This window comes from Cupriavidus mimosae (genome assembly GCF_023952485.1).
In the GTDB taxonomy this organism is placed as follows: domain Bacteria; phylum Pseudomonadota; class Gammaproteobacteria; order Burkholderiales; family Burkholderiaceae; genus Cupriavidus; species Cupriavidus taiwanensis_C.
This window is the reverse complement of sequence record NZ_JALHRY010000005.1, coordinates 56059-111294: the sequence shown is the minus strand read 5'-3', so window position 1 is coordinate 111294 and position 55236 is coordinate 56059. Positions and strand designations below refer to the sequence as shown.

59 protein-coding genes (2 of these 59 cut by a window edge) are annotated in these 55236 nt (G+C 67.9%); 16 read left to right on the top strand and 43 right to left on the bottom strand.

Annotation, left to right across the window (positions count from 1 at the left end):
- Positions 1–663, top strand: the 3' portion of a protein-coding gene (locus tag MKD50_RS11165; RefSeq protein ID WP_252667150.1) for a PhoX family protein. Its footprint begins 1197 nt before the window's first position; only the last 663 of its 1860 coding nucleotides appear in the window; its start codon lies off the left edge, out of view; it ends in the stop codon at positions 661–663.
- Between the two features lie 138 nt (positions 664–801).
- Here MKD50_RS11165 and MKD50_RS11160 read toward each other — a convergent pair whose 3' ends face one another.
- The 5 genes from MKD50_RS11160 to MKD50_RS11140 form a co-directional block, all read right to left on the bottom strand.
- Positions 802–1062 carry a YfhL family 4Fe-4S dicluster ferredoxin gene (locus MKD50_RS11160; RefSeq protein WP_115705728.1) on the bottom strand — a complete coding sequence of 87 codons (261 nt, stop codon included), beginning with the start codon at positions 1060–1062 and terminating at the stop codon, positions 802–804.
- Between the two features lie 67 nt (positions 1063–1129).
- Positions 1130–1615, bottom strand: a complete 486-nt coding sequence (gene coaD, locus MKD50_RS11155) for a pantetheine-phosphate adenylyltransferase (RefSeq protein WP_012351649.1) — start codon at positions 1613–1615, stop codon at positions 1130–1132.
- Between the two features lie 233 nt (positions 1616–1848).
- The gene (rsmD, locus tag MKD50_RS11150) at positions 1849–2496 is read right to left on the bottom strand and encodes a 16S rRNA (guanine(966)-N(2))-methyltransferase RsmD (protein ID WP_172582601.1); all 648 of its coding nucleotides are present in this window, start codon (positions 2494–2496) and stop codon (positions 1849–1851) included.
- Between the two features lie 61 nt (positions 2497–2557).
- Positions 2558–3940 (bottom strand): M16 family metallopeptidase, encoded by a 1383-nt coding sequence (locus MKD50_RS11145; RefSeq protein ID WP_240073647.1) that lies wholly within the window; start codon positions 3938–3940, stop codon positions 2558–2560.
- Positions 3941–3950: 10 nt separating this feature from the next.
- On the bottom strand, positions 3951–5498 hold the full coding sequence (locus MKD50_RS11140) for a M16 family metallopeptidase (protein WP_115705722.1): 1548 nt from the start codon (positions 5496–5498) through the stop codon (positions 3951–3953).
- A gap of 227 nt (positions 5499–5725) precedes the next feature.
- Here MKD50_RS11140 and ftsY point away from each other — a divergent pair, with 227 nt between their 5' ends.
- Positions 5726–6901, top strand: a complete 1176-nt coding sequence (ftsY, locus tag MKD50_RS11135; RefSeq protein ID WP_252667149.1) for a signal recognition particle-docking protein FtsY — start codon at positions 5726–5728, stop codon at positions 6899–6901.
- A 69-nt stretch (positions 6902–6970) separates the two neighbouring features.
- Here ftsY and maiA read toward each other — a convergent pair whose 3' ends face one another.
- Positions 6971–7618: a maleylacetoacetate isomerase gene (gene maiA / locus MKD50_RS11130; protein WP_115705718.1), complete on the bottom strand. Its 648-nt coding sequence runs from the start codon at positions 7616–7618 to the stop codon at positions 6971–6973.
- Positions 7619–7622: 4 nt separating this feature from the next.
- A complete protein-coding gene (locus MKD50_RS11125; protein ID WP_115705716.1) occupies positions 7623–8324 on the bottom strand; it encodes a fumarylacetoacetate hydrolase family protein in 702 nt (233 codons plus the stop codon).
- Between the two features lie 208 nt (positions 8325–8532).
- Between MKD50_RS11125 and MKD50_RS11120 the strand changes: the two genes are divergently transcribed.
- The 5 genes from MKD50_RS11120 to ybiB all read left to right on the top strand — a co-directional run bounded on the left by MKD50_RS11120 (position 8533) and on the right by ybiB (position 13711).
- Positions 8533–9177, top strand: a complete 645-nt coding sequence (locus tag MKD50_RS11120) for an ANTAR domain-containing response regulator (RefSeq protein ID WP_240073637.1) — start codon at positions 8533–8535, stop codon at positions 9175–9177.
- Between the two features lie 377 nt (positions 9178–9554).
- Positions 9555–10889: a CmpA/NrtA family ABC transporter substrate-binding protein gene (locus tag MKD50_RS11115; RefSeq protein ID WP_115705712.1), complete on the top strand. Its 1335-nt coding sequence runs from the start codon at positions 9555–9557 to the stop codon at positions 10887–10889.
- Positions 10890–10920: 31 nt separating this feature from the next.
- Positions 10921–11811 carry a nitrate ABC transporter permease gene (ntrB, locus tag MKD50_RS11110; protein ID WP_252667148.1) on the top strand — a complete coding sequence of 297 codons (891 nt, stop codon included), beginning with the start codon at positions 10921–10923 and terminating at the stop codon, positions 11809–11811.
- 19 nt (positions 11812–11830) lie between these two features.
- A complete protein-coding gene (locus tag MKD50_RS11105; RefSeq protein ID WP_115705709.1) occupies positions 11831–12634 on the top strand; it encodes an ABC transporter ATP-binding protein in 804 nt (267 codons plus the stop codon).
- An 84-nt stretch (positions 12635–12718) separates the two neighbouring features.
- On the top strand, positions 12719–13711 hold the full coding sequence (ybiB, locus tag MKD50_RS11100) for a DNA-binding protein YbiB (protein WP_252667147.1): 993 nt from the start codon (positions 12719–12721) through the stop codon (positions 13709–13711).
- A gap of 19 nt (positions 13712–13730) precedes the next feature.
- Here ybiB and MKD50_RS11095 read toward each other — a convergent pair whose 3' ends face one another.
- Positions 13731–14606 carry a pirin family protein gene (locus MKD50_RS11095; RefSeq protein ID WP_252667146.1) on the bottom strand — a complete coding sequence of 292 codons (876 nt, stop codon included), beginning with the start codon at positions 14604–14606 and terminating at the stop codon, positions 13731–13733.
- Positions 14607–14949: 343 nt separating this feature from the next.
- Here MKD50_RS11095 and rpoH point away from each other — a divergent pair, with 343 nt between their 5' ends.
- Positions 14950–15879, top strand: coding sequence for an RNA polymerase sigma factor RpoH (gene rpoH / locus MKD50_RS11090; RefSeq protein WP_092307491.1), 930 nt, complete (start codon positions 14950–14952; stop codon positions 15877–15879).
- 103 nt (positions 15880–15982) lie between these two features.
- Here rpoH and MKD50_RS11085 read toward each other — a convergent pair whose 3' ends face one another.
- The 5 genes from MKD50_RS11085 to MKD50_RS11065 form a co-directional block, all read right to left on the bottom strand.
- Positions 15983–16603, bottom strand: coding sequence for an SCO family protein (locus MKD50_RS11085; protein ID WP_115705704.1), 621 nt, complete (start codon positions 16601–16603; stop codon positions 15983–15985).
- 112 nt (positions 16604–16715) lie between these two features.
- A complete protein-coding gene (gene cyoE / locus MKD50_RS11080) occupies positions 16716–17660 on the bottom strand; it encodes a heme o synthase (RefSeq protein ID WP_092307488.1) in 945 nt (314 codons plus the stop codon).
- The gene (locus MKD50_RS11075; RefSeq protein WP_252667145.1) at positions 17657–18760 is read right to left on the bottom strand and encodes a COX15/CtaA family protein; all 1104 of its coding nucleotides are present in this window, start codon (positions 18758–18760) and stop codon (positions 17657–17659) included. Before MKD50_RS11075 ends, cyoE begins: the two co-directional genes overlap by 4 nt.
- A gap of 9 nt (positions 18761–18769) precedes the next feature.
- Entirely contained in the window at positions 18770–19420 is a 651-nt protein-coding gene (locus MKD50_RS11070) for an SCO family protein (RefSeq protein WP_116313223.1), read from the bottom strand.
- A gap of 72 nt (positions 19421–19492) precedes the next feature.
- The gene (locus MKD50_RS11065) at positions 19493–20248 is read right to left on the bottom strand and encodes an SURF1 family protein (protein WP_252667144.1); all 756 of its coding nucleotides are present in this window, start codon (positions 20246–20248) and stop codon (positions 19493–19495) included.
- A gap of 90 nt (positions 20249–20338) precedes the next feature.
- On the opposite strand from MKD50_RS11065, the gene MKD50_RS11060 reads away from it, so the two are divergent.
- Complete coding sequence (locus MKD50_RS11060; protein ID WP_012351630.1) at positions 20339–20548, top strand: twin transmembrane helix small protein; 210 nt, start codon at positions 20339–20341, stop codon at positions 20546–20548.
- A 144-nt stretch (positions 20549–20692) separates the two neighbouring features.
- Here MKD50_RS11060 and MKD50_RS11055 read toward each other — a convergent pair whose 3' ends face one another.
- The 8 genes from MKD50_RS11055 to MKD50_RS11020 form a co-directional block, all read right to left on the bottom strand.
- Positions 20693–21553 carry a cytochrome c oxidase subunit 3 gene (locus tag MKD50_RS11055; protein ID WP_252667143.1) on the bottom strand — a complete coding sequence of 287 codons (861 nt, stop codon included), beginning with the start codon at positions 21551–21553 and terminating at the stop codon, positions 20693–20695.
- Positions 21554–21698: 145 nt separating this feature from the next.
- Positions 21699–21923 carry a DUF2970 domain-containing protein gene (locus MKD50_RS11050; protein ID WP_111518157.1) on the bottom strand — a complete coding sequence of 75 codons (225 nt, stop codon included), beginning with the start codon at positions 21921–21923 and terminating at the stop codon, positions 21699–21701.
- Between the two features lie 37 nt (positions 21924–21960).
- Positions 21961–22584, bottom strand: coding sequence for a cytochrome c oxidase assembly protein (locus tag MKD50_RS11045; RefSeq protein ID WP_240073622.1), 624 nt, complete (start codon positions 22582–22584; stop codon positions 21961–21963).
- A gap of 17 nt (positions 22585–22601) precedes the next feature.
- The gene (locus MKD50_RS11040; RefSeq protein WP_217449847.1) at positions 22602–22733 is read right to left on the bottom strand and encodes a cytochrome oxidase small assembly protein; all 132 of its coding nucleotides are present in this window, start codon (positions 22731–22733) and stop codon (positions 22602–22604) included.
- A gap of 75 nt (positions 22734–22808) precedes the next feature.
- Positions 22809–24416: a cytochrome c oxidase subunit I gene (gene ctaD / locus MKD50_RS11035; protein WP_115705697.1), complete on the bottom strand. Its 1608-nt coding sequence runs from the start codon at positions 24414–24416 to the stop codon at positions 22809–22811.
- 38 nt (positions 24417–24454) lie between these two features.
- Complete coding sequence (gene coxB / locus MKD50_RS11030) at positions 24455–25717, bottom strand: cytochrome c oxidase subunit II (RefSeq protein ID WP_115705696.1); 1263 nt, start codon at positions 25715–25717, stop codon at positions 24455–24457.
- Between the two features lie 58 nt (positions 25718–25775).
- A complete protein-coding gene (locus MKD50_RS11025; RefSeq protein WP_018008670.1) occupies positions 25776–26285 on the bottom strand; it encodes a DUF2244 domain-containing protein in 510 nt (169 codons plus the stop codon).
- Between the two features lie 269 nt (positions 26286–26554).
- A complete protein-coding gene (locus MKD50_RS11020; RefSeq protein WP_172582600.1) occupies positions 26555–27508 on the bottom strand; it encodes a methyltransferase domain-containing protein in 954 nt (317 codons plus the stop codon).
- On the opposite strand from MKD50_RS11020, the gene MKD50_RS11015 reads away from it, so the two are divergent.
- Both MKD50_RS11015 and trmL read left to right on the top strand, forming a co-directional pair.
- Positions 27497–28354 (top strand): ComF family protein, encoded by an 858-nt coding sequence (locus MKD50_RS11015; protein WP_371925329.1) that lies wholly within the window; start codon positions 27497–27499, stop codon positions 28352–28354. The two genes, MKD50_RS11020 and MKD50_RS11015, sit on opposite strands and share 12 nt — an antisense overlap.
- 87 nt (positions 28355–28441) lie before the next feature.
- Positions 28442–28912: a tRNA (uridine(34)/cytosine(34)/5-carboxymethylaminomethyluridine(34)-2'-O)-methyltransferase TrmL gene (gene trmL / locus MKD50_RS11010; RefSeq protein WP_240073618.1), complete on the top strand. Its 471-nt coding sequence runs from the start codon at positions 28442–28444 to the stop codon at positions 28910–28912.
- A gap of 15 nt (positions 28913–28927) precedes the next feature.
- On the opposite strand, the gene MKD50_RS11005 is transcribed toward trmL, so the two are convergent.
- The 5 genes from MKD50_RS11005 to MKD50_RS10985 form a co-directional block, all read right to left on the bottom strand.
- Entirely contained in the window at positions 28928–29905 is a 978-nt protein-coding gene (locus tag MKD50_RS11005) for a Bug family tripartite tricarboxylate transporter substrate binding protein (protein WP_240073616.1), read from the bottom strand.
- A gap of 40 nt (positions 29906–29945) precedes the next feature.
- Entirely contained in the window at positions 29946–30962 is a 1017-nt protein-coding gene (locus tag MKD50_RS11000; RefSeq protein ID WP_115705688.1) for an NAD(P)H-dependent glycerol-3-phosphate dehydrogenase, read from the bottom strand.
- A gap of 114 nt (positions 30963–31076) precedes the next feature.
- A complete protein-coding gene (gene secB, locus MKD50_RS10995) occupies positions 31077–31598 on the bottom strand; it encodes a protein-export chaperone SecB (RefSeq protein WP_062796574.1) in 522 nt (173 codons plus the stop codon).
- A gap of 200 nt (positions 31599–31798) precedes the next feature.
- Complete coding sequence (gene grxC / locus MKD50_RS10990; RefSeq protein ID WP_115705686.1) at positions 31799–32056, bottom strand: glutaredoxin 3; 258 nt, start codon at positions 32054–32056, stop codon at positions 31799–31801.
- A gap of 77 nt (positions 32057–32133) precedes the next feature.
- The gene (locus MKD50_RS10985; RefSeq protein WP_115705684.1) at positions 32134–32547 is read right to left on the bottom strand and encodes a rhodanese-like domain-containing protein; all 414 of its coding nucleotides are present in this window, start codon (positions 32545–32547) and stop codon (positions 32134–32136) included.
- Positions 32548–32747: 200 nt separating this feature from the next.
- Between MKD50_RS10985 and gpmA the strand changes: the two genes are divergently transcribed.
- The 3 genes from gpmA (at position 32748) to MKD50_RS10970 (ending at position 36110) form a co-directional block, all read left to right on the top strand.
- A complete protein-coding gene (gene gpmA / locus MKD50_RS10980) occupies positions 32748–33494 on the top strand; it encodes a 2,3-diphosphoglycerate-dependent phosphoglycerate mutase (RefSeq protein ID WP_115705683.1) in 747 nt (248 codons plus the stop codon).
- A 179-nt stretch (positions 33495–33673) separates the two neighbouring features.
- The gene (locus tag MKD50_RS10975; RefSeq protein ID WP_115705681.1) at positions 33674–35281 is read left to right on the top strand and encodes a S41 family peptidase; all 1608 of its coding nucleotides are present in this window, start codon (positions 33674–33676) and stop codon (positions 35279–35281) included.
- Between the two features lie 31 nt (positions 35282–35312).
- Entirely contained in the window at positions 35313–36110 is a 798-nt protein-coding gene (locus MKD50_RS10970) for a HesA/MoeB/ThiF family protein (RefSeq protein WP_115705679.1), read from the top strand.
- A gap of 83 nt (positions 36111–36193) precedes the next feature.
- On the opposite strand, the gene mnmH is transcribed toward MKD50_RS10970, so the two are convergent.
- The 12 genes from mnmH to MKD50_RS10910 form a co-directional block, all read right to left on the bottom strand.
- Positions 36194–37300 (bottom strand): tRNA 2-selenouridine(34) synthase MnmH, encoded by a 1107-nt coding sequence (gene mnmH, locus MKD50_RS10965; RefSeq protein ID WP_252667142.1) that lies wholly within the window; start codon positions 37298–37300, stop codon positions 36194–36196.
- 11 nt (positions 37301–37311) lie between these two features.
- On the bottom strand, positions 37312–38355 hold the full coding sequence (gene selD / locus MKD50_RS10960) for a selenide, water dikinase SelD (RefSeq protein WP_240073613.1): 1044 nt from the start codon (positions 38353–38355) through the stop codon (positions 37312–37314).
- Between the two features lie 185 nt (positions 38356–38540).
- Positions 38541–39020, bottom strand: coding sequence for a bacterioferritin (gene bfr / locus MKD50_RS10955; RefSeq protein WP_012351604.1), 480 nt, complete (start codon positions 39018–39020; stop codon positions 38541–38543).
- Positions 39021–39142: 122 nt separating this feature from the next.
- On the bottom strand, positions 39143–39448 hold the full coding sequence (locus tag MKD50_RS10950; protein ID WP_026164535.1) for a (2Fe-2S)-binding protein: 306 nt from the start codon (positions 39446–39448) through the stop codon (positions 39143–39145).
- A 214-nt stretch (positions 39449–39662) separates the two neighbouring features.
- Complete coding sequence (gene ptsP, locus MKD50_RS10945; RefSeq protein ID WP_018008657.1) at positions 39663–41435, bottom strand: phosphoenolpyruvate--protein phosphotransferase; 1773 nt, start codon at positions 41433–41435, stop codon at positions 39663–39665.
- A 49-nt stretch (positions 41436–41484) separates the two neighbouring features.
- The gene (locus tag MKD50_RS10940) at positions 41485–41754 is read right to left on the bottom strand and encodes an HPr family phosphocarrier protein (protein ID WP_115679265.1); all 270 of its coding nucleotides are present in this window, start codon (positions 41752–41754) and stop codon (positions 41485–41487) included.
- Positions 41723–42178 (bottom strand): PTS sugar transporter subunit IIA, encoded by a 456-nt coding sequence (locus tag MKD50_RS10935; protein WP_115705675.1) that lies wholly within the window; start codon positions 42176–42178, stop codon positions 41723–41725. Before MKD50_RS10935 ends, MKD50_RS10940 begins: the two co-directional genes overlap by 32 nt.
- A gap of 77 nt (positions 42179–42255) precedes the next feature.
- The gene (gshB, locus tag MKD50_RS10930) at positions 42256–43209 is read right to left on the bottom strand and encodes a glutathione synthase (RefSeq protein WP_240073609.1); all 954 of its coding nucleotides are present in this window, start codon (positions 43207–43209) and stop codon (positions 42256–42258) included.
- An 8-nt stretch (positions 43210–43217) separates the two neighbouring features.
- Complete coding sequence (gene gshA, locus MKD50_RS10925; RefSeq protein WP_062802025.1) at positions 43218–44513, bottom strand: glutamate--cysteine ligase; 1296 nt, start codon at positions 44511–44513, stop codon at positions 43218–43220.
- Positions 44514–45070: 557 nt separating this feature from the next.
- Entirely contained in the window at positions 45071–46630 is a 1560-nt protein-coding gene (locus MKD50_RS10920; RefSeq protein WP_240073607.1) for an ammonium transporter, read from the bottom strand.
- Between the two features lie 32 nt (positions 46631–46662).
- Complete coding sequence (locus MKD50_RS10915) at positions 46663–47001, bottom strand: P-II family nitrogen regulator (RefSeq protein WP_010814843.1); 339 nt, start codon at positions 46999–47001, stop codon at positions 46663–46665.
- A 52-nt stretch (positions 47002–47053) separates the two neighbouring features.
- Entirely contained in the window at positions 47054–47836 is a 783-nt protein-coding gene (locus MKD50_RS10910) for a TorF family putative porin (RefSeq protein WP_115705669.1), read from the bottom strand.
- 389 nt (positions 47837–48225) lie between these two features.
- Here MKD50_RS10910 and MKD50_RS10905 point away from each other — a divergent pair, with 389 nt between their 5' ends.
- Together MKD50_RS10905 and MKD50_RS10900 are read left to right on the top strand one after the other, a co-directional pair.
- On the top strand, positions 48226–48504 hold the full coding sequence (locus MKD50_RS10905) for an accessory factor UbiK family protein (protein WP_012351595.1): 279 nt from the start codon (positions 48226–48228) through the stop codon (positions 48502–48504).
- A gap of 88 nt (positions 48505–48592) precedes the next feature.
- Complete coding sequence (locus tag MKD50_RS10900) at positions 48593–50134, top strand: YifB family Mg chelatase-like AAA ATPase (RefSeq protein WP_240073606.1); 1542 nt, start codon at positions 48593–48595, stop codon at positions 50132–50134.
- 30 nt (positions 50135–50164) lie between these two features.
- Here the strand turns inward: MKD50_RS10900 and MKD50_RS10895 are convergent, their stop codons facing one another.
- From MKD50_RS10895 to MKD50_RS10875, 5 genes are all read right to left on the bottom strand, one after another.
- Positions 50165–51301, bottom strand: a complete 1137-nt coding sequence (locus MKD50_RS10895) for a porin (protein ID WP_252667141.1) — start codon at positions 51299–51301, stop codon at positions 50165–50167.
- 194 nt (positions 51302–51495) lie between these two features.
- A complete protein-coding gene (locus MKD50_RS10890) occupies positions 51496–51996 on the bottom strand; it encodes an aromatic-ring-hydroxylating dioxygenase subunit beta (RefSeq protein ID WP_252667140.1) in 501 nt (166 codons plus the stop codon).
- Entirely contained in the window at positions 51993–53327 is a 1335-nt protein-coding gene (locus MKD50_RS10885; RefSeq protein WP_252667139.1) for an aromatic ring-hydroxylating dioxygenase subunit alpha, read from the bottom strand. Before MKD50_RS10885 ends, MKD50_RS10890 begins: the two co-directional genes overlap by 4 nt.
- Positions 53328–53343: 16 nt before the next feature.
- Entirely contained in the window at positions 53344–54333 is a 990-nt protein-coding gene (locus MKD50_RS10880; RefSeq protein WP_252667138.1) for a PDR/VanB family oxidoreductase, read from the bottom strand.
- Positions 54330–55236, bottom strand: the 3' portion of a protein-coding gene (locus MKD50_RS10875) for an aromatic ring-hydroxylating oxygenase subunit alpha (RefSeq protein ID WP_252667137.1). It continues 431 nt past the right edge of the window; the window shows 907 of its 1338 coding nt (coding positions 432–1338); its start codon lies off the right edge, out of view; it ends in the stop codon at positions 54330–54332. The genes MKD50_RS10880 and MKD50_RS10875 overlap by 4 nt, the downstream gene beginning before the upstream one ends.

Here is a 55236-nt window from a genome sequence, read left to right as displayed (position 1 = left end):
GCGGCGGTGTCGCCGGCGCCGACCACGGTCGACTTCGCCACCCAGGCAGACGTGCTGATCAACACCAAGTCGGCCGCGCGCGTGGCCGGCGGCACGCTGATGGACCGCCCCGAGTGGATCACCGCCGCGCCAGACAACACGCTGTACTGCACGCTGACCAACAACAGCGGCCGCCAGCAGACCGACGCCGCCAACCCGCGCAAGAACAACCTGCACGGCCATATCGTCAGGTGGAATGAAGCCGGCAATTCGCCGCTGGCCACGACCTTCACCTGGAGCATCCTGCTGCAGGCCGGCGACCCGTCGCTGGCCACCGACAACCTGAAGGGCAACATCACCGGCGACACCTTCTCCAGCCCGGACGGGCTGCGCGTCGATCCCAAGGGCCGCCTGTGGGTGCAGACCGACTCGAGCACCAGCGCCACCTACACCGGCACCTTCGGCAACAACAGCATGTACTACATCTCGCCGACGGGCCAGTCGAAGCGCTTCCTCGCGGGCCCGACCGGCTGCGAGATCACCGGCATCGCCTACACGCCAGACCTGACCACCTGCTTCATCAACATCCAGCACCCGACCGGCAAGTGGCCGGACGCGGCCAAGCCGCCGCGCTCGTCCACCATCGTGGTGCGCCGTGCCGACGGCAAGCCGATCGGTGCCTGAGCAGTGCAGTAGGCAGTAACCGTAGTAATTGGGGAAAGGTTAAGCCCCCGTCACCTTGCGGTGCCGGGGGCTTTTTTTGCACGGCTGAAGCCGGGTAACGAAGCCCGGATAGCGAGGCCTGCCCAGGCGTGACCCGTGTCAGGCCGCGTGCCGGGCGGCCGTTAGCAGCCGGTACCGCTGCAGCAGGACCTCATGGGTCTCCACGCGGTTCGGATCCTTGGGAATGCATGCGACCGGGCACACCTGCTGGCATTGCGGCTCGTCGAAGTGGCCGACGCACTCGGTGCACTTGTTGGGGTCGATTTCATAGATCTCGGGCCCCATCGAAATGGCTTCGTTCGGGCACTCGGGTTCACAAACGTCGCAGTTGATGCAGTCGTCGGTGATCATCAGCGCCATGGTATTTCCTTCCTGCGGACACGCCCGCGCCCGACTGGCCGCGGTCTGACGTGTCTGAAGCCGTATTTTATTCCGGTTTGGCGATTTTCTCTTGCAGCCAGCGTTCCACCGACGGGAACACGAACTTGCTGACGTCGCCGCCCAGCACCGCGATCTCGCGCACGAAGGTGCCCGAGATGAACTGGTACTGGTCCGACGGGGTCAGGAACATGGTCTCGACGTCCGGCAGCAGGTAGCGGTTCATGCCCGCCATCTGGAACTCGTACTCGAAGTCTGACACCGCGCGCAGGCCGCGCACGATTACGCGCGCATTGTTCTTGCGCACGAAATCCTTGAGCAGTCCGGAAAAGCCCTCGACCCGCACGTTGGGATAGTGCCCGAGCACTTCGCGGGCAATGCTGATGCGCTCTTCGAGCGAAAAGAACGGGCGCTTGTTGGGGCTGTGCGCCACGCCGACCACCAGTTCGTCGAAGATATTCGACGCACGGCGGACCAGATCCTCGTGTCCCCGGGTCATTGGATCGAAGGTGCCGGGATAGACCGCGCTGACCATACTTCCTCCTTGATCTGCCCGCTGCCGGCCGTGGAGGGGCCGCCTCTTGCGCCGGCCGGGCCGGCGTGGGTGCTGCGTCGCGAGCGTTGTGACAGCGGCGTAGTGTAACCCTAAATGCCCCGCTTGGAAGTCGCCACGGGCACCGTTTTGCGGCGGTGCAGCTAAGAATCGGTTCCGCAATCAGGAAGGGGCCCTTCCTCGTTGTGGAACCGCCGCGCCACGGATCTGGCGGATCAGCCGGCGCCGTTGCCCGGCACGCGGTGCTGCAGAAGGTGGAAATGCACCGCGCCGGCGCGCGCGTGCCGCACGATCTCGAGCGAGGCCGGCACCGGCGCATCGGCGCCGGTCAGCGGGTGGTCGGTCTCGACATACACCGCCCCGCCCGGCCGCGACAGTCGCGCCGCATGCGCCAGCGAGGGCCCGATCCAGTCCTCGGCGAACGGTGGATCGAGGAACACCACGTCGAAGCTGGCATCGGGCAGTTGCGCGGCGATGGCGAAGGCGTCGCCTTGCATCACGCGCACCTGCCGGGCATCGAGCCGGTCCGCGTTATCGCGCAATTGCCTGGCCACGCGGGCATTGGACTCGACCAGCGTCACCACGGCCGCGCCGCGCGACGCGGCCTCGAAGCCGAGCGCGCCAGAGCCGGCGAACAGGTCCAGGCATTCCAGCCCGGACAGGTCCTGGCCCAGCCAGTTGAACAGCGTCTCGCGCACGCGGTCGGGGGTGGGCCGCAGGCCCTGGGCGTCAGGCACCGGCAGCAGCGTGCGCTTCCAGCGTCCGCCGATGATGCGGACCTGCGCGGGTGCCTGGCGCGGCACGGGAGAGACGGGAGATCGCCCGCGCGGAGGAGGCGAGGGCAAGCGGGAACGCGAATTCATGCCGTGATTGTAGAGCTTGCGGCGGGGTCCGCCGTGGGCGATGCCGCCGTCACCGCCGGCATCACTGCCGCGAAGCCGTGGGCGCGGTGCCCACCGGCCCGCCGACGATCACCGTGGCCATGTTGTCCGGGTGCACGTGGCGCTGGAACGCCGCCCTGACCTGATCGCGCGTGACCTTGCCGATCTGCGCGGTCCAGGTATCGAGGTAATCGAGCGGCAGCCCGTACCAGCCGATATTGGCCACGTTGGTCAGCAGCTTGCGGTTGTTGTCGATACGCAGCGGGAAGCCATTGACCAGGTTGTCCTTGGCCGCGCGCAGTTCCTTCTCGCTCGGGCCTTCGGCGACAAAGCGCGCCAGCACCTGGCGCACCAGCGCCAGCGCCTCGTCGGTCTGCGCCTTCTTGGTTTGCAGGCTGATGCCGAACGGCCCCGGCTGCTTGGACGGTGCAAAGTAGCTATCCACGCCGTAGGTCAGGCCGCGCTTCTCGCGCACCTCGTCGGTCAGGCGCGAGCTGAAGCCGCCGCCGCCCAGCACGTAGTTGCCCACCAGCAGCGCGAAATAGTCGGGGTCGCCGCGCGCGATCGCGGGCTGGCCCAGCGCCACGCTGGACTGCTGCGCCGGGTGCGGCAGGCGCTGCTCGCTGGGCGCGATCTTCAGCCGCACCTGCGGCAGCGTGGGCGCGGCACGGCCGGGCGGCAGCCCGCGCGTCAGCTGTTCGGCGATGGCCTCGGCCTGCTTGCGGTCGACCGCGCCGATCAGCGTCACCACCGCGCGCTGCGCGCCGTAGTTGTCCCGCCAGAAGCCAACGATGTCGTCGCGCGTGATCGACGCCACGCTGTCCGGGGTCGCGGCGATGCCGTAGGGATGGTCGGGATACATGGCCCGGGCCAGCGCCTTGTCGGCGATCACGCCGGGCTTGGTGTCGGCTTCGCGGATGGCAGTGATCAGGCGCTGCTTCTCGCGCCCGACCACGGCATCGGGATAGGTCGGCGCCTTGATCAACTGCGCCGCCAGCGCGACCGACTGGTCCAGCTCCGGCTGCGCGGTCAGGGTACGCAGCCCGATGCCGCCGCGGTCGCCGCCGGCCGCGCCGCCGAAGGCGGCACCGGTGTCGGCAAAGGCATCGGCAATCTTGGCCTCGTCGCGCGCCGGCTGGCCGTCCTGCGCGGCGGCGCCCTTGTCCAGCAGGGCCGCGGTCAGCGTGGCCAGCCCGGCCTTGCCTTGCGGGTCATAGCGGCTGCCGGCGTCGAAGTCGATATTGATGTCGAGCATCGGGATCGACGGACTGTGCACGAAGAACACCCGCGCGCCGGTGGACGCGGTCCAGTGTTCGATCGGGATCGCTGCCTGCGCCAGCTGCGCGGCCAGCAGCACCACGGCGCCCAAGGCGGCGCCGGCCAGTTTGCGCAGCGGACGCGGCGCGGAAGTGACGGACTGGGTCATCGCCTTGTTCTCAGTGGCGCAGGCCCGACGGGGCCTGCGACTTGGGCTTGTTCGGATCGATCGGCTGCGGCACCAGGGTGGCCACGGTCAGGTTGTCGTCGTTGAAATACTTCGCGGCGACAGCCTGTACCTGCGCCGGCGTGACTGCCTTGATCTTGTCGAGCATGCGGTCGATCTGGCGCCAGGAGATCTCGGAGATCTCGGACACGCCGATCTCCATGCCCTGCCCGAATACCGAATCGCGCTTGTAGATCTGGCCGGCCACCACCTGCGCCTTGACGCGCTTGAGCTCCTCCGGCGACACACCCTCGCGGGCGATGCGCTGGATCTCCGCGCGCAGCGCGCGCTCGATCTCTTCCGTATTGTGGCCAGCGGCCGGCGTGCCATCGAGCACGAACAGCGACTCGCCGCGGTTGATGCTGTCATAGCCGACATTGACGTCGTCGGCCAGGCGCTGCTCGCGCACCAGTTCGCGGGTCAGGCGCGCGTTGTCGTAGCCGTTGAGCACCGCCGCGAGCACCTCGAGCGCATAGGGGTCGACGTCTTTCTCGACGTCGCGCAGGCGCGGTACCTTGTATGCCATCACCATGTACTGGTTCTCGGCGGGCGCCTTGACCCAGATGCGCTTGATACCCTTCTGCGCCGGCTCTTCCTGGTCCTTGCGCGCCGGCAGCGTGCGCGGCTTGAGCTTGCCGTAGTAGCGCTCGGCCAGCGCGCGCACTTCGTCGGCCCTGACGTCGCCGGTGACGATCACCGTGGCGTTGTTGGGCACATACCAGTGGCGATACCAGTCCTTGACGTCGTCGACGCGCATGTTGACCAGGTCGTCCATCCAGCCGATCACCGGGTGGCGGTAGGCGGCGGCTGTATAGACCGTGGCCAGTAACTGCTCATAGACCGTGCCGCGCGCGGAGTCGTCGGTGCGCAGGCGGCGTTCTTCCATCACCACCTTCATCTCGCGCTCGAACTCGTCCTTGGTGATGACGAGATTGGACATGCGGTCGGCTTCCAGCTCCATCATCTTCGGCAGGTACTGCTTGCCGATCTGCTGGTAGTACATGGTGAAGTCGCGGTTGGTCATGGCATTCTCGCGCCCGCCCAGGGCCGCCACCTGCTTCGAGAATTCGCCCACGCCGACCTTGGGCGTGCCCTTGAACATCATGTGTTCCAGCATGTGGGCCACGCCGGTGGTGCCGCTGACCTCGTCGATGCCGCCCACGCGGTACCAGACCTGGTGTGCCACGGTCGGGGCACGGTGGTCTTCCTTGACGATCAGCCGCAGTCCGTTGGACAGGCGGTACTCGGTCGTGCCGTGGGCGGTGGCGCCGGCGGGCGCGGTCTGCGCCGCCGGCATCGGCGAGGCCACCACACCCTGCGCCGCCGCGGGCAGCGACCACGGCAGCAACGCCAGCAGCAGCGTGGGAATGACACGCCGCGCCAGTCGCGCGGCGCGGGTGAATGGCGCCTGCAAGGGCGGTGCGTGGCGTTGGCTGCGCGTTTGGGCGGTGGCGTTGCTGCCCGGTACGCCCGTTGCGGTCATGACAGCGCAATGGTTCATGCGACCCCGTCTGCTAAAATTTTGCCGATCGATTCGCGTGCGCGACGCTGCGCGCGAATCTGCCATGTAGTGAACTCATGTAGCGAACTATACGCAATCGCCGGCCGGGACCACAACGGTTTCTCCCCAGCCATCGCGAGGCCTGCGTAACCCATTGATTAATCACCGGTTGCCTGCGGCAGTGGCTGCCGCCAGGGTTTCGGCCCCGGTATTGACCCCGTTCCCCAATGTTTAGTTTCTGGAAGAAGCGCAAGGCCGAGCCGGCGCCCGTCGAGGCGCCAGTGGAGGTCCCCGTCGAGGCGCCCGCGCCAGCCCCGGCGCCCGCGCCCGAGGTGCCCGCGCCCGCCCCGGCACCGTCCCCGACGCCAACGCCCTCGCCCGCCCCTGAGCCCGTGCCGGTTCCCGTGCCCGTCCCGGTGCCGGCACAAGTGCCTCCGCCCGCGCCTGCGCCGGTGGCAGCCGAGGCGCTGGAACTGGTGCCGCCGCCCGCCCCCAGTGCGGAAGCCAGGCAGGGCTGGATGCAGCGCCTGCGCACCGGCCTGTCCAAGACCAGCCGCAACCTCGGCACGCTGTTCGTCGGCGTCAGGGTCGACGAGGACCTGTTCGAGGAACTGGAAACCGCGCTGCTGATGGCCGACGCCGGCGTCGAGGCCACCGAATACCTGCTGGGCGAACTGCGCAAGCGCGTCAGGTCCGAGCGCATCGAAACCGCCGAGGGCGTCAAGGCGGCGCTGCGCGAGCTGTTGACGCAGCTGCTGCGTCCGCTCGAAAAGACCATGGCCCTGGGCCGCGAGCAGCCGCTGGTGATGATGATCGCGGGCGTCAACGGCGCCGGCAAGACCACCAGCATCGGCAAGCTGTGCAAGCACTTCCAGCGCTATGACCAGAAGGTGCTGCTGGCCGCCGGCGACACCTTCCGCGCCGCCGCGCGCGAGCAGCTGGCGATCTGGGGCGAACGCAACAACGTTACCGTAGTGGCGCAGGAAAGCGGCGATCCCGCGGCGGTGATCTTCGACGCCGTCAACGCCGCCAAGGCGCGCGGCATCGATATCGTCATGGCCGACACCGCCGGGCGCCTGCCGACGCAGTTGCACCTGATGGAAGAGCTGAAGAAGGTCAAGCGCGTGATCAGCAAGGCCATGCCCAGCGCCCCGCACGAGGTGCTGCTGGTGATCGACGCCAATACCGGCCAGAATGCCCTGCAGCAAACCCGCGCCTTCGACGACGCGCTCGGGCTCACCGGCCTGATCGTGACCAAGCTCGACGGCACCGCCAAGGGCGGCATCCTGGCGGCGATCGCGCGCCAGCGCCCGGTGCCGGTCTACTTCATCGGCGTGGGCGAAAAGGTGGAAGACCTGCAGCCGTTCAAGGCGGAGGAGTTCGCCGAGGCGCTGCTGGGTTAAATCCCGACATCCTCCAAGACAAAACACCCCGGCAGTGCCGGGGTGTTTGCGCTTTGCCAGGGCGCAATACTATTCCGCGTCGGGCTGCGACTTCGGCTCCGCCTTCTGGAACGCCGGCAGCGCCATGCACGCTTCATAGATCTTCGCGATCGCCGGATAGCGCGCCACGTCGATATTGAAGCGTTGAGCGTTGAACACCTGCGGCACCAGGCAAAGGTCGGCCAGCGTGGGCGTGTCGCCAAAGCAGAAGCGCCCGGCCTTGCCACTGCGCTCCAGGTTGGCTTGCAGCGAGGCGAAGCCGAGCTCGATCCAGTGGCGGTACCAGGCGTCCTTGACCTCGTCGGTCACGCCCACCGTGTGCTTCAGGTACTTGAGCACGCGCAGGTTGTTCAGCGGATGGATCTCGCAGGCGATCTCCTGCGCCAGGCCGCGCACATAGGCGCGGTCCAGCGCCGTGCCGGGTAGCAGCCTCGGCTCAGGGTGGACCTCGTCGAGGTATTCGACGATGGCCAGCGATTGCTGCAGCAGGTGCTCGCCGTCGGCCAGCGCCGGCACCAGGCCGTCGGGGTTGACCGCGCGGAACTCTGGCTTGAGTTGCTGGCCGCCTTCCTTGAGCAGGTGCACCGGCACGTAGTCATAGGACAGGCCCTTCAGTTCGAGCGCGATACGCACGCGGAACGAGGCCGAACTGCGGAAATAGCTGTAAAGCTTGAGCATCGGTTCAGACTACCTTGATGGTGAGATCGCCCACGCCGCCGACGTGGCACTGCATGACATCGCCCTTGACCACCGGGCCCACGCCCTCGGGCGTGCCGCTGAAGATCAGGTCGCCGGGCTGCAGCTCGAACAGCTTCGACAGGTACGACACCATTTCCGGGACCGACCAGATCAGGTCCGACAGGTCGCCGCGCTGCTTTTCGACGCCGTTGACCGACAGCGTGACCTCGCCCTTCTCCGGATGGCCGATGGCCGCGACCGGCACGATCGGGCCGATCGGCGCGGAGCGGTCGAAGGCCTTGCCGGTCTCCCACGGGCGGCCGGTCTTCTTCGATTCGTTCTGCAGATCGCGGCGCGTCATGTCCAGGCCCACGGCATAGCCGAACACATGGCCGGCGGCCTGCTCGACCGGGATGTCGCGGCCGCCCTTGCCGATCGCCACCACCAGCTCCACTTCATAGTGGCAGTTGCTGGTGCCCGGCGGATAAGGGAACGCGCCCTCGGTGCCGTCGGCGACGTAGCTGACCGCGTCGGACGGCTTGCAGAAGAAGAACGGCGGCTCGCGGTCGGGGTCCGAACCCATTTCCCGGGCATGGGCGGCATAGTTGCGGCCGACGCAATACACGCGCCGGACCGGAAAGCTGGCGTCGCTGCCGCGCACTGGCACGCCAACGGGTGCGGGCGGGGCGAACACGAATTCGGTCATGCATCTCTCCAGATAGGTCTGATCGGTGCTGCGACGGGGCCCGGTGCCGGGCGCAGCAGGCCAACAGGATACACCGCGCGCCGCGCCCTGCGTACGGCCGCATACAATGGATCCAGGCACGCTCGCAACGCCGCCGCACCGGACTGGCGCGCAATCCGAGGCCCCGCCCGGCGCGAATCTTGCATGGCGCACTGCAACAGAGCCAGCCATGACAAGACGCCATCCGCCCCCCACGCCCACGCCAGCGAACCCGGCCACCCCCTCCGCCGGCCGGGTGCTGCGTATCCTGCTCGTGCGCGACCCGCTCGACGCCGATCCCCTCAACGTCGAGACCATCCGCAGCGGGCTGGTGAACGCTGGCTTCACCGAGATCCAGGTCGTCGATGCCGACCTGCGGCTGCCCGACGTGATCACCGCCAGCCAGCCCGACATGCTGATCATCGCGTCCGAGTCCGCGGCGCGCGACACCATCGAGCACGTGTGCGTCTCGACCCAGCATGCCCCGCGCCCGATCGTCCTGTTCACCGACAATGACGACAGCCAGCGCATCAAGGCTGCCCTGAGCGCCGGCATTACCGCCTATATCGTCGACGGCCTGCGCGCGGAGCGCGTCAAGACCGTGCTCGACGTCGCCTATGCGCGCTTCGAGCTGGACCAGCAGCTGCGCGCCGAACTCGACGCCACGCGGCTGAAGCTGGCCGAACGCAAGGTGGTGGAGCGCGCCAAGGGCCTGCTGATGCAGGCACGCGGGCTGAGCGAGGAAGACGCCTACAAGCGCCTGCGCAGCATGGCGATGGAACGCGGGCTGAAGCTGGTCGATGCCGCGCAGCGCGTGATCGACGTCATGGGCTGAGCGCCTGCGCTTGCCGCCGCGGTGCAACGCCGCACGCGGCTGGTGCGCTGCACGCTCGTGGCGCCACCCCGCCATGCCGACTCGCCGGGCCTTTGCCGCGCGACGGCAGCGGCTGTGTCCGCAGCGCGTCACGTACGCACCGACCTCGCCCATTTCGCCCCGTTCCGGCACCACGTTCCCCGAAATGCTGCACCGCACGATGCTGGCACACGGCTTGCGTCATGCTGGTATCGGCCAACGGCGGCCGATCGACAATTCAGGCGGACACGGCCAACGCGGGCCGCGTCACGCTACGGACAACGGCGTCCCTGCAGCGCACCGGTCTTCTGGCGAAGCCGGCGGCGCCAGGGGACGCTTTTTTTTCTTGGAGCCAAGCAATGCCCACTCGCCTCAGCCATGCCAGGCCGCTGCACGCAGCCGTCCAGAACTCCGACGCCGCTGCCTCCGCCGACGCGGTACCGGCCAGCAGCGGCCGGCGCCGTGCGCTGGCCACCATCGCCGGTGCCAGCGTGATGACGCTGGTCGATCCGCTGGTGCGCGCCGGCGCGTGGGCCGCGGGCTCCGACGCGCCGGAGAAGACCGAGGTGCGCATCGGCTTTATCCCGCTGACCGACTGCGCCTCGGTGGTGATGGCGGCCACGCTCGGGCTCGACAAGAAGTACGGCATCAAGATCACGCCGACCAAGGAAGCCTCGTGGGCCGGCGTGCGCGACAAGCTGGTCAACGGCGAGCTGGACGCGGCCCATGTGCTCTACGGCCTGGTCTATGGGGTGCAGCTCGGCATCGGCGGGCCGAAAAAGGACATGGCCGTGCTGATGAGCCTGAACCACAACGGGCAAGCCATTACGCTGTCGTCCAAGCTGGCCGAGAAGGGCGTTCGCGACGGCGCCAGCCTGAAGGCGCTGATGACGAAGGAAAAGCGCGACTACACCTTCGCCCAGACCTTCCCGACCGGCACGCACGCGATGTGGCTTTATTATTGGCTGGCGGCCAACGGCATCAACCCGATGCAGGACGCCAAGGCCATCACGGTGCCGCCGCCGCAGATGGTGGCCAACATGCGCGTGGGCAATATGGACGGCTTCTGCGTGGGCGAGCCGTGGGGCGCGCGCGCGATCGCCGACAAGATCGGCTTTACCGCCGAGACCACGCAGGCGATCTGGAAGAACCATCCGGAAAAGACGCTGGGCACCACCGCAGAGTTCGTGCAGAAGCATCCCAACACGGCGCGCGCGATGGTGGCCGCGGTGCTGGAGGCCTCGAAGTTCATCGACGCATCGGCCTCCAACCGCCGCAAGACTGCCGAGACCATCGCCGCCAAGTCCTACGTCAACACCGACATGGACATCATCCTCGACCGCATGCTGGGCCGCTACACCAACGGGCTCGGCAAGACCTGGGACGACCCCGACGCGATGAAGTTCTACCAGGACGGCAACGCGAACTTCCCGTTCCTGTCCGACGGCATGTGGTTCCTGACGCAGCACAAGCGCTGGGGCCTGCTCAAGGCCCACCCGGATTACCTCGCCGTGGCCAGGCAAGTCAACCGCATCGATATCTACAAGCAGGCCGCCACCGCCGCGCAAGTGCCGCTGCCGAAGAGCGACATGCGCAGCTCGAAGCTGATCGACGGCGTGGTCTGGGACGGCAAGGACCCGAAAGCCTACGCCGACGGTTTCAAGATCAAGGCGGCCAGCGCGCTTGCCGCCTGATCCGCAGTGCCCCTGACCAAAGGAGCCCGACGTGAATGCCATTGCCTCCACCACGCCCGATGCCGCAGCCGACCCCGACACCAAGGAGCGGACACGCCGGCGCGAACAGGAAATCTCCGCGCAGGCGCGGCGCGCGGCACGCCGCGACGCCGCCGCCGCGCTGGTACTCAAGGCGGTGCCGCCGCTGCTGGGCTTCGCCCTGTTCGTGCTGGCCTGGCACGGCATCGCCACCATGATCCCGGCCATCCCCGCCCCTGGCGCGACGTGGCACGCCGCGGTGCCGCTGTTTGCCGACCCGTTCTACCGCAACGGTCCCAATGACCAGGGCATCGGCTGGAACGTGCTGGCGTCGCTGGCGCGCGTGGCAGCGGGCTTCGGCCTGGCCGCGCTGGTCGGCATCCCGGCCGGCTTCGTGATTGGGCGCTTCGCTTTTCTGAACGCGATGACCGCGCCGGTGATCAGCCTGCTGCGCCCGGTTTCGCCGCTGGCGTGGCTGCCGATCGGGCTGCTGCTGTTCAAGGCCGCCAATCCCGCCGCGATCTGGGCAATCTTTATCTGCTCGATCTGGCCGATGGTGATCAACACCGCGGTGGGGGTCACGCGCGTGCCGCAGGACTACCTGAACGTGGCGCGGGTGCTCGACCTGTCCGAGTGGAAGGTGTTCACGCGCGTGCTATTGCCCGCGGTGCTGCCCTACATGCTGACCGGCGTGCGGCTGTCGATCGGCACGGCCTGGCTGGTGATCGTCGCGGCCGAGATGCTCACCGGCGGCACCGGCATCGGCTTCTGGCTGTGGGACGAATGGAACAACCTGAAGGTCGAGCACATCGTGATCGCCATCTTCGTCATCGGCCTGATCGGCCTGCTGCTGGAACATGCGCTGCTGGCGCTGGCCCGGCGCTTCAGCTACGGCACCCATTGATCCGACCGGGAGAAACGCCATGGACAAGTTCGTCAGCATCGAAAACGTCGGCCAGACCTTCAAGACCCGCAAGGGCCCGTTCGTCGCGCTGCGCGACATCGACCTGCACATCGCCGAGGGCGAGTTCATCACGCTGATCGGCCACTCCGGCTGCGGCAAGTCCACACTGCTGAACCTGCTGGCGGGGCTGGCCACACCCACCACTGGCGCGCTGATCTGCGCCGGGCGCGAAATCGCCGGGCCCGGCCCGGAGCGCGCGGTGGTGTTCCAGAACCATTCGCTGCTGCCGTGGCTGACTTGCTTCGAGAACGTCTACCTGGGCGTCGAGCGTGTGTTCGCGGCCAGCGAGAACAAGGCGCAGCTCAGGGCGCGCACGCACGACACGCTGGCGCTGGTGGGCCTGAGCCACGCCGAGGGCAAGTATCCGCACGAGATTTCCGGCGGCATGAAGCAGCGCGTCGGCATTGCCCGCGCGCTGGCGATGGCGCCCAAGGTGCTGCTGATGGACGAGCCCTTCGGCGCGCTCGATGCGCTCACGCGGGCGCACCTGCAGGACGAGCTGATCAAGATCGTGGCGCGCACGCGCAGCACGGTGGTGATGGTGACGCACGACGTCGACGAGGCCGTGCTGCTGGCCGACCGCATCGTGATGATGACCAACGGCCCGGCCGCCACCATCGGCGAAATCCTCGCGGTGGACCTGCCGCGCCCGCGCGACCGCGTGGCGCTGGCGGACGATCCGGCTTACCACGGCTGCCGCACCGCGGTGCTGGACTTCCTCTACCGCAAGCAGCGCAATCCGGCGCTGCAGGAAGCGGCGTAGGGACGTACGGTAGCGCCAGGCGGCCATGGGCGAGGTCGCGCGCCTCCGCTATCATGAACCCAGAACACACTACCCCATGCCGCCATGACTACCACCGCCGCCCCATTTCCCGCCGCCCGCTATATCAAGGAGATCGGCCGCGGCGTCAACGGCGCGCGCGCACTGCCGCGCGAGGACGCGCAGGCCCTGTTCGACGCCATGCTGGCGGGCCGCGTGTCCGACCTGGAACTTGGCGCCATCCTGATGGCCTATCGCATCAAGGGCGAGGCGCCGCACGAGCTGGCCGGCATGCTGGAGGCCGCCCATGCGCACTGCGAGCCGCTGCCGGCGCCGCCCGACCGGCAGGTGGTGGTGATTCCCAGCTACAACGGCGCGCGCAAGCAGCCCAACCTGGTGCCGCTGCTGGCACTGCTGCTGGCGCGCGAAGGCATCCCCGTGCTGGTGCACGGCTCGCGCGTGTTCGAGGGCCGCGTGACCAGCATGGCGCTGTTCGAGGCGCTGGGCGTGCCGCTGTGCGCGAGCACCGACGAAGCTTCGGCAAAGCTGCGGGATGGCGACAGCAATGGCCCGCTGGCGGTGCTGCCGGTCGACGTGCTGTCGCCCGGGCTGTCGCGGCTGCTGGAGCGGCGCACCGTGATCGGCCTGCGCAATTCGTCGCATACGGTGGCCAAGATGCTGCAGCCGGTGGGCGAGCATTCGCCCGCCGAAGGCCTGCGGCTGTACAGCTACACCCACCCCGAATACCGCGAGACGCTGACCGACTACTTCTCCCACGAACCCGCCAACGTGCTGCTGGCACGCGGGACCGAGGGCGAGGTGGTGGCCGATGCCCGGCGCACCAGCCGCATCGACTGGTTGCATGAAGGCCACCAGCAGACGCTGGTGGGCCAGGCCGGCGGCTCGATCGGCGACGTGCCGGAGCTGCCGCCGGGCAGCGATGCCGGCCTGACCGTGGCCTGGATCCGGCGCGTGCTCGACGGCGCGGTGCCGGTGCCGGCGCCCATCACCATCCAGATCGAGGCCATCCGCGAATGCCTGCGCCAGGGCACCCGCGTGACCTGGGCCAGCCCGGTCTGAGCCGGCCCCGGCACCACCGTCAGGGCTTGCGCGGGGGCAGCGGAATGCGCTCGGTCTCGCCCGGCACGTGCGGGAACTGGTCGTCCTCCCAGCGCTGGGCCGCGGCCTCGATCGCCAGCTTGCTGCTGGCAACGAAGTTCCAGTAGATAAAGCGGTGCCCGTCGGTCGGGTCGCCGCCCAGCAGCATCACCCGCGACGGCGCCGTGGCCGTCAGCGTGGCCGGCTGGCCCGGCGTCAGCACCACCATGTGCTCGGCCGGCAGCGGCTCGCCGTCGAGCGCGACCGCCCCGTCGACCGGATAAATGCCGCGCTCGGCGTGGTCAGCGGGAATCTCCACGCTGGCGCCCGCGTCCAGCTCGATCGCCACGTACAGCGTGCGGCTGAAGACCTTGACCGGCGAGGCCTGGCCGAACGCATCGCCGGCAATCACCACCATGCGCAGGCCGGGCCGCTCGATGCGCGGCAGCGTCGCGGCGGGATGGTGGAAGAACGATGGCTCGGCGCCCTCATGCTGCTGCGGCAGCGCCACCCAGGTCTGGATGCCGTGCAGGCGCGCGCCTTCCGGGCGCACATGCTCGGGCGAACGCTCCGAGTGAACGATGCCGTGGCCGGCGGTCATCCAGTTCACGTCGCCGGGCCGGATCGCCTGGTCGCTGCCCAGGCTGTCGCGATGGATGATCTCGCCCTCGAACAGGTAGGTAACCGTGGCCAGCCCGATATGGGGATGCGGGCGCACATCGGCGCCCTGGCCCGGTGGCAGCTGCACCGGCCCCATATGGTCGAAGAAAATAAACGGCCCGACAGTCTGGGTTGCCGCGGCCGGCAGCAGCCGGCGCACGGTGAAATCGCCCAGGTCGCGCACATGCGGCTTGAGCAAGTGTTCGATAGCAGACATAACTCCTCCGATCCGATAAGAGAGGCTCGCAAGCATGCCAGTGCGCCGCCCGCCGGTCGAGTGTAGCCGGTGCTGGAACAGTGCATTGCAGCGCGGGGGAGAACCCCGTTACCACCTTGCGCTCTAAATACCAGTGCGCGATGGCAGCGGTATCGTTGTCGTCTCTTTACGATCTATCCGACTATCCGATCAGGTAGAGCGATACGCGGGAACTATCGGGGTCATCGGAACTCCAATTAGCACTCACCCGGCCAGAGTGCTAAGATGTGTTGCAGTGCCGCCGTTCCCCCAAGGGCCGCGGCGCACCGGCAACCAAACCGCCGGACGCGAAAGGAGCCATTGAGTGAACGCAGTCTTGTCTGCCGACCAAACCCTGACGAACAACCGTCTGCCGACGGTGCCCCGGAACACGGGCAGCTTTGCGCTGACCTTTCCGGCGACCGTGGGCAACCTCGACAGCTATATCCAGGCTGTCCACCGCATCCCGCTGCTGACCGCGGAGGAAGAGCAACGCCTGGCGCGTGAGCTGCGCGACCACGATTCCGTCGATGCGGCGCGCCGCCTGGTGATGTCGCACCTGCGGCTGGTGGTGTCGATCGCCCGCCAGTACCTGGGCTATGGCCTGCCCCATGCCGACCTGATCCAGGAAGGCAATATCGGCCTGATGAAGGCGGTGAAGCGTTTCGATCCGGACCAGGGCGTGCGCCTGGTGTCGTACGCGATGCACTGGATCAAGGCGGAAATCCATGAATACGTGCTGAAGAACTGGCGCATGGTCAAGGTGGCCACCACCAAGGCCCAGCGCAAGCTGTTCTTCAACCTGCGCAGCCACAAGCAAGGCGGCCACACGTTCACGCCGGAACAGGTCGAGGCCGTCGCGCGCGAGCTGAACGTCAAGCCCGAAGAAGTGATGGAGATGGAAACCCGCCTGTCGGGCGGCGACCTGGCGCTCGAAGGGCAGGTCGACGACGGCGAAGAGGAATTCGCCCCCATCGCTTACCTGGCCGACAACCACAACGAGCCGACCCGCGTGATGGAAGCCAAGCGCCACGACCGCATGCAGGTCGAGGGGCTGGAAGAAGCGCTGGGCAAGCTCGACGAACGCAGCCGCCGCATCATCGAGGCACGCTGGCTCAACGTCGAGGACGACGGCTCGGGCGGCGCCACGCTGCATGAGCTGGCCGACGAGTTCGGCGTGTCGGCCGAGCGCATCCGGCAGATCGAGGCGGCGGCGATGAAGAAGATGAAGGGCGCGCTGCAGGCATTCGCCTGATCCTCACCGCAACCATGCAAAAGGCCGGTCCATGGACCGGCCTTTTTTGTTGCCCGCGAAGCGTTGGTGCGACGTTATGCCGCACCCTTTCGCCCCGGCTGCGTCAGGACAACAGCTGTTTCAGGTCGTGCGCGATGGGCTCCGGACCCTGGCCGTGGCGGATGAACAACCGCAGCTTGCCCTGCGGATCGAACACATAGCTGCCAGCCGAGTGATCCACGGTGTAGTTGTTGGGTGAGCTGCCCGGCACCTTGGCGTAGAACACCTTGAAGTCCTTGGCCAGCTTCTGCAGCGCGGCTTCGTCGGCCGGACGCAGCCCGACGAAGCGGGGATCGAAGGCGGGCACGTACTGCGCCAGCAGCGCCTGCGTATCGCGTTCCGGATCGACCGTGACGAACAGCACCTGCACGCGGTCCGCATCCGGCCCCAACTGCTCCACGACCGCCTTCAGTTCGGCCATGGTGGTGGGGCAGACATCCGGGCAATGGGTGTAGCCGAAGAACATCACCACCGCCTTGCCCTTGTAGTCGGCCAGGGTGCGCACCTTGCCGGTGTGGTCGGTCAGCGAGAAGTCCTTGCCGAAGTCGGCGGCGCCGGTGATATCGACATTGCGGAACGACGCCTTCTGCTGTCCGCAGGCGGCCAGGGCGAGGGCCAGCGCGGCCAGCAGGGAAAAGCGGCGGAAGGCGGCAAACAGGCCGGAAGCAGGGCTGAGGCTTGGCATGCGGGGGACGGGTCGGGGATGAGAAGGAAACAGCATGCAGTATCGCCGATCATGCTGCTGCGCTCGCGCCGGCGCGGCAAGATGCCGCAGCCGTCGCGCACGCCGGCGCAGCTCAGACCTGCGGCACGAACTTGAAGTAGTGGTCGATCAGCAGCGCGGCAAACAGCAGCGACAGGTACAGGATCGAGAAGCGGAAGGTGCGCTGCGCCAGTTCGTCCGAATAGTTGCGGTACAGCTTCCAGGCATAGGCCAGGAAGCCCGCGCCCAGCGCCAGCGCGGCGGCCAGGTAGATGTAGCCGCTCATGCCGTAGACGAAGGGCAGCAGCGTCGCTGCGATCATCACCAGCGTGTACAGCAGGATATGCAGCAGGGTGTAGCGCTCGCCGTGCGTGACCGGCAGCATCGGCAGGCCGGACTTGGCGTAGTCGGCACGGCGATACAGCGCCAGCGCCCAGAAGTGCGGCGGGGTCCAGGTGAAGATGATCAGCACCAGGAACCAGGCCTCGGCCGGCACCTCGCCCGCCACCGCGGCCCAGCCCAGCGCCGGCGGCATCGCGCCGGACAGGCCGCCGATGACGATGTTCTGCGGCGTGGCCGGCTTGAGCAGGATGGTATAGACCACCGCATAGCCCAGGAAGGTGGCAAAGGTCAGCCACATGGTCAGGTCGTTGGCGTAGACGTGCAGCAGCCACATGCCCGCGCCGCCCAGGATGGCGGAGAACACCAGCGTCTGGCGCGTGGTGATCTCGCCGGTGGCGGACGGGCGCCAGGCGGTGCGGCGCATCAGCGCATCGATCTTCTGCTCGACCAGGCAATTGATGGCGAAGGCCGCGCCGGCCAGCAGCCAGATGCCGGCGGCGCCGCCGATCAGCACCGGCCACGGCACCATGCCGGGCGTGGCGAGGAACATGCCGATGATGGCGCAGAACACGGCCAGCTGCGTCACGCGAGGCTTGGTCAGGGCGGCATATTGCCGGGCCAGGTGTCGCATGCGGCTCAACTTGCCCAGGGAATGGGGATGGGTAGCGGTAACCACGGAAGGGGTCTTGTCTTTCATGTGGCGCGGGCGGCGTTCGGCACGGCAGCGGGGGCGCCGGCGGCCCGGGTCGTCAGCCCGATATTGTAGTGGAGACCGACCAACAGCAGCAGCAGCACCGCGGCGCCGCCGTTATGCGCGACCGCCGCCACCAGCGGCCAGTCGAACACGATATTGGACAGGCCGGTGGCCAATTGCAACACCAGCGTCGCCAGCAGCCAGCCTGCGGCGCGGCTGAGCCCTTCGAGCCTGCGCGCACTCAGGCCGAACCATGCCAGGTAGCCCAGCACGATCACGGCAAAGCCGCGATGGACCCAGTGGATCGCCACCAGCGCCGCATGCGGGATGTAGTCGCCGTCCGCGGTCATGCCCAGTTGGCGCCACAGCGTAAAGCCATGGCGGAAGTCCATCTCGGGCACCAGCTGGCCGTTGCACAGCGGGAAGTCGGTACACGCCAGCACCGCGTAGTTGGTGCTGACCCAGCCGCCCAGGAAGATCTGGATCACCAGCAGCAGCAAGCCGATGCGCACCGGCCAGCGCAGACGCGCCGCCTGCGGCGCGACCGGGTGCGGCGGGTCGTTGCGCGAGCCCAGCTGGATCAGCACCGCCAGCAGCGCCATGCCCAGCATCAGGTGCGTGACGACGACGATGGGCTGCAGCTTCAGGGTCACGGTGAAGGCGCCGAAGGCGCCCTGCACGCACACCAGCAGCAGCACGCCGGTGGCGAACCAGGGCGACTGTTTGAGCTCGCGCCGCTTGACCCACGCCAGCACCATCAGCGTGATGATCAGCACGCCGACGGCCATGGCGAAGTAGCGGTGGATCATCTCGATCCATGCCTTGGCCAGCGTCACCGGCCCGCTGGGCATCGCGGTCTCGGCCGCGCGAATCGGCTCCATCGCGGCATGCGGGTTGGAATGCCCGTAGCAGCCGGGCCAGTCCGGGCAGCCCAGCCCGGAGTCGGTCAGCCGCGTGAAGCTGCCGAACATGATCAAATCCAGCGTCAGGAACGCCGTGATCCAGGCGAGCTTGCGGTATTTGTTGCGGTCGCCCTTCACCATCACGTAGGACAGCGGGAACAGCGCGATCAGGACGCCGATGATGGCCAGTTGCAGCAGCATGCCGTCCCCTCAACCGATGCGCGAGACCTTGAGCAGCTTCTTCAGGTCGCCGCTCATCTTCTTGGGATCCGGGTCCTGCGGGAAGCGCATCATCAGGTTGCCCAGCGGGTCGACCAGGAACAGCGTGTCCTCGGCGCGCTTGCCCGGCTCGGCCGGCAGCCATTGCTGCGCGGCCTGGCGGTCGATGCGCAGGAAGCGCACGCCCGCGTAGGGCTCGTTGTAGGCAGAGACCAGGCGTTCGTCGATCTTGCCGTCGTCGGTGACCAGCCACACCGGCACGATGCGCAGGCGGTCCTGGCCCTGTCCGGCGCGAATCTGGCGGATGGTGAACAGCTTCTTCGCGCAGGCCTCGTCACAGGCCGACGGATCGGCGCTGACCAGCAGCCACTTGCCGCGGAACTGCTCCAGCGGCACGGCCTGGCCCTGCTCGTCGGTGACGCGCACCGGCGGCATCGGTCGCTGCGGGTCGACCAGCGCGCCGTAGTTGGTGGCGCCGCCGCGCGGCTTGATCACGTAGTAGGTGAAGTAGGAGGCAATCACCGGCGACGCGCACACCAGCAGCAGCATCAGCATCTGCAGGCGGCCACGGCGCGTGCGCGCGTCGATGCGGGGGTCGCGCGGCGAGGCCGCGGCGGCCGGAGCGGAGTCTTGCTGTGCCATGGAGTACGTCTGTCCTTTGTCTTCGGCAAGCCCATGCACCGGTCGCGGCGCCTGGGCGGTCAATTCATTCGATCAGGGTGCGGCCGGCCGCCGCGCGCGGCGCCAGCCCAGCACGACCACCAGCACCACCGTCAGCGCGGCCAGCCCGAACCACTGGAAGGCATAGCCATAGTGGCGCTCGGCGCCGACGTCGGCTGGCAGCCAGTCGCGCGCCAGGCCGTCGCCACTCTCGTTGCGTTGCTCGATCACCAGCGGGTGCAGGGCCAGGCCCGTTTCGGCGGCATACGGCGCGATCTCGAGGTTCTGGCGAATCCGGCTGCCGGCGGCCCCCTGGCCCAGGCTATAGACCCGCGGCACGCCGGCCAGTGCCGTGCCGGTGATGGTCACCTCGCCCTCGGGCGTCGGAAACGGCGCGATCCGGGTGCGGTCCTCGGCATCGCGCGGCAGCCAGCCGCGCAGCACCAGCACCGCGCGTTGAGCGCCGGGCTCATCGGGCGCCGCGCCGATCACCAGCGGCGTCACCACCAGGAAGCCGGCGCGGCTGTCGCCGCTGCGGCCGCCGGTGCCGTGGGGGCGATTATCCAGCAATACGGTGCGCGATGCGTCGAAGCGCCCGGTCACGCGCACCGCGCGATCGGTCACAACTTGTGACAGCGGCGCCGTGCCAAGCACCACCGGCGGCTGCGCGGCGAGCACCCGCAGCCGGTCGGCGCGCGCTTCCTTCTCGTGCGCGCGCTCGAGCTGCCAACTGCCCAGCGCGCAGGTCACCGCGATCACCACCGCGGCGGCGGCCAGCGGCAACGGGCTGGCGAAGCGGCGCCAGCTCATCGCCGCGGCGGCACTGCGCAGCGGGTGCCGGTGCGATAATGGCCCTGTGCGCCGCACGTCGCGCCGCGCCGGCCCCCATCCCGCCCCACCATGCGCTTTGTCATCATCATCGCCTTCATCCTGATCATCGCCAGCCTGGCCTCGGCCCTGTTCTTCATGATGCGCGACCGCGGCAAGACGCCCAACATGATGCGCTCGCTGATGCTGCGCGTGGGCTTCTCGGTGGCGCTGTTCCTGTTTATCCTGTTCTCGAGCTGGATGGGCTGGATCCACAGCACCGGCATCCGCATGGCGCCCTGAACCGGCGCGTCGCGCCGGCTCCGACCGGGGCCCGCAAAAGACAAACGCCGCAGGCTGGCCAGGCCCCTGCGGCGTTTCTCTTTTGCGTTGGCGCCGGCGGTCCCGGTCAGTCCAGGGGCCCGCCGGCCGGTACGGCAGCCGGATTTACAGCCAGTACACCACGATGTAGAGGAACAGCCACACCACGTCAACGAAGTGCCAGTACCAGGCCGCGCCTTCGAAGGCGAAGTGGTGCTCCGGGGTGAAATGGCCCTTCAGCACGCGGATCAGCACCACCGCCAGCATGATCGCGCCCATGGTCACGTGGAAACCGTGGAAGCCGGTCAGCAGGAAGAAGGTCGAGCCGTAGATGCCCGAGCTCAGCTTCAGGTTCAGGTCCGAGTAAGCGTGCATGTACTCGTACACCTGGAAGCCCATGAAGATCGCGCCCAGCAGGATGGTCAGCGCCAGGCCCTGGATCAGCTGGCTGCGCTTGCCGGCCAGCAGCGCGTGGTGCGCCCAGGTCAGCGTCAAGCCGGACATCAGCAGCAGCGCGGTGTTGATGGTCGGGATCGGCCACGGGCCCATGGTCTGGAAGTTTTCCACCACGCCGGCCGGGCCGGTGTTGGGCCATACCGCGGCGAAGTCGGGCCACAGGATCTTGTTGTTCAGGTCGCCCAGCCACGGCATGGCGATGGACCGGGCATAGAACAGCGCGCCGAAGAACGCGGCGAAAAACATCACCTCGGAGAAGATGAACCAGCCCATCGACCAGCGGAACGACAGGTCGATGTTCTTGCCGTACATGCCGCCTTCGGACTCGCTGATGGCGTCGCCAAACCAGCTCTTGAGCACGAACAGGAACCACAGCAGGCCGAAGCCGCACAGGTACGGCGCCCAGGGCTGCCCGTTTACCCAACCGGCGGCGCCGGCGCCCGTCATCAGCAGGCCGAAGCTTGCGGTGATGGGGTGGCGCGACGGGCCCGGTACGAAGTAGTACGGAGCGTTTGCGCGATTCGCACTCATTCTTTTATCTCCAGCTCAGAGTCTTTGATTCGGTATTCGTTGTCCCCGCCTTGGCACTGCAGGCCGCCCGCCTCCTCTGGACCGGCCCCGCCGCCGCGGTTGCTTTGTTCTGCGACTGCTTTTGTTGTCTACCCTTCCTGCCCTGCTACGCCGCCGCCTGGCTCACCACCATGCGCACGATCACCACCAGGATCGCGATGAACACCGCCGCCGCGATCAGCCCGGCGATCACCACATGCACCGGGTTCAGCCGGGCCATGTCGCGTTCGTGTTCCGCGCCCTTGCGCAGGCCGATGAACGACCACAGCACCGCGCGCATGGTCTGCGCAAACGACAGCTTGCGCTTGACCGCGTCCTTCATCTCATCCATCGCCCGTCCTCCGCTTGACCGGCCCCGGCCGCTCGCTTCAGCTGCCCTTGCCGGCCGGCGCGGGCTGCGGCGCCAGCTGGCCTTCGGGCGCCTGCGCCACCGGCGTGCCCACCTCGAAGAAGGTGTACGACAGCGTAATGCTCTTCACATCCTTGGGCAGCGCGGGATCGATCACGAACACCACCGGCATCTCGCGCGCCTCGTTCGCCTTGAGCGTCTGCTGCTTGAAGCAGAAGCACTCCAGCTTCATGAAATACTGGGTCGCCTGCTTGGGCGCGTAGCTCGGGATGGCCTGTGCCGAGATATCGCGCGGCTGCCCGTTGGCCACCTCGTAGACGATCGTCGCCATCTCCCCGGGATGCACTTCCATGCTGTTCTTCACCGGCCGGAAGGCGAAGGGCCCGCGCGCGTTGGAGTCGAACTCCACCGTGATGGTGCGGCTCTTGTCGATCTGCGTGTTCTTGACCGCGCCATGCAGCTCGCGCGTGGTGATCACGTTGATGCCGGTGATTTCGCAGATCTTCTTGTACAGCGGCACCAGCGCGTAGCCAAAGCCGAACATCACGGCAACGATCACCACCAGCCGCAGCATCATGCCGCGGTTGAACCGCTTGTCCGCTTCCTTGTTCGCTTCCCTGCGCGACTGCTGCTCGATGCTCATCTCGCTACCCTGCCGCCTCAGCCAAGGAACTTCATCTTGGCGAAGAACCCCAGAAAGAAAACCACCACGATCGACAACAGGATCAGGCCAAGGCGCCGGTTGGCGGCCTTGTGGTCCGGGCGTGACGGGCTTTTGTCTGGAGACTGCATAACGGTCTTGATACCTGCCGGCGCGGAGGGACGAACGCTGCCGCCCCTCCGCGGCCTGGTTACGCGGGTACCGCCTTAGCGGACCTGCGGGGGAACTTCAAAGGTGTGGAACGGTGCCGGCGACGGCACGGTCCACTCCAGGCCCTCGGCGCCATCCCAGGGCTTGTCCGAGGCCTGCTGGCCGCCGCGGTACGACGGCAGCACCACGAAGAAGAAGAAATACACTTGCATCAGGCCGAAGCCGAGCGCACCGATCGACGCGATCGCGTTGAAGTCGGCGAACTGGGTCGGGTAGTCGGCATAGCGGCGCGGCATGCCGGCCAGACCCAGGAAGTGCATCGGGAAGAAGGTCACGTTGAAGAAGATCAGCGAACCCCAGAAGTGGATCTGGCCGCGCGCCTCGTTGTACATGAACCCGCTCCACTTCGGACCCCAGTAGTAGAAGCCTGCGAACAGCGCGAACAGCGAGCCGGCCACCAGCACATAGTGGAAGTGGGCCACGATGAAGTAGGTGTCCTGCAGCTGGATGTCGATCGGGGCCACGGCCGGCATCAGGCCGGTGAAGCCGCCGATGGTGAACACGAAGATAAAGCCGATCGCGAACAGCATCGGGGTCTCGAAGGTCATCGAGCCGCGCCACATGGTGGCGATCCAGTTGAAGATCTTCACCGCGGTCGGCACCGCGATCAGCATGGTCGCGTACATGAAGAACAGCTGGCCGGTCACCGGCATGCCGGTCGTGAACATGTGGTGGGCCCACACGATGAACGACAGGATGGCGATCGAGGCGGTGGCGTACACCATCGAGCTATAGCCGAACAGGCGCTTGCGCGCGAACGCCGGCACCACGTGCGAGATGATCCCGAACGCCGGCAGAATCATGATGTAGACCTCGGGGTGACCGAAGAACCAGAAGATATGCTGGTACATCACCGGGTCGCCGCCGCCGGCGGCCGAGAAGAAGCTGGTGCCGAAGTGGCGGTCGGTCAGCACCATGGTGATGGCGCCGGCCAGCACCGGCATCACGGCGATCAGCAGGTAGGCGGTGATCAGCCAGGTCCAGCAGAACATCGGCATCTTCATCAGCGTCATGCCGGGAGCGCGCATGTTGAGGATGGTCACGATGATGTTGATCGAGCCCATGATCGACGACGCGCCCATGATGTGCATGGCGAAGATGGCCATGTCCATGCCCGGGCCCATCTGCACCGACAGCGGCGCGTACAGGGTCCAGCCGGCAGCGGTGGCGCCGCCCGGGGCGAAGAACGAGCCGGCCAGCAGCAGCGCGGCCGGCGGCATCAGCCAGAAGCTGAAGTTGTTCATGCGCGCGAACGCCATGTCGGAGGCGCCGATCTGCAGCGGGATCATCCAGTTGGCGAAGCCGACGAAGGCCGGCATGATCGCGCCGAACACCATCACCAGGCCGTGCATGGTGGTGAACTGGTTGAACAGCTCGGGGCGGAAGAACTGCAGGCCCGGCTCGAACAGCTCCAGGCGGATCAGCAGTGCCAGCACGCCGCCCGACAGCAGCATGATGAACGAGAACAACAGGTACAGCGTACCGATGTCCTTGTGGTTGGTGGCGAACAGCCAGCGGCGCCAGCCATGCGGGTGATCGTGCGCGTGGTCGTCATGCGCGTGATCGTGCGGATGGGCGAGTGCGTCCGGGGTAGCAGTACTCATCGCAAATGCTCCTCTAATCCTGTTCTGTCTTCAGCGGGTCAGCCGGCGACGCGGTTGCCCGCGAGACTGGCCTGCTTGTCAGCCTGAGCGGCCGGCTTGGCCTCGGCCTTCGGCGCTTCGCCGCCGGCCGCGCCGCCGCCTTCGGGGAACTTGCCCGCGCGGGCGCCAACGAATTCGCTCGGCTGGATCACTTCACCCGTCTTGTTGCCCCAGGCGTTGCGCGTATAGGTCATGACCGTGGCCAGCTCGGTGTCCGACAGCTGTTTCCACGACGGCATGCCGCCCTTGCCTTCCAGCAGCATGTGCATCTGGCCGGCCTTGGGGCCGTTCACGATCTTGGAGCCGTCCAGCGCCGGGAACGCGCCGCCGCCCTTGCCGTTGGGCTGGTGGCAGACCGCGCAGTTGGCCGCGTAGATCTTCTCGCCGCGCACCTTGGCTTCGTCCAGGGTCCAGGTCTTGTTGGGATCGTCGGCCTTGGCCGCCAGCTCCTTCTTCTTGCCGTCGACCCACTTGGTGTAGTCGGCGTCGGAAACCACCCGCACCACGATCGGCATGAAGGCGTGTTCCTTGCCGCACAGCTCGGCGCACTGGCCGCGGTACACGCCGATCTTCTCGGCCTTGAACCAGGTGTCGCGCACGAAGCCCGGGATCGCGTCCTGCTTGACGCCGAAGGCCGGGATCATCCAGGCGTGGATCACGTCGTTGGCGGTGGTGACGATGCGGATCTTCTTGTTGACCGGCACCACCAGCTCGTTGTCCACCTCCATCAGGTAGGTGTTCGACTTGGCCTGCTCGTTGTTGATCTGCTCGCGCGGGGTGGTCAGGGTCGACACGAACGAGATGCCCTCGCCTTCGCCCTTCAGGTAGTCATAGCCCCACTTCCACTGGTAGCCGGTGGCCTTGATGGTGACGTCGGAGTTGGTGGTGTCCTTCATCGCGACCACGGTCTTGGTGGCCGGCAGGGCCATCGCGATCACGATCAGGAACGGGACGATGGTCCACACCACCTCGACGGTGATGCTCTCGTGGAAGGAGGCGGGCTTGGCCCCCTTGGCCTTGCGGTGCGTGAAGATGGAATAGAACATCACGCTGAACACCGCGATGAAGATCACCGTGCAGATGATCAGCATCATCCAGTTCAGCCAGTGAATCTGTTCGGCGATCTTGGTAACCGGCTCGGTCAGGTTGAGCTGGCGCACGGCGGGGCCGCCCGGCATGTCGCTGACCGCGGATGCCGCCTGGCTGGCAAGCAGGGACGCGCCGGCCAGACAAACTGCGGATGCCTTCTTCCACATTTTCATTTGTTATCTACCCAATTTACAGATTCAAATCTGTCCCCGCCGCCGCTTCCGCCGCCTCTCAGAGGCGGCGCAAGGCCGCTGCGAGCTCCTGCGCGAACTTGCGTCGCCGGTACGGGTCCACGTAACACCCCACCTGTACCGCACGCCTGCCCGAGCGCAGCGTCACCAGCGCGCGGAACGATTCACCCAGTTCGATCCGCACCCAGCACGGATTGAATTCCTGGCGCGTCACCCGTCCGGCGCTGGCTGTCTCCACGACCAGCGTGCCGTCGGTGATGCTGACGCGCTCATAGTCCGTCGCATGGCGCGCATACACAAGCAGGGCGATGCCCAGCCCGATCAGCTCGATGCTGGCAAAGGGCAGCACGAGCCACGACCCTTGCCAGGCGAAAAACAACGCGATGGCAAGCGAAACCGTGAGGATCGAGAGGTAAAACCAGCCGACCTGGCGTGGACTCAGCGAGCAGTTCCGCTTCATCAGCCAGTCGTGGGGCGAGGAGGAAGGTCCGTCGAGATTTCCGCCGGAGTCACCACCTGCCGTCTGGAATGCGATACCCAAGTCTTGCATCGCCAACCACTCTGCATCGGATGCACACCCGGGACGATGGCGTCCGGACCGCACAGTGCGTGCAAACCAGGACGTTCTTGTGCCAGGGGACCACTGCGACAAACTGGCGCATTATAGGGCGCTTCCCATACACGGACAAGGGCGCGCCTTGACCGCCAGGCTTGCGCGCCGCCAGATTCTGTGCATGGGCCGAAATGCTGCCATCGCCCTGCCCGCCGCGCCGGCTCTATGTTTGCGGCAATCGCGAGCCGACGCAAGTTAACTCAGTTTTAACCTGCGCGACGCGGTTTTGCACGGCCGATCTGGTCCAGCGGCACCACCGCGCGGCCTTCGCCGTCGCGCGCCTGGGCGCCGCGCGGGACCAGCTTCCAGGCATGGCCGTAGACGATCTCGAAGCTCAGCGGGATCACGCCGTCGCTGTTGCGGCGCCGCTCCAGCGCCTGCATCAGCGCTTGGTACCAGCGGCGGCCGCGCAGGCCCTGCGGCGGCGCCCCGGCCGGCGCGCGCAGGCCGCCGAAGGCCTGCACCTCGCGCACCAGCGCGGCCGGCGATTCGTAGGTCACGGTCAGGGTCTCCATGTCCATCACCGGGGTCGACCAGCCGCTGTGCACCAGCATGTCGCCGATGTCGTGCATGTCGACAAAGCGCAACGTATGGGGCGCGTCGTCGACCTCGGCGAAGGCCGCGCGCAGCTCCTTCAGCGTGTCCGGGCCGAACAGCGAGAACAGCACCAGCCCTTCGTCGCGCGCCACCCGGTGCCATTCCGGGAACACGCGGTGCGGCTCCGGATGCCAGTGCAGGGCCAGGTTGGACCACAGCAGGTCGAAGCTCGCGGGCGCAAAAGGCAGTGTGGCAAGATCGCCCTGGACCAGGTCGAACAGCGGCCGCTTGCCCAGCATGCGGCCGATCCAGCCGGGCCGGCGCTGCGGATCGCGCTGGCCGGCCTCGGCCAGCATCGCGCCGGAGATGTCCAGGCCGGCGATCTGCGCATCCGGAAAGCGCGCGCGCAGGCCGGCCAGGCCTTGGCCGTGGCCGCAGCCGATATCGAGCGCACGCTGCGGCGCCAGGCGGATCACCTCCATGCGCTCCTGCATGCGGCGCCCGATCTCACCTAGCAGGAAATCGAGCTGGCCGAAGCCGCGGCTGCGCCGGTCGAAGGCGAGCCGGGTCAGGCGCGCGGGCGGCAGGAAGGCATCGGGAGAATCGGCGGCATGCAAGGACACGGGCAGACAGGGCAGCAAGGAAAACAGGAACCGGCGCGCGGGCAGGCACTGCCCAAGGCGCCGGACGAACAAGGCCGCCGCGCCCGATGGGCCGCGACCGGACGGCAAGTATACGCGCGCGCCGCGCAAGCTGCCGGCGCTGCCGGCCGCGCCTGGTCCAGTGCGTGCGAACAGTTGTTGCCCAGCGCCTGCGCGCTGTGCGGAGCGGTGCAGCGGCAGGTGGTGTGCGCGCCCTGCGCCGCCGACCTGCTGCGCCCGGTGCGGCGCTGCCAGGTGTGCGCGCTGGCGCTGGGGCGGCATTTCCACTGCCCTGCCTGCGGCGCCTCGCCGCGCGCCTTCGACCACGCCCATGCGCTGGGCGACTACGCCTCGCCGCAGGACCAGCTGGTGCTGGCGCTCAAGTTCGGCCACGCCCTGCCGCTGGCGGCGTGGCTCGCCCACAGGCTGGCCGAGGGCCTGCCCACGGCCTGGGCCGCGGCCCGGCATGCCGCGCCGGAGCTGATCGTCCCCGTGCCGCTGTCGCCGCAACGGCTGGCCGCGCGCGGCTTCAACCAGGCGTGGGAAATCGCGCGGCCGCTGGCACGCCACCTGGGCCTGCGCGCCGACCCGGTGCTGCTGCAACGCCAGCGCGACACCGGCAGCCAGCGCGCGCTGGACCTGGCCGCGCGCCAGGTCAACCTGCGCGGCGCCTTTGCCCCCACTCGCGCCACGCGCCTGGACGGCCTGCACGTGGCGCTGGTGGACGATGTCATGACTTCCGGCGCAACCCTGCACGAGGCCGCCGCCGTGCTCAAGGCACAGGGCGCAGCCCGGGTCAGCGTGATCGTCGCGCTGCGCACGCCTTAGCGGGCGGGATGACAGGGGCACAGGCGCGCGGTAAGCTGCGCACCGTTCTGACGAAGGGCGCGCGAGCGCCCGCCATCGCCCCGCATCATGTTCAATGTCGTCCTGGTCGAACCGGAAATCCCGCCCAATACCGGCAATGTGATCCGCCTGTGTGCCAACACCGGCGCGCAGCTGCATCTGGTCAAACCGCTGGGATTTCCGCTGGAAGACGCGCGCATGCGCCGCGCGGGGCTGGATTACCACGAGTACGCCACCATGCGCGTGCACGACAGCTGGGATGCGCTGATGGCCAGCGAACAACCGGATCCGTCGCGCATGTTCGCCCTGACCACGCGCGGGTCCACACCATTCGGACAAGTGGCGTTCCGGCCGGGCGACTGGTTCGTGTTCGGCTCCGAGACGCGCGGACTGTCGCCCGAGCGCCGCGAGTGGTTCCCGCCCGCGCAGCGCATCCGGCTGCCGATGCGGCCGGACAACCGCAGCCTGAACCTGTCCAACACGGTCGCCGTGGTGGTGTTCGAGGCCTGGCGGCAGAACGGCTTCGCGGGCGGCAGCTGAAGCTGCCGCGGCGGCTTACTCAGGCTGCACGCCGGCGGCGCGGATCACCTTGTCCCAACGCGCCTTCTCGCTCGCCATGGTCTGCCGCAGCGATGCCGGCGCGGTGCCGGCCGGCACGAAATACTGCGCGCGCATCTTGTCGCGCACGTCGGCGCTACCGATGATCGCCACCAGTTCGCGATAGAGCCGGTCGATCACCGCCTGCGGCGTGCCCGCTGGCGCCAGCACGGCCTGCCACGAAATCGCCTCGAAGCCGGGATAGCCGGACTCTGCCACCGTGGGCACCGACGGCAGCACCGCGGTGCGCCCCGTGGTGGTCACAGCCAGCACGCGCAGCTTGCCGGCATTGACCTGCGGCATCGCGATCGCGGGCACCATGAAGGCCGCCTGCACCTGACCGCCGACCATCGCCGTGGTGACCTGCGGAAAGCCGGGATACGGCACGTGCTGCAGCTCGACGCCCGCCATCGCCTTCAGCTGCTCCATCGCCAGGTGCGAGGCGCTGCCGTTGCCGGGCGAGCCATAGTTCAGCTCACCCGCCCGGGACCGCGCCAGCGCGACGAACTCGCGCAGGTTGTGGACCGGCAGCCGCGCATCCACCACCAGCACGTTGGGCGAGGTCGCCACCAGCGTGACCGGCGCCAGCTGGCGGAACGGGTCGTAGTTGAGGTTGCGCGACAGCGTGGGCGCGGTCACGAGCGGGCCGTTGATGGTGAACAGCAGCGTGTAGCCGTCCGGCGCGGCGCGCGCCACCATGCCCGTGCCGATGTTGCCGCCGGCGCCCGGGCGGTTTTCCACCACCACCGACTGGCCCAGCGCGGCGGCCAGCTTTTCGGTCAGGATGCGCGCGATCAGGTCGGGCGACGAGCCCGGCGGGAACGGCACCACCATGCGGATCGGCCGCGCCGGCCACGGTTGGGCGAAAGCGCTGCCGGAAGCCCCGCAAGCGCAGGCGGCAGCGAGCGCGATCAGCGCTTGGCGTCGTGTGGACATGCGAGGCGAAGGCTCAGGAACAAGGGAAAGACGCGGTTGGTCATTCGTCGCGCGCGTCGCGCTGCAGCAACTGCGCCACCGCGTCGGCGGCGCTGAGCCCATCGAACAGCACCGCGCAGACGGCGCGCGCGATCGGCATCTCGATGCCGTGCGTGGCAGCCAGCTCGGCCACGGCCTGGGCACAGCGCACGCCTTCGGCAACGTGCCCCAGGCCGGCCAGGATCTGCTCCAGGCTCTGCCCTGCCGCCAGCTGCTGGCCGACCTTGCGGTTGCGCGACAGGTCGCCGGTGGCCGTCAGGATCAGGTCGCCGACGCCAGCGAGGCCCATGAAGGTCTCGACCCGGCCGCCCAGCGCCAGGCCCAGCCGCGTCATCTCGGCCAGCCCGCGCGTCACCAGCGCGGCGCGCGCGTTCAGCCCCAGGCCCAGCCCGTCGCTGGCGCCCGTGGCGATCGCCAACACGTTCTTGACCGCCCCGCCGACTTCCACGCCGGTCAGGTCGTCGCTGCCATAGATGCGCATGGCGTGATGGTGGAAGGCAGCTTGCGCGCGATCAGCCAGCGAGGGCTCGGTGCCGGCCACGGTCAGCGCGCACGGCAGCCCCAGCGCCACCTCGCGGGCAAAGCTGGGGCCGGTCAGCACGCCATAGGCAAAGCCCTCGGTGCGCCCGGCGGCGTCAAGCTCGGCCCGCACCATCTGGTGCGGCAGCAGGTGGGTGCCGGCCTCGAAGCCCTTGCACAGCCACAGCATCGACACCGGCTTCGCGCTGCGCGCGGCCAGCCGGCGCGTCATCTCGCGCAGGCCCGCCACCGGCGTCGCCACCACCACGATGCCGTCCGCATCGTCGGCGGCGTGCGCCACCGCCTGCTCGAAATCCGCCTGCACCGCCAGCCGTTCGGACAGTGTCACGCCGGGCAGGTAGGCAGCGTTCTCACGCGTGGCCGCGAGCGCCGCGAGCTGCGCCGGGTCGCGTCCCCACAACACCACGTCATTGGTGGCCGCGGCATGGCTGGCGAGGGCGGTGCCCCACGCCCCGGCACCCAGGAAGGTCAGTTTCATGGCAGCTCGAACAGTAGTTGGCGCAAGCGCTTTGGCCGCTTGCGCCAACGATGGTAGCCCAAAGGCAAAACGGGGCCGCAGCCCCGTTTCAGTGGATGGCGCAGGACGCCGTGATCAGTGGCGAGCCTGGCTGCCGTCGGGCATGACGATGCCGCTGTTGCCGCCTTCGGCACCACCTTGCGCCTCTTCCATGGCGGCCTGCAGGCGTTGCTCGTACAGCGCCTGGAAGTTGATTTCCGACAGGTGGATGGCCTGGAAGCCGGCGCGCGTGATCACGTCGGCGATATTGCCGCGCAGGTACGGGTACAGGATGGTAGGGCAGGCGATGCCCAGCAGCGGGTCCAGCTGCTCGACCGGCACGTTGCGGATATCGAAGATACCGGCCTGGTGCGCCTCAACCAGGAACGCCACCTTGTCCTGCACCTTGGTCGTCACGGTACCGGTCACCACCACTTCGAAGATGCCTTCCTGCAGCTGCGAAGCGCCGACGTTGACCTGCACTTCGACCGACGGGGCTTCCGATTCCAGGAAGATCGCCGGCGAGTTGGGCTGCTCCAGCGACATGTCCTTCAGGTAGACGCGCTGGATGTTGAAGAAAGGTTGATCGTCCTGCTGGGTGTTTTGCTGGTCGCTCATGAAAGGCTTCCGGGAGGATGGGCTGGATGCGTGTCGGGTATGGCGGCAGCGCCTGCATGGTGCAGGGCCGGCCGGTTCCCGGTTGGAAAACGCATATGGTACATGACGCGAGTGGCGAATTCACCCGCGCCGGAGGGGATGCCGGGGCCAGCCTGCGCGAAATCAGACGATTCTGCGCAGGGGCGTCCCAATGAGCCGGCTCAGGCGGCCAGCAGCGGCACCAGGCCGCCCTGGCGGTCGAGCGCCGAGAGGTCGTCGAAGCCGCCCACGTGGGTGTCGTCGATGTAGATCTGCGGCACGGTGCGGCGGCCGGTGCGGGTCATCATCTCTTCACGCTTGCCCGGTTCGCGGTCGATCAGGATTTTCTCGATCGTTTCCACGCCGCGGGACTTGAGCAGGCGTTCAGCCATGACGCAATACGGGCACACCACGGTGCTGTACATGACGACGCGGGCCATGTGGGTTCTCCTTGAATGCAATGGGCGCGCCCTGGCCTGGCCGGGACACGCCGTGACGGTTACGACGGTTGCCGCGCTTACTTCACCAGCGGCAGGCCCGCCTGCTGCCAGGCGGCAATGCCGCCCTCGAGCGCGTAGATCTCACTGTAACCGGCTTCCTTCAGCGCTGCCTGGGCCTTGCCCGAGCGCTGGCCGGTCTGGCATACCACGATGATGGGGGCGGCCTTGTCCTTTGCAAGCCCGGCCGCGCGCGAGGCCAGGTCGGCCAGCGGCGCGCTCTTGGCCTGCGGCAGGTGCCCCTTGGCGTACTCGGCGGGCTCGCGGATGTCGACCACGACCGCGCCGCGCTTGTTGATCATCTGGGTCGCGGTGGCCGTATTGACCGACTTGCCGCCCGCGCTGCGCGAGATCGCGGGCCAGGCCAGCAGGCCGCCAGACACCACGGCGAGGGCGATCAGGGCGAGGTTGTTATAGTCGGCGAAGAAATTCACGTTGGCATTCCGGTAGGTTGGGTCGGCGGCATTATAAAATACGCGGTTTGGCGTCCAGGCCCTGCCGTTGCATGGCCATCCGCCATTGTCGCCTGTCCGAGACATGGGATGCTTGCCGGATCCCGTCATGGCCTCTTTTGACGGCCCTCCAGGTGACGGCGCGGACGCATGCAGGTTACCTACTCTCTGGAAGCAGCAGCATGTACAAGCTCGTCCTCATCCGCCACGGCGAATCCACGTGGAATCTCGAAAACCGCTTTACCGGCTGGGTCGACGTCGACCTGACCGAGACCGGCGCCGACCAGGCACGCCAGGCCGGCAAGCTGCTCAAGGAAGCCGGCATGGGTTTCGACGTGGCCTACACCTCGGTGCTCAAGCGCGCCATCCGCACCCTGTGGCACGTGCAGGATGAAATGGACCTGATGTGGATTCCGGTGCGCAACGAATGGCGCCTGAACGAGCGCCACTACGGCGCCCTGGCCGGCCTGAACAAGGCCGAGACCGCCGCCAAGTTCGGCGACGAGCAAGTGCTGGTATGGCGGCGCAGCTATGACACGCCGCCGCCCGCGCTGGAGCCGACCGATCCCCGCGCCTCGTACGACGATCCGCGCTACGCCAATGTGCCGCGCAACGAAATCCCGCTGACCGAGTGCCTGAAGGACACCGTGGCCCGCGTGATGCCGTTGTGGAACGAATCCATCGCCCCCGACATCCAATCCGGCAAGCGCGTGGTCATTGCCGCCCATGGCAACAGCATCCGCGCGCTGGTGAAATACCTGGACCAGATTTCGGATGACGACATCGTCGGCCTCAATATTCCCAACGGCACCCCCCTCGTCTACGAGCTGGACGCCGACCTGCGCCCCCTGCGCCATTATTACCTGGGTGACCAGGAAGCCATCGCCGCGTCGCTCGCGGCCGTGGCCAGCCAGGGCAAGGCGCGCTGACATCCGCCCGGGCGGTCGCGCACGGATGTGCGGCCGCCCACCCTGAGCCGGGACGGGACAGGTCCATTTCTCCACTCGCACTTATACTGTCGGACAAACCGCCCGGCGCCGGGCGGCCGCAGCCGGCATAATCCCCATACCGTACACCCGTACTTCGCGTACAAGTTCAGGCAGCCCTCATGCGCAAGACGCTCAAGAACATCAGCCTAGTTTCTGTCGGCCTCGTCGCCGGCGTGCTCGCCACGCTGCAGATTTCGGCGACCGCGCAGAATTCATCGGGGCCCCTGCCGCTGGACCAGTTGCGGCTGATGGCCGATATCTTCGGGCAGATCAAGCGCGAGTACGTGGAGCCGGTCGATGACAAGAAGCTGCTGACCGAAGCCATCAAGGGCATGGTCGCCAGCCTCGACCCGCATTCGTCCTACCTCGACGAAAAGGACTTCAAGGAACTGCAGGAAGGCACGCGCGGGCGCTTTGCCGGCCTGGGCATCGAGATCTCCCAGGAAGAGGGCCTGGTCAAGGTGATCAACCCGATCGAGGACACGCCCGCCTTCCGCGCCGGCATCCAGCCCGGCGACCTGATCACCCGTATCGACGACAAGCCCGTGCGCGGCCTGCCGCTCGAGCAGGCGGTCAAGCGCATGCGCGGCGAGCCCGGCACCAAGGTCACGCTGACGATCTACCGCAAGAGCGAGGAACGCACCTTCCCGGTCTCGATCACGCGCGCCGAGATCCGCGTGCAGTCGGTCAAGGCCAAGATGCTGGACAACAATATCGGCTGGATCCGCCTGACCAGCTTCCAGGAACGCACCATCTCCGACCTGTCCCGCAAGCTGACCGAGCTGGCGCAGAAGAACCCCAACATGAAGGGCCTGGTGCTGGACCTGCGCAACAACGGCGGCGGCGTGCTGCAGGGCGCGGTCGGCGTGGCCGCGGCGTTCCTGCCGGAAGACGCCACGGTGGTGTCGACCAACGGCCAGGTGCCCGACGCCAAGCGCGTGTACAAGGCTACGTACAACAACTACCGCCTGTCGTCGCTGGAAGATGATCCGCTCAAGGAACTGCCCGCGCTGTACAAGAAGATCCCGATGGTGGTGCTGACCAACGCCTACTCCGCCTCGGCGTCGGAGATCGTGGCCGGCGCGCTGCAGGACCACCACCGCGCGCAGATCATGGGCAAGACCACCTTCGGCAAGGGCTCGGTGCAGACCGTGCGCCCGCTCACCAACGACACCGGCATCAAGCTGACCATCGCGTACTACTACACGCCGAGCGGCAAGTCGATCCAGGCCAAGGGCATCCGCCCGGATATCCCGGTCGACCAGAACCCCGAAGGCGATCCGGACGACGCGCTGATCACGCGCGAAATCGATACCGAGCGCCACCTGCACAACAAGCAGGAATCGGAAGAACCGGAAATGACCGAGCGCGAGCAGCGCCGCGTCGAGGAATTGCGCCGCCTGGAAGAAGAGAACGCGAAGAAGTCGCCGGAAGAGCGCGAGAAGGAGCGCCGCAAGAAGCCGGTGGAATTCGGCTCCGCCGACGATTTCATGCTGCAGCAGGCCATCGCCCAGCTTAACGGCCAGCCGGTCAAGCGCTCCAAGTCCAAGCTCGAGACCAACCCGCCGGCCGACAACGGCAAGGCCGCCAAGCCCACGGGCAAGAGCGGCGCCAGGGGCGCCAGCGCACCGGCCGCCAAACCGGCGGCGCCGGTCCCCGGCAAGCAGCCGCCGGCCAGCGCGCCGATCGGCGAGCCGCTGGGCACGCCGACCGGCAAGGCACCGTAAACTCGAGACGCCTTTCACTGAGGCTGCCGGCATGAGCGACGCGATTCACGCAGGCCCGCAGGACGACCCGTCCGACGGCCTCGACGACGAACAACTACTGCGCTATTCGCGCCACATCCTGCTCGACGAGCTGGGCATCGAAGGCCAGCGGCGCCTGCTGGCCGGCCACGCGGTGGTGATCGGTGCCGGCGGCCTCGGCGCCGCCGCCCTGCCCTTCCTGGCCTCGGCCGGCGTCGGCCGCATCACCGTGGTCGACAACGACGAGGTCGACCTGACCAACCTTCAGCGTCAGATCATCCACACCACCGCCAACGTGGGCCGGCCCAAGGTCGACTCCGCCCGCGAAGGCATGCTGCGCATCAACCCCGGCCTGGACATCGTCACGGTGCCGGCGCGCGTGGGCGATGCCGAACTGGACCAGCTGGTGGCGTCGGCCAGCGTGGTGCTGGACTGCTGCGACAACTTCGCCACGCGCCAGGCCGTCAACCGCGCCTGCGTGCGCCACAAGGTGCCGCTGGTCTCCGGCGCCGCGCTGCGCTTCGACGGCCAGATCAGCGTATTCGACCGCCGCCAGCCCGACGCGCCCTGCTACGCCTGCCTGTTCCCGCCGGCCGAACCCGCGCCGGAAGTCGCCTGCGCCACCATGGGCGTGTTCGCGCCACTGGTCGGCATGGTCGGCACCGTGCAGGCAGCCGAGGCCCTCAAGCTGCTTGCCAATGTGGGCGACAGCCTCGCCGGCCGGCTGCTGATGGTCAATGCGCTGTCGATGGAATGGACCACCATGCGGCTGGCGCGCACGCCGGATTGCCCGGTGTGCGGCGGGCACTGAGCCCGGCGGGCTGATCCACACCCCGATGAGTGGCGGTGCCGGTCTTGCCGGCCAGCCGCACTCGCTTGCAGCCCCGGATCTCCCTATTCCCCTTGCCGCGCCGTGTGCGCCAGCAACCAGTCCGTCACGGCATCGCGGTCGCCGCGGAAGACGATGCGCGCCTCGCGCTGGGCGCGCTGGAAGTCATACATGGGGTCGTAGTAGTCGCGCAGCAGCACTTCGATCCAGCCGCGGTGCAGCGCTACCTCGCCGGATTCGGCCTGGCGTGCCAGCGCCTGGTCCAGCAGCGCCGACAGCTTGCCGTAGCGCGCGCCGCCCAGCCGCGGCGCGATCGCGGCCATCGCATCGCGCAGGCGCGTGGCGTAGGCATCGAAGCCTTCGGCGCTGCCCTTCGTGTCGATGAATTCCGCCGCCAGCCCCTGCACGTAGTCGCGCAGCACGCGTTCGACGCGGGTGTCGAACGGCGCTTCCAGCCAGACCAGCGGACTGGCCTGCATGCGCTGCGACAGCGCCTGCGGCACGTCGCGGCTGCCGATGAAGCGCCCTTCGTCTTCCACCACCAGCGTGCGCCAGCCGGCGTCGAGATGACGCAGCACGTCGATGGCCAGGGCGTTTTCGAAGTCGATCTGCGGCGGCTGCGGCAGCGCGCGGCGGCCGAAGGCGGAGCCGCGGTGGCGTGCATGGCCTTCCAGGTCGATCGACGCGGGCACGTCGGCCAGCACGTCGGTCTTGCCGCTGCCGGTCAGCCCGCCCACCACGAACCACGGCTGCGTCGTCGCCGCGGTATCGATGGTTTCGATCAGGAAGCCGCGCATGGCCTTGTAGCCGCCGGTCACGCGCGGATAGTCGACGCCCGCGTCGCGCAGCCACTGCTGCACCAGCTGCGAGCGCAGCCCGCCACGGAAGCAATACAGGTAGCCATCCGGATGCGCGCGCGCAAACTCCGCCCAGGCGGCGATGCGCGCCGCCTTGCGCTGGCCGGACACGAGCTGGTGGCCGAGTTCGATCGCCGCCTGCTGGCCCTTCTGCGCATAGCACAGGCCGACCTCGTGGCGCTCGGCATCGTCCATCAGCGGCAGGTTGACCGCGCCGGGAAAGGCCCCGCGCGCGAACTCCAGCGGCGCGCGCACGTCCAGCATGGCGACGCCACTGAGGAACAGCTTGCGGAAGTCGGCGGTATCTGGACGCATCAGCGGGCGCATCAGCGGATCTCTACGGCCAGCGCGGCGCGGGCCACCATCTCGCCGATCGGGGCGAGCGCCAGCCCCTGGCGCTGGCATTCGGCCAGGAAGCCGGCTTCGCCGGCGGGCTCGACCGCTACCAGCAGGCCGCCGCTGGTCTGGGGGTCGCACAGCAGCGCGCGTTGCGCCTCGGTAAGCGGTGCGATGCGGTGGCCGTAGCTGTCGAAGTTGCGCTGGGTGCCGCCCGGCACGCAGCCCTGGCCGATGTAGTCGGCCACGTCATCCAGCACCGGCACCGCGGCATAGTCGATGCGCGCAGTCAGGCCGCTGCCGTCGGCCATTTCGACCAGGTGGCCGAGCAGGCCGAAGCCGGTGACATCAGTCATCGCGCGCACGCCGGGCAAGCGCCCGAAGGCGCTGCCGGGCCGGTTCAGCACGCACATCCAGTCGCGCGCCAGATGGCGGTTGTCGTCGCGCAGCAGCCCTTTTTTCTCGGCCGTGGTCAGCACGCCGATGCCGAGCGGCTTGGTCAGGTACAGCCGGCAGCCGGGCGTGGCGGTGTCGTTGCGCTTCATATGCGCGCGCTCGACCAGCCCCGTCACCGCCAGGCCGAAGATGGGCTCGGGCGCGTCGATCGAATGGCCGCCCGCCAGCGGAATGCCGGCGTCGTCGCAGGCGCGTCGCCCGCCCGCCACCACTTCGCGCGCCACCTCGGGCGGCAGCACGTTGACCGGCCAGCCCAAGATGGCGATGGCCATCAGCGGGTCGCCGCCCATGGCGTAGATGTCGCTGATCGCATTGGTCGCGGCGATGCGGCCGAAGTCGAACGGATCGTCGACGATGGGCATGAAGAAGTCGGTGGTGGAAACCACGCCGCGCTGCCCGTCGGCGCCGTCCAGCGCATACACCGCTGCGTCATCGCGCGAGGCATTGCCGACCCACAGGCGCGGGTCCAGGTGCTGCGCGCCGCTGCCGGCCAGGATCACGTCGAGCACCTTGGGGGAAATCTTGCAGCCGCAGCCGGCACCGTGGCTGTACTGCGTCAGGCGGATGGGACTGGTCATGGGCGTGGGCTCCGCGCGGCGCGCCGGCGGGTCAGGAGCCTTGGCCCCGCCGGCAACGCCTGGATGAAGAGAGGAATTGGAATGAGAAGGGTTACTGCCTGCAGGCGAGCAACCAGGCGGCACTCGATCGGCGCCGCGCGCTGGGGCCGGCCGCCCGTCGGAGCGGCCGCGCCGAAGACGGCGGCTTATTGTTCGCCCGGTTCCATCTGCGACTGCAGGTAATTCTGCAGCCCGACCTTGTCGATCAGGTCCAGCTGCGTTTCCAGGTATTCGATATGTTCCTCGGTATCGGTGAGGATATCGACCAGAATTTCGCGGCTGACGTAATCGCCGACCGATTCGCAATAGGCGATGCCTTCCTTGACAGTGGTGTGCGCGGTCTGTTCCAGCTTCAGGTCGCACTTGAGCATCTCGGGCGTATCTTCGCCGAGCAGCAGCTTGTGCAGGTCCTGCAGGTTGGGCAGGCCGTCCAGCATCAGGATGCGGTCGATCAGGCGGTCGGCGTGCTTCATCTCGCCGATCGATTCCTTGTACTCCACGTCGCCGAGCTTCTTCAGGCCCCAGTGGCGATACATGCGGGCGTGCAGGAAATACTGGTTGATCGCGGTCAGCTCGTTCTTGAGCTGGGCGTTCAGATGCTGGATGACCTTCTTGTCACCTTTCATTGGCGGCTCCTGTTGCATCGGGCCCGCGCAGAAATACGAAACGGCGCCAATGGCGCCGTGCAGTCAAAAAAAGGAATGCGCAAAAACGCGCCGTGAACTGAACTTTCAGTTCATGGGCGCGTTCAGGCCACCAGCGCCTTGCGCTGGTCGTTCGCGACTGCCGGGTCCCGAGTGTCCATTATGGTACATGGGCCCGAAGCGGAACAGGAAGAAATCTCCACAACCTGGATGCTGGCGAGGGTCGCCACCGTAACATTGCGTACCGCGGCCACGCCTTCCTGCAACACCTGCTGCGCGCACTCGCGGCAGCGGCCGCAGCACGTGCCGACGCCTAGCGTTTCAGCCAGTTCGTCGAGGGTTTCGACGCCCAGGTGCGCGGCACCGTGAATCTCACGATCGGTGATCTGGTTGCAGATGCAGACGTACACAAGTCCCTCCGTTGGGGCGCGGGACACCGGCATGTCCCTGCGAATGAACGTCAGAATATCAGAGATCAATAATGATAACAATTCCCATTAAGCCACATCGAGCAAGGTCGGGAAGACGTCACTGGAGGTAAAAAGAAGGCGGCTGGCGCGGCACTTTCCTGCTTAGGGAAGTGCCGCGCCAGCCGCCTTTTTGCCTCGGAAAACCCTTACGCCGTCAGGGTCGTGCAATCTGCCGCAGGACCGCGGCCTGTTCCTCGGGGTCGTAGGCCTGCAGCAGCTGGTCGACCAGCGGTTCCAGCCGTTCGCAGTTGGCGTGCAGGATTTCCTGCTTGACCCGCAGCAGTTGCGCGGGGTGCATGGAGAATTCGCGCAGTCCCATGCCCAGCAGCAGCCGCGTCATCGACGGGTCGCCCGCCATCTCGCCGCACACCGCCACCGGCACGCCGGCGCGGTTGGCTTCGCGGATGGTGCGCGCCACCAGCTGCAGCACCGCCGGATGCAGCGGGTCGAACAGGTGCGCCACGGCGTTGTCGGCGCGGTCGATCGCCAGCGTGTACTGGATCAGGTCGTTGGTGCCGATGGACAGGAAATCCATCTTGCGCAGGAACAGCGGCAGCAGCAGAACCGCCGCCGGGATTTCGATCATGGCCCCGACCTTCATGCCGGGATCGTACGGTTCGCCGCGCTCGTCGAGCTGGCGCTTGGCCTTGGCGATCAGCGCCAGGGTCTGGTCGATCTCGCTGGCATGCGCCAGCATCGGCACCAGCAGCCGCACCGGGCCGAAAGCCGAGGCGCGCAGCAGCGCGCGCAGCTGGGTCAGGAACATGCCTGGCTCCGACAGCGACCAGCGGATCGCGCGCAGGCCCAGCGCCGGGTTCAGCGCGGTCTCGAAGTCATCGGCGCGGCCGTCGCCGCGGGCGTCGAGCGGCTTGTCGGCGCCGATATCGATGGTGCGGATGGTCACCGGCAGCCCGTGCATGGCATCGACCGCGCCGCGGTACGCCTGGAACTGCTCTTCCTCGCCCGGCAGCTCGTCGCGCCGGTTCATGAACAGGAACTCGGAGCGGAACAGGCCGACGCCGACCGCGCCGGCGGCCAGCGCGGCGCCGGCATCCTCGGCCATCTCGATATTGGCGAGCAGCTCGATCTCGATCCCGTCCAGCGTCACCGCCGGCGTATGCCGCAGGCGCTGCAGGCGCTTCTTCTCCAGCACGCGCTCGCTTTGCCGGTGGCGGTACTCCTCGAGGATGATGGCGGTGGGGTCGACGATCACCAGGCCGGCGTCGCCGTCGATGATGATCCAGTCATCCTGGCGGATCAGCTCGCTCGCGCTCTGCACGCCGACCGCCGCCGGGATGTCGAGGCTGCGCGCCACGATGGCGGTATGCGAGGTGCGCCCGCCCAGGTCGGTGACGAAGCCGTGGAACACGGTGTGGCGGAACTGCAGCATGTCGGCGGGCGCGATGTCGTGGGCCACCACGATCACGCCGGGCGCGGGCTCGCCGTCGGCGGCCAGCGCGGGCACCGGCGCCGGCACCAGCACCGGCGCGCCGGCCAGCGCCTTCAGGATGCGCTCCACCACCTGCTGGATGTCGGCCTTGCGCTCGCGCAGGTATTCGTCCTCGATCTCGTCGAACTGCCGCATCAGCTCTTCGAGGCGCGTGGTCAGGGCCCACTCGGCGTTGTAGCGCCGGCCCCGGATCAGCGCCTCGGGCTCGCGCGCCAGCGCCTCGTCGTCGAGGATCATCGCATGCACGTCGAGGAAGGCGCCCATCTCCTCGGGCGCATCGCGCGGCAGGTCGCGCTTGAGCGCGGCCAGTTCGGCGCGCACCGCGGCGCGCGCGGCGCGCAGCCGTTCCACCTCGGCGTCGAGCTGCTCTTCATCGACCAGGTAGTGCGACACGTCCAGCGCCGCGGGCGCAAGCAGGTGCGCGCGGCCGATGGCGACGCCGCGCGAGACCGGGATGCCGTGCAAGGCGAAAGGCATGTACCGCTCCGTCAGGAACGTTTATCAATTCGGGTCAAGGCCGCCGGCCTCACTCCCCTTCACCAAAGCGGTTGGCGATCAGTGCCAGCAGCGCGTCCATCGCCTCCTGCTCGTCGGGACCCTCGGTTTCGATGGTGATGGTCGAGCCGATCCCGGCGGCCAGCATCATCACGCCCATGATGCTCTTGGCATCGACCTGGCGTCCGTTGCGGGACATCTTGACCTGGCTGACGAAGTTGCCGGCGAGCTGGGTCAGCTTGGCGGACGCGCGTGCATGCAGTCCGAGTTTATTGATGATGGTGGTGTCCCTCTGCAGCATATTTGTCGGGATGATTGGCGGTTTGATTCTGGACGGTGGTGGTGCCGACCTGCAGCACGCCCTGCGAGCCGCCGGCCAGCGCCTTGGTGGCCAGCTGGTCGAGCTTCTCGGCCCGGTAGCAGATGGCACGGACCAGCATGGGAAGGTTGACGCCGGCCAGCACGCGCACGCGGCCAGGCTCGGCCAGGCGCGCGGCGATATTGGCGGGCGTGGCGCCGAAGATGTCGGTCAGGACCAGCGCGCCGTTGTCGTCGCAGATGGCATCCAGGCGGCGCCTGGCCTCGGCCAGCACGGCGGCGGGATCGGCATCGGGAAGGACGTCGATGGCTTCCAGCCGCTGGGGCTGGCCACAGTAGACGTGGGCGGCGCAATCGCGCAGGGCTGACGCCAGCGGGGTGTGCGCGATGATCAGGATGCCTGCCATGATGGTGAATCCGTTGGATTGCCCCGATTGTAGCAGGCGCCCCCCGGCGCTCCCGCTGCCCGCCCGGACCGCTGGCGCTAGCTGCCGGCAGCGTCGACGGCGTGCTCGAGCGCGTCGATGAACATCGCCGCGACATGGAAGCCGGTCTGCTGGGTGATCTCCTGGAAACAGGTCGGGCTCGTCACATTGACCTCGGTCAGGTAGTCGCCGATGACGTCCAGGCCGACCAGCAGCAGACCCTGCTCCCACAGTCCCGGCGCCAGCGCCTCGGCAATCTCGCGGTCGCGCCGGCTCAGCTCCTGGGCGCGGCCGGTGCCGCCCGCGGCGAGGTTGCCGCGCACTTCGCCGGCCATCGGCACGCGCGCCAGCGAATACGGCACCGGCACGCCGCCGATCAGTAGCACGCGCTTGTCGCCGTCCTTGATCGCAGGGATATAGCGCTGCACCATCAGCGAGCGGGCGCCGTCCTGGCCCAGCGTCTCGACGATCGCGGCGAGGTTCATGCCGTCGGCGCCGACCCGGAACACGCCCATGCCGCCCATGCCGTCGAGCGGCTTGACGATGATGTCGCGATGCTCGGCGTGGAAATCGCGGATACGTGCCAGGTCGCGCGTGACCAGCGTCGGCGTGATGAATTCCGGGTACTGCGCAATCGCCAGCTTCTCGGAATGGTCGCGGATCGCCCGCGGCTTGTTGAATACGCGCGCGCCCTGCGCCTCGGCCAACTCCAGCAGCCAGGTGCTGGTCACGTATTCCATGTCGAAGGGCGGGTCCTTGCGCATCAGCACCGCGTCGAAGGCCGACAGCGGCTCGAGCGCGCTGTTGCCTTCGCGGTACCAGGCGCCATCCTCGCCGGTGAGGTGCAGGCGCGTGGCCACGGTCTCGACCGTGCGCCCGGACAGCGCCAGCTGCGGCTGCAGGCACCAGTACAGCTCGTGGCCGCGCGTGGCGGCCTCGGCCATCATGGCGTAGGTGGAGTCCTTGTAGGTCTTGAAGGTCTCCAGCGGATCGGTGATGAAGAGGATGCGCATGGTGGCGTTCAGATGATCGGGTTGGGGTCGGTCTTCTCGAGCTCCAGCGATGCCGCCAGCAAGGCCAGCCGCGCCACCACGCCATACATGTAGAAGCGGTTCGGCACCGCCGCGCCAGGCTTGGCGTGGCTGTCCGGAATGCCGTTGGGCGCGAACGCCAGCGGCACGAAATGCATGCCCGGCGCGTTCAGGTTCTCGTCATTGCCGCGGCCGGTGTGCACGCGGTAGAAGCCGCCTACCACGTAGCGGTCGATCATGTAGACCACCGGCTCGGCCACCGCCTCGTTGACCTTCTCGAAGGTATGCACGCCCTCCTGGATGATGACGTCGCTGACCTCCAGGCCCTCCTTGACCACGCTCATCTTGTTGCGCTCTTTCCGGTTCAGGCCCTTGATCTCGGACGGGTCGCGCACGGTCATGATGCCCATGCCATAGGTGCCGGCATCGGCCTTGACCACCACGTACGGCGTTTCCTTGATGCCGTACTCGCGGTACTTCTTGGCGATCTTCTTCAGCACGCCTTCGACCGCGTCGGCCAGTTCCTCCTCGCCTACGCGCTCGTGGAAATTCACGCCGGTGGTACGGGCGAAGTACGGGTTCACCATCCACGGGTCGATGTCGATCAGCTTGGCGAACTTCTTCGCCACCTCGTCATAGGCGGAAAAGTGGCTGCTCTTGCGGCGCGTGGACCAGCCGGCGTGCAGCGGCGGCAGCAGGTACTGCTCGTTGATGTTTTCCAGGATCGGCGGAATGCCTGCCGACAGGTCGTTGTTGAGCAGGATCGAACAGGGGTCGAAGTCCTTCAGCCCCAGCCGGCGGCCCTTGGTGCCCAGGCGCGCCAGCGGCTCGACCACCAGGGTCTGGCCGTCGGGCAACTCGATCGGGGTCGGTTCGGTGATTTCCTCGGAAAGCGAGCCCAGGCGCACGTTCAGCCCGGCCTGGCGCATGATCAGCGACAGCCGCGCCACGTTCTGCAGGTAGAACATATTGCGGGTGTGGCGTTCCGGAATCAGCAACAGGTTCTTGGCATCCGGGCAGATCTTTTCGATCGCCGCCATCGCGGCCTGCACCGCCAGCGGCAGCATCTCGGGGGCCAGGTTGTTGAAGCCGCCGGGGAACAGGTTGGTATCGACCGGCGCCAGCTTGAAGCCGGCGTTGCGCAGGTCCACCGAGCAATAGAACGGGGGCGTATGCTCCTGCCATTCCAGCCTGAACCAGCGCTCGATGGACGGCGTCGCGTCCAGGATCTTCTTTTCCAGTTCGAGCAGCGGACCGTTCAGCGCGGTGATGAGATGCGGGACCATATCCATCCTATAGATCGTCTTAATCGTTCGCCCCGATTGTAGAGGAACGGCCAACCAGCCGCTGGCACACCCTTTATAAGGATATGCAGCGCCTGGCATAAGGGATAACCATATGGGGATGGGGGGCGCGAAATAAAGAGACCGCGCCGGCGGCCGTGTGCGGGCAAAAAAAAAGCGCGGCGATGCCGCGCTTTTAAATGGCCTGACAGATACGGGGAGCGTTCTGCAGGTGGAGGAAACTGCCTCAGTGGCAATGTATGTGCGCCGCACATTAAAGACAATTGAAGCTTTTTAAGATCGGAGTTAAGCACTTTGCGAAAAGCCCGCGCGGGGCGCACGGGATTGCCGGCTGGCCCGCGCTGGCATTGGCTGCGCGGACTTCGCTGGCCGCCGTGAATGCGCGTCGCGATGGCCTTGCCCGCGTCACCACGCGTGATGAGGGCAAGCTAATGTCTGCAACACCGCTCAACGCAACAAGGAAAAAAGCCCGGCACGCAGCCGGGCAAAACTCCTGAGAGCAGATTCCCAATCAGCTCTCCAGCACAACACCCTTGCGCTCAGCCTTCGTAGGCGGTCTCGCCGTGCGAGGTGATATCCAGGCCTTCGCGCTCTTCGTCTTCCGGCACACGCAGCCCGATCAGCATGTCCACCAGCTTGAAGGCGACGAAGGCCACCACGCCGGACCACACCACGGTGGTCAGCACGCCTTCGAACTGCACCCACAACTGGCCGGCGATCGAATAGTCGTCTGCCACCTTGTTGGCGACGTAGTCGTAGATGCCGGTGCCGCCCAGGCTGGGCGCGGCGAACACGCCGGTCAGCAGCGCGCCGAGGATGCCGCCCACGCCATGCACGCCGAACACGTCCAGCGAGTCGTCCATGCCCAGCATGCGCTTCAGTCCGGTCACGCCCCACAGGCACAGCAGGCCGGCCACCAGGCCCATCACGATCGAGCCCATCGGGCCGACGAAGCCCGCGGCCGGGGTGATCGCCACCAGGCCCGCAACCGCGCCCGAGGCGCCGCCCAGCATCGACGGCTTGCCCTTGCCGATCCACTCGCCGAAGGTCCACGACAGCACCGCGGCGCAGGTCGCCAGCAGCGTGTTGACGAAGGCCAGCGCGGCCGAGCCGTTGGCTTCCAGCGCCGAACCGGCGTTGAAGCCGAACCAGCCGAACCACAGCAGCGAGGCACCCACCATGGTGAAGGTCAGGCTGTGCGGACGGATCGCCTCGCGGCCGAAGCCGATGCGCTTGCCGAACATGAAGGCCCCCACCAGGCCGGCCACCGCGGCATTGATGTGGACCACGGTGCCGCCGGCAAAGTCCAGCGCGCCCTTCTGGAACAGCCAGCCGGCCTTGGCCGTTGCGGCGGTGCCGGCGGCGGCGTCGGTGTAGGCGTCAGGGCCCGGCCAGAACCACACCATGTGGGCGATCGGCAGGTAGGCGAAGGTGAACCACAGCACCACGAACACCAGCACCGCCGAGAAGCGCGCGCGCTCGGCGAAGGCGCCGATGATCAGGCCGCAGGTGATGCAGGCGAAGGCGCACTGGAAGGCAAAGTAGCCCAGTTCCGGCAGCACCACGCCCTTGCTGAAGGTGGCGGCCACGGCGTCGACCGTCAGCCCCTTCATGAACAGCCGGTCGGTGCCGCCGAAGAAGGCATTGCCCTCGGTGAAGGCGAAGCTGTAGCCGTAGATGGCCCACAGCAGCGCCACCAGCGAGAAGATCACCAGGCACTGCATCAGCACCGACAGCATGTTCTTGGAGCGCACCAGGCCGCCATAGAACAGCGCCAGGCCAGGCAGCGTCATCAGGATCACGAACGCGGTCGAAACCAGCAGCCAGGCGGTGTCACCCTTGTTGGGCACGGGCGCGGCCGGCGCAGCGGCGGCTTCCGCCGGTGCGGCCGCGGCGGGCGCTGCTGCAGGAGCCACAGCGGGCGCCGCAGCCGGGGCTGCCGCAGTCGCTGCCGCGGCCGGCGCGGAAGTGGCGGCGGCCGAAGCCTCGGCTGCCGGCTTGTCCTGCGCGGCGGCCGGGCTCGACATGCCGACGCCGGCGGTGCCGACGGCCAGCGCCATCGCGCCCGCCGCCAGGAATCGCTTGATCCAGGTTTTCATGGAATTCACCTTTGTCTCTATGCTGTCTTGGGTCACAGGGCATCGCCGCCGGTCTCGCCGGTGCGGATGCGGATGACCTGCTCGATCGGGGCCACGAAGATCTTGCCGTCGCCGATCTTGCCGGTGCGGGCCGATTTCTCGACCGCCTCGATGGCGCGCTCGACCACGTCGTCGGGCACCGCCACCTCGATCTTCACCTTGGGCAGGAAGTCGACGATGTATTCGGCGCCGCGGTACAGCTCGGTATGGCCCTTCTGGCGGCCGAAGCCTTTCACTTCGGTCACGGTGATGCCGGACACGCCCACGTCCGACAGCGCTTCGCGCACCTCGTCGAGCTTGAACGGCTTGATGACTGCAATGATGAGTTTCATCAGGATTCTCCTGGGAGCGGACCGGCATCAGCCCGCCCGGGCTGCGTCAGAGTTAGAAAGTCTTGGTGATCGAGGCCCACGCCGCGGCCTTGCCCAGGTAGCGGCCGCGGTTGGCGCTGGTGTAGGCCACTTCCTTGGCGTTGGTGTCGACATAGGCGACCGCCAGCGCAAAACCCTTGCCCAGGTCCTTGGTCAGGCCGATCTTCCAGTCGGTGTACGAGGCATCGCTGTTGTGCTTCACGCCCTGGTAGCCGACGTGCGCGTTCAGCGTCAGGTCCCAGAAGTTCAGCGGCACGTTGGCGCTCAGGTCGACGTAGTAGCTGTTCTTGCTGTCGGCCCAGCCAAACAGGTTGGTGACCGAGTGCGAATACTTCAGCATGACCGGGCCCCAGCCGACACCCGCGTACAGCTCGGTGGTGTACGGCCGCGGGTTGTTGTAGCCGCCCGGGTAGTAGTACTCGAGCACGCCCAGGTCATAGGCGAACTCGGTGCCGGCGACCTTGAAGGTGTTCTTGAAGCCGCCGTAGAAGTCCATCTCGACCGGCGCCGAGACCGCCGGGTTGGCGTCTTCCAGCCAGCTGATGCTGGAGTTCCAGTTGCCCAGGTAGAAGCCGCTTTCGTGCGCGTAGTCGAAACCACCCTGGATCGCCGGGCGCAGGTTGGTCTGGCTGATGCCGCGGTAGCGGTAATCCGTGACCAGCGACACGTTGGCCGTGAACGTATGCGGCGAGGCCGGCGCGGCAGCCGGGGCCGCGGCGTCGGTGCTCTGCGCCAGGGCGCCGCCGGCGGCACTGGCCAGGACCATCGCGCTGACTGCAAGGGCCAACTTCTTCATGGGATTTTTCTCCTTTTCCTGATGGCTCGGATTTCGTTTAGTTGGATTCCGGTAAAGCTTTGAGGCAGCTCGCCCTCACTACTGCAACTGCCGTGCCACCCCACGGAAAGCGGCGCTCGATGCGCGGCGACGCGCGTCGGCCAGCATCGCGGGCGGGCTTGAATCCGCCGCGCGGCGACGCCAGATCGGGTTAAAAGGTGTGAACAGCGCGGCGCCGGTGCTTTCGCCGGCGTGCCGCTGGGGCGATAATCGAGGTCTGACGGTGGCTGGGCATGGCCTGCGTGCACAGGAATCGCCCGCATTCAGGGCGCCCAATTCCTGTGCGAAAGCGCGCCATACGCCAGATGCCCACCCGGATTGGCACCAGTCAGGTGCGCAAAGGAGAAACCATGAAACCGACCGACCTCTTCAACGACCTGCAGAACAAGGTCAGCGAGGCGCTGCGCAATTCGCCGGCAAGGGATATCGAGAAAAACGTGCGCAGCATGATGACCCAGGGCTTTGCCCGGCTGGACCTGGTCACGCGCGAGGAATTCGACGTTCAGTCGCAGGTGCTGGCGCGCACCCGCGCCCGCCTGGAGGAACTGGAAAGCCGCGTGGCCGAGCTGGAGCGTCGCGCCGGCATCCCGCCCGGCGCCGGCTCGGTGGACTCGACTGGGGGCGCGTGAGCCCGCCGGTTCCGCCGCCATCCCGCCTGTATGAAGGCCGCCAGTGCTGGCGGCCTTTTTCGTTAACAGTTCCGTGCGGTTCGATGCCATGAGCCTTGCCGTCCTACGCAGCCGGGCCCTGACCGGCATCGCCGCGCCGCCGGTGCGGGTCGAGACCCACCTGGCCAACGGCCTGCCGGCCTTCACCATCGTCGGCCTGGCCGACACCGGCGTGCGCGAAAGCCGCGAGCGCGTGCGCGCCGCCATCCTCAACAGCGGCTACGAGTTTCCCAACCGCCGCATCACCGTCAACCTGGCGCCGGCCGACCTGCCCAAGGAGTCCGGCCGCTTCGACCTGGCCATTGCGCTGGGCATCCTGGCCGCCAGCGGCCAGATCCCGGCCGACGCGCTGGACACGCATGAATTTGCCGCCGAGCTGTCGCTGTCGGGCGAGCTGCGCCCGGTGCGCGGTGCGCTGGCCATGGCGATGGGGCTGGCGCGCGACAACGCCGCCCGCGCCGGCTCGGGCGAGGCCCCGCGTGCCTTCCTGGTCGCCGCCGGCAACGGCGCCGAAGCCGCGCTGATCGAAGACCTGGCGGTGCACGCCGCCGCCACGCTGCGCCAGGCTTGCGACCACCTCGGCCCCGTGACCGAGGCGCGATTGCCCCGCGCCATGCCGCCCCTGCTGCCCGTCGCCACCGGGCGCGGCCCCGACATGTGCGAAGTCCGCGGCCAGGCGCAGGCGCGCCGGGCCATGGAGGTGGCGGCCGCCGGCCAGCATTCGGTGCTGCTGGTGGGCCCGCCCGGCACCGGCAAGTCGATGCTGGCCCAGCGCCTGCCCGGCCTGCTGCCGCCGATGTCGCTGCAGCAGGCGCTGGAAGCCGCCGCCGTGATGAGCCTGACTCCGGGCGGCTTCCGCGCCGAGGCCTGGGGCGTGCGCCCGTGCCGCGCGCCGCACCACACCGCGTCCGGCCCGGCCATGGTGGGCGGTGGCGGCAATCCGCGCCCGGGCGAGATCTCGCTCGCGCACCACGGCGTGCTGTTCCTGGACGAGCTGCCCGAGTTCGACCGCCGCGTGCTCGAAGTCCTGCGCGAGCCGCTGGAATCGGGCCGCATCACCATCGCCCGCGCCAACGGCCACGCCGACTTCCCCGCCTGCTTCCAGTTCGTGGCGGCGATGAACCCCTGCCCGTGCGGCTACCTCGGCCACCCCGACCGGCCGTGCCGCTGCACGCCCGACCAGGTGCGCCGCTACCAGTCGCGCATCTCCGGCCCGATGCTGGACCGCATCGACCTGCAGGTCGAGGTGCCCGCGCAGGACCAGGGCGAAATGCTCGACGGCCCACCCGGCGAGCCCAGCGCCGCGGTGCGCGCGCGCGTCCTGGCCGCGCGCGAGCGGCAGCTGGCCCGGCAGGGCAAGCCCAACAATGAACTGGGCGGACGCGAGATCGAGCAGCACTGCGCCATGGACCCCCAGGCGCAAGCCTTGCTGCGCGGCGCGATGACACGGCTGGCGTGGTCGGCGCGCTCGTACTTCCGCGTGCTGAAGGTGGCGCGCACCATTGCCGACCTGGCCGGCGCCGACCTGCTGAATGCGGCGCACGTGGGCGAAGCAATCCAGTACCGGCGCGCGCTGCGCATGGCTGGCTAGGGCGAATCGTCGGCAGCGGGGGCATGGTCGTCAGAACTTGTGGCGAATGCCCGTGACGAACACCAGCTGCCCGCCGTTGCTGGAGGGTGCGAACAGGTAGATGTCCGCCCTGGCCGACCGCGCGCGCTGGTAGACGCCATAGACATAGACGTCCGTGCGCCGCGAGAGCGCATAGTCGAGGCTGAGCTGTCCCATATGCCATCTGGGCCGGGCATCCGTGCCGGTGTAGTGGCCGTCGGTGAAGACATAGGCTGCGCCCAGTTCCAGCGCCGGCGTCAGGCGGTAGCCGAAGTTGACGTCGTAGTTGTTCAGCCGCATGGCGGTGCCGTCCTGGTATCGGTACCGAGCCGTCGTGACCATCGCATTGACGCGGGCCGCACCAACGCTGTAACCCGCCGCGACGCCGCCCACGCGTTGCCGCGTCACGCCGGCCGCCGGTGTCAGCGGGCTGCTGTGGAACAGCACGAAGGGCGCGCCGGCATAGTCGTCGGTCACCGCGCCGGCGGCGTTGTTGCTGGCGAGCAGGCCCGGGTGGTCCAGCTGCATGTAGGCCGCGGCCAGCTTCAGCGGGCCGCTCGCGTAGCTGGTGCCGAGGCTGAATGAACGGTTGTTGGCCGACTGGCCGGTATCGGACAAGGCATAGGTCGCTTGCGCGCGCAGACCGCCCCACGACGGCGAGATGTACTTGACCGCGTTGTTGTGGCGGAAGCTGCCGAACACATTGTCGTTGTCCCCCACATGCGTCGCCAGCCCGCCCGCCGCTACCGGCGCCGACATCGCGCCGAGCGTGTCGAACACGGCATCGTACTGGCGCCCGAACGTGACCGTGCCGTAGCGGTCATGGCTGAGGCCGACATAAGCCTGGCGGCCGAACAGCCTGCCCCCCTGCTGCGACTTGCCGTCGTCAAGGCCAAAGCCGCTTTCCAGCACGAAGATGCCTTTGGCTCCGCCGCCAAGGTCCTCGGTGCCGCGCAGCCCCCAGCGGTTGTTCTGCATGGTCCCGGGCACCATCCTGGTGGCGGCGTGGCCGGCTTCGTTGTTGACGTAGGCCACGCCGACCGACAACAAGCCGTACAGCGTGACCCCTTCCTGCGCGTACGCCGAACCCGCCAGGCCCAGCGCGCCGGCGCACAGCCGCGCCAGCTTTCGTTTTCCACTGCTTGTCATGCCATGTCTCCTGTAGTTTTTATGCGCACGGACCCCCCCACTGCTTGCCGCTTCCGGCAACGCAGGCATGAGCGCGCCCCGTGCCCGGCGCGCGGGCACTTCCCCTTTTTCCCTTTCCCTGATATGCCGGGCGCCGTGGCAGCGGCGCCCGGCGCGTGGCTAGCAGCCGATGCGGTGCGGCATGCCCGCGGCGATCACATGAACAGCTGGACCGAAGGCAACGCCGCGTCGCAGTTCAGCAGGTTGACCCGCTTCTGGCGGATCTTCAGCCGGCCGTCCTGCTGCGACAGCGTGTGCTCGGCCGTGCAGGCGTAGACCTGCTGCGTCTCCCCGGCGGTCTCCACATAGATGTAGCGGGTACGCGTCAGGTAGGTGTTTTCGTGGTGCGCCATGGCGACGATCTCGGGACACTGCAGCACATGCAGGCAGCGCGGCTCCGGCTGCAGCGAAAAGGCGCGCGGGTTGCGCATGCGCTCGATGCGCAGCTGCAGCAGCAGCCGGTCTTCATACATCAGCGAGGCGTGGTCGATGCCGTCCTGCTGGCCGGGCACCAGCGGAATCCAGTAGTGCCCGTCATCGGCGAACAGCGCCAGCCATTGGTCGAAGCGCTTCTCGTCGATCAGCCTGGCTTCCTCATAGACCAGCGCGACCAGGTCGTCCCGGCCCGGCGGCATGACTTGCTGGGTTGCATTCATGTTGCGTCTCCCGTGTTGAAATCCGGCGCCATGTAGCGGCTCCATGCGCGGAACTGGTTGCGCATCGAGATCTCGCTGGTGCCATTGGCAGTGATGTCGTGCTGGGCGAGTTCGTTCGCGTCGAAGTTGCGGTGCAGGCTGACCCACTCATTGCCATCGGCGCGCAGGCCCTGCTGCATCGCCCGATAGGCGTGCAGGTCGTCATGGCCGACCACCGACATCGGCGAGTTGATCAGTCGCGTGTACATCAGCGTGCGCCGCAGCAGCGTGTCCGGCGCCCCCTTGGGCCGGAACGTCCACGACTCGACCACGGTCTGGTCCGCCGCCAGCGGGCGCACCACGCGGATCGCCTGGATCGCGCCCTTGAGGGTCAGGCTGGGGTAGAGCACGGTGTTGTGCCGCACCGTGGCCAGGATCTGCGCCGCGCGCTCGGCGCCATAGGCCTGCGCCATGCGCGCCTCGTACTCGGGCAGCCCCACATAGCCGGCATGCAGCGACACCGCGCCGACGCCGGTATAGCTGTGGCCGTTGGCCAGCACCCTGACCCCCATCTCGTCCGAGAAGGCATAGCCGGAGGTGAACGGCACCAGCTGCTCGATCGCCATCGGCTTGGGCGCGTCCTCGGGCTGGTCCGCCCACAGCTCCTTGGCCGTGCCCGCCGATGACTCGTGCGCCACCATCGGATGCATGGTGTCGTTCAGGTTCTCGACGAACATCTTCCAGTTGCAGTCGTGGCGATAGCGCAGCACGCCGCCGGCGATTTCCAGCTCGCCGTCGGGAGAGCGCTCGACCATGTTGTCGATCGAGGATAACGTCGCGCCAAAATAATCGCGGAAGCCGGGCCCTGCGTCGGACAGCCGCACGAAGACAAAGCCGCGGTAGTTCTCGACGTGGCGCAGCGCGCCCATGCCCTGGCCGGCGGGACAGGCCTCCAGCCCGGTGCCCGCATAGCCTTGCCGCAGCGGGATCGACAACAGCGCGCCGTCGGTCTTGTAGGTCCATGCGTGGTAAGGGCAGCGGAAGAAGCGTCCGGTGTTTCCGCTCGGTTGCGACACCAGCCTGGCGCCCTTGTGCGCGCAGCGGTTGCGCAGCACCTTCACGGTGCCATCGGGCTGCCGCACCATCACCACCGGCTGCCCCGCGATATCTGCCGTGATGTAGTCGCCGGCCGCCGGCACCTGGCTGTCGTGCCCCACGTACACCCACGCCCGCGCCCACAGCCGCTCCATCTCCAGCGCGAACACTTCCTGGTCCAGGTACACGTCGCGGTGCACCTGCCGGTCTTGCACCAGGCTGCGCAAGGCCTCGGCATTGTCCCGGTATCTGCTCATTGGTCTTTCCTCCCGTTTATGCATCGAGCACCAGCCGTCCGCTGCTGGCGCGCGACACGCAGATCTGCATGACGTCGCCAGCGCAGCGCTGCGCCTCGGACAGGCAGTAGTCGCGGTGGTCGATGTCGCCGGCCAGCACCGGCACCTGGCACACGCCGCACTCGCCGCGCTTGCAGTCGTAGAGCGGATCGAGCCCGGCCGCGAGCATCGCGTCGAGAATCGTCTGCCCGGCCGGCACCGCCAGCACCCGCCCGGACTGGCGCAGTTCGACCTCGAAGGCGCGGTCCGCAGCGCCGGGCGCCGGTGCGGAAAACCGTTCGAAATGGAGATCGTCGCGCGACCAGCCGCGCGCCGAAGCCAGCGCCAGCACCGCGTCGATCATGCCGGCGGGACCGCAGGCATAGATCGGCTGGGTCGGCGCCAGGCCGGCCAGCAGCGCGGTTAGATCAAGCGCCGGCATCGGTTCCTGGTCGGCATATAGCGACAGGTTGCCCCCCGCCAGCGCCAACAGTTCATCGACCAGTGCCAGCTGGTCCGGATGGCGCGCGCTGTAGTGGACGCGGTAGCGGCGCCCGGCGGCCGTCAGCGCGGCGGCCATCGATACGATCGGCGTCACGCCGATGCCGCCGGCGATCAGTACCGCGTCCTCGGCGCGCTCATCGAGCGCGAACGCGTTGATCGGTGCGCTGGTTACCAGCCGGCTGCCGGCCTGCAACTGCGTGTGCATCCACAGCGAACCACCCTCCCCGCCATCGTCGCGGCGCACCGCGATGCGATAGACGGACGGTGCGGCCGTGGCCCCGGCACGCCCGTCGCCGTTGACCAGCGAGTAATGGCGCCAGGCCGCCGTGCCGCCGGGAGCTACCTGCACGCGCAGGTGCGCGCCCGCGGCAAAGCCCGGCAAGGCCTTGCCGGCGGGGTCGCGCAAGCGGAACTCGGTGATCGCGTCGGTCAATGCGATCACGTCTTCGACCACCAGTTCCAGGGTCTTGTGGTCGGGGCTCATGCGTGGCCTCCGGTTTGCGCCAGGGCATCCCCCGCGTGCATCAGCGCGGCCCACGCGCGGAACTGGTTGCGCATCAGCAGCTCGCTGGTGCCGCTTACATCCTGTATCGGCTGCAGGCGCTCGTCGTCGCGATACTCGCGGTGCAGGCTGACCCACGGGTTGCCCTGCGCGGCCAGCGAGGCCTGGATCCCCTCGAAGATATGCACGTCGTCATGCGCCACCACCGACATCGGCGAGAAGGTCAGGCGGTTGTACGTCAGCGTTTGCCGCAGCAGCTCCGGCGGCGCGCCCTTGGGCGCCAGCCCCCAGATCTCCACCAGCGTGCGGTCCACCGCCAGCGGCCGGATCACGCGCAAGGTTTGCGGCGAGCCCTTGAACGCCAGCGACGGGAACAGCACCACGTTCTGCGGCGCAAAGCCCAGCACGTGCTGCGCCCGCTGGTCGCCGTGGACCTGCGCCAGCGCCTGCCGATAGGCATCGGGCACGGCGTAGGCGGAATGAATGCTGGCTTGGGTGCCGAGCACGCTGTGGCCATGCGGGAATACGCGCGCGCCGGTGCTGGCGAAGAAGGCGTAGCCCGAGCCGAATGGCAGCAGCTGGTCCAGCGCCATCGAGGCCGGCGCATCGGCGGGCCGGGCGCCGTGGATGGCGCTGGCGGTAGCCGACACCGATTCGTGCGTCGACACCGGATGTACGGAGTCATTGATGTTCTCCAGGTACATCTTCCAGTTGCAGCGCACCACGCTGCGCAGGCAGCCGCCGGCGATCTGCAGCGCACCCTCCGGCGAGCGGTCGGCGAGGTCGTCCAGCGCGGGCAGCACGGCGCCGAAGTAGTCGTCGAACTCAGGTCCGTGTTCGGACAGGCAGGCAAAGACAAAGCCGCGGTACACCGCGACCCGCGGC

Bases quoted from the DNA above. Each gene is read 5' to 3' on its own strand.
- MKD50_RS11085 (WP_115705704.1), bottom strand. From the start codon at position 16,603: ATGCCAAGCCTCAGCCCTGCTTCCGGCCTGTTTGCCGCCTTCCGCCGC.
- grxC (WP_115705686.1), bottom strand. From the start codon at position 32,056: ATGGCCCGCGTCGTCATGTACAGCACCGTGGTGTGCCCGTATTGCGTC.
- MKD50_RS10885 (WP_252667139.1), bottom strand. From the start codon at position 53,327: ATGAGCAGATACCGGGACAATGCCGAGGCCTTGCGCAGCCTGGTGCAA.
- MKD50_RS10970 (WP_115705679.1), top strand. From the start codon at position 35,313: ATGAGCGACGCGATTCACGCAGGCCCGCAGGACGACCCGTCCGACGGC.
- ftsY (WP_252667149.1), top strand. From the start codon at position 5,726: ATGTTTAGTTTCTGGAAGAAGCGCAAGGCCGAGCCGGCGCCCGTCGAG.
- mnmH (WP_252667142.1), bottom strand. From the start codon at position 37,300: ATGCGTCCAGATACCGCCGACTTCCGCAAGCTGTTCCTCAGTGGCGTC.
- gpmA (WP_115705683.1), top strand. From the start codon at position 32,748: ATGTACAAGCTCGTCCTCATCCGCCACGGCGAATCCACGTGGAATCTC.
- ptsP (WP_018008657.1), bottom strand. From the start codon at position 41,435: ATGCCTTTCGCCTTGCACGGCATCCCGGTCTCGCGCGGCGTCGCCATC.
- gshB (WP_240073609.1), bottom strand. From the start codon at position 43,209: ATGCGCATCCTCTTCATCACCGATCCGCTGGAGACCTTCAAGACCTAC.
- MKD50_RS11115 (WP_115705712.1), top strand. From the start codon at position 9,555: ATGCCCACTCGCCTCAGCCATGCCAGGCCGCTGCACGCAGCCGTCCAG.
- MKD50_RS11040 (WP_217449847.1), bottom strand. From the start codon at position 22,733: ATGCAGTCTCCAGACAAAAGCCCGTCACGCCCGGACCACAAGGCCGCC.
- MKD50_RS10915 (WP_010814843.1), bottom strand. From the start codon at position 47,001: ATGAAACTCATCATTGCAGTCATCAAGCCGTTCAAGCTCGACGAGGTG.
- MKD50_RS10910 (WP_115705669.1), bottom strand. From the start codon at position 47,836: ATGAAGAAGTTGGCCCTTGCAGTCAGCGCGATGGTCCTGGCCAGTGCC.
- coaD (WP_012351649.1), bottom strand. From the start codon at position 1,615: ATGGTCAGCGCGGTCTATCCCGGCACCTTCGATCCAATGACCCGGGGA.
- gshA (WP_062802025.1), bottom strand. From the start codon at position 44,513: ATGGTCCCGCATCTCATCACCGCGCTGAACGGTCCGCTGCTCGAACTG.
- maiA (WP_115705718.1), bottom strand. From the start codon at position 7,618: ATGCTCAAGCTTTACAGCTATTTCCGCAGTTCGGCCTCGTTCCGCGTG.
- MKD50_RS10975 (WP_115705681.1), top strand. From the start codon at position 33,674: ATGCGCAAGACGCTCAAGAACATCAGCCTAGTTTCTGTCGGCCTCGTC.
- MKD50_RS10890 (WP_252667140.1), bottom strand. From the start codon at position 51,996: ATGAATGCAACCCAGCAAGTCATGCCGCCGGGCCGGGACGACCTGGTC.
- MKD50_RS10940 (WP_115679265.1), bottom strand. From the start codon at position 41,754: ATGCTGCAGAGGGACACCACCATCATCAATAAACTCGGACTGCATGCA.
- MKD50_RS11050 (WP_111518157.1), bottom strand. From the start codon at position 21,923: ATGGATGAGATGAAGGACGCGGTCAAGCGCAAGCTGTCGTTTGCGCAG.
- MKD50_RS11005 (WP_240073616.1), bottom strand. From the start codon at position 29,905: ATGTCCACACGACGCCAAGCGCTGATCGCGCTCGCTGCCGCCTGCGCT.
- MKD50_RS11000 (WP_115705688.1), bottom strand. From the start codon at position 30,962: ATGAAACTGACCTTCCTGGGTGCCGGGGCGTGGGGCACCGCCCTCGCC.
- MKD50_RS11025 (WP_018008670.1), bottom strand. From the start codon at position 26,285: ATGCAAGACTTGGGTATCGCATTCCAGACGGCAGGTGGTGACTCCGGC.
- MKD50_RS11095 (WP_252667146.1), bottom strand. From the start codon at position 14,606: ATGTCTGCTATCGAACACTTGCTCAAGCCGCATGTGCGCGACCTGGGC.
- MKD50_RS10935 (WP_115705675.1), bottom strand. From the start codon at position 42,178: ATGGCAGGCATCCTGATCATCGCGCACACCCCGCTGGCGTCAGCCCTG.
- MKD50_RS11070 (WP_116313223.1), bottom strand. From the start codon at position 19,420: ATGGCACAGCAAGACTCCGCTCCGGCCGCCGCGGCCTCGCCGCGCGAC.
- MKD50_RS11105 (WP_115705709.1), top strand. From the start codon at position 11,831: ATGGACAAGTTCGTCAGCATCGAAAACGTCGGCCAGACCTTCAAGACC.
- coxB (WP_115705696.1), bottom strand. From the start codon at position 25,717: ATGAAAATGTGGAAGAAGGCATCCGCAGTTTGTCTGGCCGGCGCGTCC.
- MKD50_RS11120 (WP_240073637.1), top strand. From the start codon at position 8,533: ATGACAAGACGCCATCCGCCCCCCACGCCCACGCCAGCGAACCCGGCC.
- MKD50_RS10880 (WP_252667138.1), bottom strand. From the start codon at position 54,333: ATGAGCCCCGACCACAAGACCCTGGAACTGGTGGTCGAAGACGTGATC.
- rsmD (WP_172582601.1), bottom strand. From the start codon at position 2,496: ATGAATTCGCGTTCCCGCTTGCCCTCGCCTCCTCCGCGCGGGCGATCT.
- MKD50_RS10920 (WP_240073607.1), bottom strand. From the start codon at position 46,630: ATGAAAACCTGGATCAAGCGATTCCTGGCGGCGGGCGCGATGGCGCTG.
- trmL (WP_240073618.1), top strand. From the start codon at position 28,442: ATGTTCAATGTCGTCCTGGTCGAACCGGAAATCCCGCCCAATACCGGC.
- selD (WP_240073613.1), bottom strand. From the start codon at position 38,355: ATGACCAGTCCCATCCGCCTGACGCAGTACAGCCACGGTGCCGGCTGC.
- MKD50_RS11075 (WP_252667145.1), bottom strand. From the start codon at position 18,760: ATGCTGCTGCAACTGGCCATCATCGGCGTCCTGATCGCGCTGTTCCCG.
- ybiB (WP_252667147.1), top strand. From the start codon at position 12,719: ATGACTACCACCGCCGCCCCATTTCCCGCCGCCCGCTATATCAAGGAG.
- MKD50_RS11140 (WP_115705722.1), bottom strand. From the start codon at position 5,498: ATGAACCATTGCGCTGTCATGACCGCAACGGGCGTACCGGGCAGCAAC.
- cyoE (WP_092307488.1), bottom strand. From the start codon at position 17,660: ATGAAAGACAAGACCCCTTCCGTGGTTACCGCTACCCATCCCCATTCC.
- bfr (WP_012351604.1), bottom strand. From the start codon at position 39,020: ATGAAAGGTGACAAGAAGGTCATCCAGCATCTGAACGCCCAGCTCAAG.
- MKD50_RS10895 (WP_252667141.1), bottom strand. From the start codon at position 51,301: ATGACAAGCAGTGGAAAACGAAAGCTGGCGCGGCTGTGCGCCGGCGCG.
- MKD50_RS11065 (WP_252667144.1), bottom strand. From the start codon at position 20,248: ATGAGCTGGCGCCGCTTCGCCAGCCCGTTGCCGCTGGCCGCCGCCGCG.
- MKD50_RS11045 (WP_240073622.1), bottom strand. From the start codon at position 22,584: ATGAGCATCGAGCAGCAGTCGCGCAGGGAAGCGAACAAGGAAGCGGAC.
- secB (WP_062796574.1), bottom strand. From the start codon at position 31,598: ATGAGCGACCAGCAAAACACCCAGCAGGACGATCAACCTTTCTTCAAC.
- MKD50_RS10905 (WP_012351595.1), top strand. From the start codon at position 48,226: ATGAAACCGACCGACCTCTTCAACGACCTGCAGAACAAGGTCAGCGAG.
- MKD50_RS10900 (WP_240073606.1), top strand. From the start codon at position 48,593: ATGAGCCTTGCCGTCCTACGCAGCCGGGCCCTGACCGGCATCGCCGCG.
- MKD50_RS11125 (WP_115705716.1), bottom strand. From the start codon at position 8,324: ATGACCGAATTCGTGTTCGCCCCGCCCGCACCCGTTGGCGTGCCAGTG.
- MKD50_RS11060 (WP_012351630.1), top strand. From the start codon at position 20,339: ATGCGCTTTGTCATCATCATCGCCTTCATCCTGATCATCGCCAGCCTG.
- MKD50_RS11160 (WP_115705728.1), bottom strand. From the start codon at position 1,062: ATGGCGCTGATGATCACCGACGACTGCATCAACTGCGACGTTTGTGAA.
- MKD50_RS11145 (WP_240073647.1), bottom strand. From the start codon at position 3,940: ATGACCCAGTCCGTCACTTCCGCGCCGCGTCCGCTGCGCAAACTGGCC.
- MKD50_RS11055 (WP_252667143.1), bottom strand. From the start codon at position 21,553: ATGAGTGCGAATCGCGCAAACGCTCCGTACTACTTCGTACCGGGCCCG.
- ctaD (WP_115705697.1), bottom strand. From the start codon at position 24,416: ATGAGTACTGCTACCCCGGACGCACTCGCCCATCCGCACGATCACGCG.
- MKD50_RS11015 (WP_371925329.1), top strand. From the start codon at position 27,497: ATGCAAGGACACGGGCAGACAGGGCAGCAAGGAAAACAGGAACCGGCG.